The organism is Pseudomonas sp. 14P_5.3_Bac1 (genome assembly GCF_025466135.1).
Classification (GTDB): domain Bacteria; phylum Pseudomonadota; class Gammaproteobacteria; order Pseudomonadales; family Pseudomonadaceae; genus Aquipseudomonas.
Window position 1 is genome coordinate 1 of sequence record NZ_JANLOF010000022.1, and the last position, 57,052, is coordinate 57,052.

Below are 57,052 nucleotides of genomic sequence, written 5' to 3' on the forward strand. Positions count from 1 at the left end.
AACTTTGGCGATGTGTTCAAAGGCGATGACGTCGTTTACCAAGGGCTGATCGCGCACGAGGCACAGGCGGTCAACCCGCTTGCCGTTACCGGCGAAAAAGATGGGCTTGGCGAAGATGGCCAACCCCGCGTTCAGCAACTCGAACCGATGGCGCTGATCACGGACTTGATGGGAGCCGTCAAAGAATTGCGCGCAGAGCTCGCTGCGTTGAAGGCTGCACAGGTTTAAGCAGAGCCCTCCACAAACAAGCACACCGATACCGCCTTGAGCGGTTTTTTTTCGCCTGGAGAAAGCTCAGCGCTTCAAACTTTAAAAGCCGTTACCACGAATGAAAAAATGACCGGGGAGCTTGGTCCACCAGGAAGGGGCTGGGGTGTAGCATCCGGGCTGATCGGCCGGGGTTGCATTGCAACTGACCTGAAGTCGACCAGCCTTAATGTCAGGGCCATCCTGCCCGCCGCTATAAGTTTCACAGGCGCTCAGAGTGAGGACTGCTAAGAAAAGTATTCCGTATTTCATGGGATCCATCCCTGTCCGTTCCGATAATTAATCGGAGTATATCGAAAGAGTATCGCCCGACAAGACGCGGGCTTTTTTTCGTCTGGAGAAAAGTTATGCCGATCACTGAAACCCGCGGCGTTCGTAACCGCAACCCCGGCAACATCGACTACAACTCAGCCAACCAGTGGCAAGGCCAGCTAAAGCCCGATCCCTCGGTTGAGAAGCGGTTCGCTCGGTTTGATACGCCAGAGAATGGCATCCGCGCCCTGGGCAAGGTGCTGCTGACCTATCAGCGAAAGCATGGCTTGAAGACGGTAAAGGCGATCATCAGTCGCTGGGCGCCGGCTGTAGAGAACGACACCGCAGCCTACGTGCGTGCCGTCGAGGCGAACACCGGCACCCGCCTTGGCGCCGAGGTTGACCTAACGCAGCCGGTGGTGATGTCCGGCTTCGTCAAGGCGATCATCCACCACGAAAATGCCGGGTTTGCCTATCCGGATGCGGTACTGGCGGAAGGCGTGCGGCGGGCGCTGGCATGACGCCGGTGCAGAAACTGGCGAGTCTGGTGCTGCTGATCCTGGTGTTGATGGCCGGCGCCGTGGGCGTGACCTGGCAGGTGCAGGACTGGCGAATGGGAGAGAAGCTTGCCGAGCAGGCTGGCCTGCACAAGGATGATTTGGCCGCGATCAGCAATGCCGCAGCGGCCCAGGCCCGCGCCGAACAGGACAAGCGCCTGGCCATCGAAAAAGAACTCGCGGCCCAGGACCAACAACACACTCGAGAACTATCCGATGCTCAACGCAACCAGGCTCTTTTGCGCGACCGCCTTGCCACTGCTGATGTGCGGCTGTCAGTCCTCCTTGCCGACGATCCAGCCAGTGGCTGCAACGTGCCTGCCGCCGCCGGCGCCGTCAGCGTGGTTCATGCAGCCCGTCGAGCCCAACTTGACCCAGCGCATGCGCAACGAATTATCGCCATCACCGACGCTGGGGATAACGGACTGATCGCCCTGCGCGCGTGTCAGGCATATCTCAGGGCGATAGCCGATTAAATTAAATGGCAGGGCTTACGGTAGGTTTGGTATTTAAATTCTGAAACGACCGACCATCTGATTAAGTGATATTGCAAGTCTCGAAAGCTCGTTACTTGCTAGAAGGGTCTGATGGGTTCCTTCGCTACTCTGAACGCTGAGTTCTCGAATGCTTATGAGGGCTCTATCTACCTCTCTTGCTACATGAGCCTGCTCTTCCGATGCGGTCGCGATCTGCTGATTCCGATCATCGATCAGCTGAACAGCTGATGTGATAGCTTTGAGCGACTGGCCAGCCTCATCAGCCGTTTGCCTAGTGCTATGCGCCTCATGGGTGCTACTAATCATCGATTCTACAGCTTGCGCACTACCTGCCTGAATGCTTGAAATCATTTGTTCGATTTCCTGAGTTGCAGTTTGGGTTCGATGAGCAAGAGCTCTAACTTCATCCGCAACCACTGCGAATCCTCTTCCTTGTTCACCTGCTCTAGCAGCTTCAATAGCGGCGTTTAGCGCTAGGAGATTGGTTTGCTCCGCGATTGCTCGAATTACACTTAAAACTGTACTTATTTCTTGCGTTTGTCCAGCTAGCAGTTGTACTTGTTCGGACGTGATCTCAATCCTGTCCGTTAAGCTGCGCATTGCTTTGAGTGTTTCACCAACTTTATTGTTTCCTGCCGCTGCAGCTTTGTTGGATTCACGAGCTGATTCTGATGTGGAAATAGCGTTGCGAGCAACCTCATCAACCGCGGCACTCATCTCGGTCACCGCAGTTGCAGCCTGTTCGATTTCACTATTTTGCTGCTGAAGGGTAAAGCTTGCACCTTCTGTTATCGAGCTCATCTCAACTGCGGCAGTGCTAAGCTGCGTGGCAGCCTCAGATATCTCGCTGATGGTATCACGCAAGGTTCCTTGCATTGTATTGAGCGCTCGCATTAACCTTGCGGACTCATCATTTCCGGTTACCTCAAGAGCAAGCCTAAGGTCGCCTGCTGCGATCTCTTCTGCCATCTTTACAGAGGAGTTCATAGGGCGAACTATACTTCGGGTAAGTGCAATTGCGAGAAATATGGTAAGAACTAATGATGCACCAATCACCGAGTCGACGATTGTAATGCTGTGTGAGTACACAGCCGTCGCTGTAGTCCCTGCTGTAGCTGCTCCTTTGACGTTGTGATCTCTCAATGCTGTAAGCTTAGTCTGGTAGTCGTTGGCGCGCTCACGCTGTTCAGTATTTGCAAATTGAACTGCTTTCTCATGCTGCGTGCCATCTAATTCGAGTATGGTTTTGAGCCCGTCTATATATTTCTCCATCGTCGTAGCGGCTTCATTGAATTTCGCTCGTTCGTCTTCATCGGATATTAAATTGTTTCGATAATATTCGGTTTGCTTATTAAGTGTATTCTGCGCGTCCTGGAGGTGCTCTGAAGCTGTCGCTTTTTCTTCTAGGCTCGAAGTGGCTAGTAAGCGAATGCTCTCTAAACGCGCGCCCAAAAGTGCAATCTGTATATCGTCAGCAGTCTGTATACTTGCGAGCCAATTATTTTCAATGTCCTGCTCTGTTCCTCTCAATTTTCCGAGCTGTATGTACGAAAAGGCTCCAAGTGCAATTACAAGCATAGTGATAAGGCCGAAGCAGAGAGCGGATCTGGGAGCGATATTAATGGAACGTAGATTCATGGTGACTCCATAGGGAAAAAACCAGCGACGCTGCCAGTTATTTATCTATCGGCCTTAACCTCGGACGGATCAATCAAAAATTTCTATCGAAGGTCCCATTATGTCTGCAGTTGAGCGTGCTTGGAGTCTAAGGGGCTCTCAAAACGCCAATTTTAGGGCAGATGGGTTGCGAAAAGTGAATGGGGGAAATCCGCGAGGGCCTCAAGTGACGGTGCGGTAGAGCGTTCCAGTGTAGTACAGGGGGCTATTTCAGAAAATTGGTGAGGGCTTACGAAGCCTTGACCCACTAATACTAGTCAACCTTAGTCTCTGGTATCCAAGTTCTATTGCATGGATTGGTAGTTGTGGAGATTATTCACTTCACCTGTCAACGAGTGTGCATATTCTTTCAGGGCCCATCAGTGCATGCGTCAATTGCCAGCAGCATCGGTTGGCGCCCCTCGGCGTCGGCTTTGGCCCACACAATCTACGCCACCGATACTATCACCAGTCACGCTGCGGCATTACAAGTCGGTGTTTATGGTGTGGCCATCAGCGATTTAACCTGTGCTACCTTCTGGCGGACAGGCCGAAGCGGCGTGGGCTCTATGCATCGCTGAGGCCTATCGCGTTAGTCGCTGCAATCATCTATGTTAAAGGTAGAGCTTTGATAGCTGAATGGAAAGTCGGCCTCAGGCAGGGTACCCGCTACCCCCGCAGTAGCTCTTCGTAAGTCCATCGATCACGTAAAAAGGAATTACGCCGTGTCACTTACTTTCGATCCCGAAACTCAACAAGCACTTGAGCGACTGCTATTAACCGCTCAGAAGGACACCAGGCAGGGCCGTACGGTAGCCAGTTTTCTGTTCACCTTGTGGAACGCCGGAAGACATGTTCGCTCCGCCGTTGCCGATGTGTGGGGACTTGATCCAGAGATCGTCCGAGCATGTGGCCAGGTCTTTGCGTGGCTGAACGATAACAAAGTCTTCCCCGAAGAATTTGGTTGCCCGAATACGAATGGCAACGCTGTCCAGCGCATGGCGAGGTGGAGTATGAGCCTAAATCGAGATCTTCCGCCGGCAGTGGCCGACACAACGACGGCCGATTTTGCACTCGGACTGTGGAATGATAAATGGCTTATGAGTGACGAAGCCGTGCGCTGCAGCTACTGTCTTGCCACACAATTGCCCAGCAATGCTCAAATTCCGATGGTCCATTCCGATGGCTGTGAAATTGGCAACATGCAATATCCGTTGCGGGATTTAGCAAAGATTCTGAGGGCTGTGTCGGAGAATTCTCCATGAATGGAATTCTCCCAGTTAGGCGTTACCAATAATCCACTTATAAAAAGGGGCTGCACTTCTTGACTTGACGGGGACGTTTTTTATCGGCGCAGGCAGCCAGGCAGCCCTAGACTGCGTTACCAGTTCCGCCATAACTGCTTCGACGTGCAGTCCATCTACAAAGGCAACAATAATTATGTACGCGCCGCTCACTCATCCACTGGCCATCGATAACGCCCAGCAATTTTTCAACGACCTCATGACCCTGGCAGACCCCGAGTACATCTTATTTAGAGTGCGTCACCACGTAGAGGCGTTCCGCATCCAGTCCCTGACTGAGCGGGCGCCGCCCAGTCTGTATAGCCAGTTGATCGGTTTTTTGGACGGCCTGGTGGCCGCTGAGGTCCTATCTCCAGAGCAAGGCCGAGATTTCCAACACCGACTTCTTAAGGGGTTTGAATCCGCATGGGTGAATACGTAAATTTTCAAGGATTAGCTGCCGGCTCGCAGTCGCCGCCGTTACGTGCTGAGTTCGCGCTGGGTGCCTGGAATGACCACTGGGTCATGAGCCATGAGGCTGTGCGCTGCCGCTACTGCCTGGCCCCGCAATGGCCGAGTAATGCTGATGACCCGGTGCGACACTGCGCAGGCTGCGAGCTGATTCAAGCTCAGTACCCGTTGCTCGAATTGGCCACAATATTAGCCGAAGTGCATGGAGTGGCGGGATGAACGTCAGCCAGCAGTTGGACGCGATAAGCCTACCGGCTGGGCTGCGCACCAAGATGCAAAACCACCTGTCACGCCAGGCGCGTGCCGGGGATTTGCACGCCCTGGAGCTGGCCCTGGCGCGCGCTAAAGGTTTTGTCGAAGGCGTGGATGCAGCCCATGCGCTGACCACGGCGACCATCGAGGCGCTGTTTATTGCGGTCGAGGACGCAGCTGCGGCGCGGCGCCGGGAGCTGACCGCTTGATCGAGGAGGCTTCAACCCGACACGCTAAAGCTTTAGTCATTGAACACGTGATACGTGAGGTGGTGGTTGGCAGCACTGCCGGCAAAGATAGTAAGCGGACGCTTTCGATTCGTCTGGGCGATACCTGGGCGCGGCTTGTGCCGATGCGCTCGATACGAGAACCATTGCGCACCTGATCAAGCCGCACTGCAGTGGTCCTTTGCGCCAGTCATAGGGATTTAAGGCGTCAAGTGTAAAACTGGCGTCGCCGGAAGCTTTAGCGCCAGCTGTAGCACGCCCACCGCGTCCGGCCCATCCTCGTTAATCCATTCCCCATGATGCTAGAGGAGCATGTTGCCGGTTGATTGTCCCATCCGTTCGGCGATCCATTCAGGGTGCCTGTGGCGTGGTCGAACTGGGCCGCCAGCGCTGTCCCTGATCAGACGGAAAGCGCCGGGGGCGTGGTGGTAGCGTCTGTGCAGTCGGCCATCGCGACAAGCGCAGCCGCTATCAATGGCTGTGATTGCCCGGTGCGGACAGATCGCACGAAAGAACCGTCCATGGGCTACTTTCTCGATGCGCGCATTGATCGGTGCGGCCCTTTCCTTGGCCCAGTTTGGCCGCCATCCCCAGCGCACCATGTCGGCGTGCAGCAGATGGCCCTGCAGGTGGTGCAGGGCGACCTGGGTTGTCGGTGCTATGTTGTATCGCTCGACGGGCAAATCACCGACAGAGTTCACCAAGGCATTAGGCATGTTCAACCCTGCCACAAAGTCATGCCTCCCCCCCCCCCCGGTACTGAGCAAGTCTCCCGTACATGATGCTCTCCGCTTGTCGGATCTGCTGAACAGCTGGGCGCTGGTCAATCTCTACACTGTAGACACTGGCCTTGAGTATTCGTCATGACGATTAACATAAAGCAAATAAACGCGATAAAGGCGTGGTTCGCCTTGCGCACTGATCCTGAATTCATATCAGCCACCCCAGAGGATCGCTATGAAGCGCGGCTCTCCCTCGCAGATGATCTGCAAGAGAAAGGCCTTATCGACAGCGGCGAGTGGCGTGAGCTGGTAGAGGAAGCGCAGGCCACGTATGCAGACGAGCTGGGGTGACGCGCCTGATGCTAGGTATTTCTCAAAGGATCTGATATGGATGGTGTAATTCTGAGTGCTAGGATTGAACGAGACGCAGATAAGCTGTTGGCACAGATTGCAAGGGCGGGCTCACTGATTGTGGCGGACAAAGAAGGTGCTCGGGCCGACGGGTTCGTATTGGGCTTGGAGTCGGCGCGCGCGGTGGCAGACGAAACCATTGAACACCTCTATGCCATCTTCGACACCGCCACTGAAGAACGCCTTAAAGCGCTTTCGAAGTAGGGTCCATAGCTGTGCGCTCTTGAGGCGATCTCAGTTCCGCCAGCAAACGCTGATTTTCCCTCAGCAAATAGTCGCGCTGTTCGGTTACCAGCTTGATGCCGAGGATTGACGGCTCTGAGCATCGCTCTCTTAGATCACTGATTTCGATTCGCGCAACGTTAAGGCATGCCAGTGCTTCAGCTAAACGCGTGGCAAGTCCGTCGCTCATCTGGACCAGCCCAGCAATATTCCGGCGAGCGCCGCTTAACCGCTTTAAGGTTTCGTTCAGCTCGTCCTCGAGCAGGGCGCACTGATGCTTGTACATTTCTAGGGGCGTAGGGCAGCCGAGCCACGCTGAGGTGTCTTCGTCGATAGTGTGCATGGTGAATAAATCCGAATGCTGTATATTAATACAGTAATCGAGATCTAAGCACGACGCGATTTCAGGCGACGAGAGGCGTTCAATCCGGAGCCAGGAGGACCGCTAAGGTTATTTTTATGAAGTCTTGGTTGTGATCGAGGGTGTCTAGGGCGCCGCGGACATTCTCAGCCACTTCGGTGGAGCCGCGCTGTTCCACCCAGTTCGATAGCTCCGAGATAGAAGCCTCAAGAGCGAGTTGGTTTTCATAGAGTTTCGAGAGCAGGGAAGGGATCAAATCTGAATTTGGCATTAGTGTTTCTCCGTGAGGCGAACGTCGTAAAGGGGGGGCATCGGTGCGCTGCTGAATGTTGGCTCAAGACGTCGCAAAGAAATTGAACACACCCCGCAAGCGCGGGGCGCGCCTGATTCTACTTGCCGAGCTTTTTACGAACGTCCGTAACCATCGGGCCTACAGCTTTCACTGCATCTTTGAGCTGTTGCTCCGTTACGCCTAACTCCTTCGTCCAGTGCTTTAGCTCCCAAGCTTCTGATGTGTTCACCTGAGCACGATCTTGAGACCCACGGTTCTTCAGATCATCAGACATATTCCACTCCCTGATGTTGGCCTGGAGGGCCCAGGCGACTCCCGATAGAGCATGGGAAGTATGGGTAGTTCGATTGACATTACAAGAGGAGGAGTTTTCGTTCGGCAGGACGCTGGAGGAAGGATTATGCATTTTCGGCATGGGCTGAAATTCCCCCCGCTGGGACCAATCGTGGAACCAGCGGGTGTGATTCGGTGCGTAATCGCTGATTACTCATGACGATTTCGCCCAGTAAACACTGATCAGCAGTAATCACTAGGCTGCATTTTATACTGCATGGTGATGTTAGCTGTGGAGATCAATTACTTTACCTATCAATGGGTTGCGAGCGTGGCGGCAGGAGCCTTCAGGCATGCGTCAACAGCGACATCAAGGCGCGAAACCCGGTCGCTGAGCAGAAAATTTTGGATGTGTGTTGGAATTTGGCGCGCATTGTCGCATATGTCAGGCGACAGTTGTAATGCGCGCGAGCGATGGTTTCGTCAATGTCTCCGGCATTGCCAGCCATAACAAAGCCAGGGCGGCGGCCGCAACGCCCGCCAGCGTCAGGAAGGCCGCGTTGTAGCCTGCCTGTTGCACCACGAAACCGGCCAGGCTGCTGCTCAGTGCCGCGCCCAGGCCAAACACCGTGGACAGCGCGCCAAGGCTGACGTTGAACCGACCCGTGCCCTGGGTCAGGTCCTTGACGATCACCGGGAACAGCGCGCCGAAAATCCCTGCGCCGATGCCGTCGAGCATCTGCACGCCCACCAGCCAATACGGGTCGCTGGACAGCGTATACAGCACGCCACGCAGCGGCAAAATCAGGAAACCGGCCAGCAACAACGGTTTACGCCCCCACACGTCAGCTTTAATGCCCACCAGCCAGGCCATCGGCACCATCACCAGCTGCGCGGCGACGATGCAGGCCGAGGTCAGCGGCGTGGCCATTTGCAGGTTGATCTGCGAGAGCTTCTGGCTGACCAGCGGCAGCATCGCGGCGTTCGCCAGGTGAAACAGCGCGCAGCAGATGGCGAACAGCAGCAGCGGGCGATTGCTCAGCAGCACCTTCACGCCGGAGGGTTGCTCATGATCGCTGCTGTGCGCGGGATCAAAGCCCCGGGCGACTTCGTGGTCAATCGCCGACGCCGAGACACAACTGACCGCCACGACACTGGCCAAGGCCATAAAGGCCATCAGGTAAAACACCACCACCGGGCCGAACCAATAAGCCAGGCCACCCGCCAGCAGGGCCGCCACGGCATTGCCGGCGTGGTTGAAGGTTTCATTGCGCCCGGTGCGGCGGGTGAAGGCACGCGGCCCGGTAATCCCCAAGGAAATTGCCGAAATCGCCGGCGCGAATACGGAGGCGGCTACGGCACTGGCCGCCTGAGTCAATGCCACCCAGCTGAACGCGCTGACAAACGGCAGCAGCAGGCAACTGACGGTGACAAGGATGGCGGCCACTGCGATCACTGCGCGCTTGCTGCGCGTGCGGTCGATCAGTGCGCCCGCCGGGCCCTGAGTGATCAAGGCCGCGATACCCGCCAGGGTCATGACCACGCCGATGCTGGCGGGCTCCCATTTGTGCACTGCCAGCAAGTAAATCGCCAGGTAGGGCCCGAGCCCGTCACGTACATCGGCCAGAAAGAAATTCAGGCCGTCCAGGGACAGGGTATTACGCAGGTCGGAGTGATTGGCCACGGCGCTGTCTTCGCTAAGGGTGTTCAGGGGATGGACACTCATTGGGCTAAAGACCTACGGGCTCAAATAGAAGTTTCGTCGCCCGAAAGGGTTTTATCTGATGGGCAATTGGCTTATTTTCCGAAGCCCGCTGTCATGACGATCTGGAGACGCAAATGGAGATGCCCTCAGCCCAACAGGCGATTGCTCGTAACAAGGACGCCTGGGACGCCTCCGCCAGGCTGCACAAAGACACCGCCACTTGGAAGACGCTGCTGGAGTCGGTCGCCCGGGCGGACTTTTCGTGCCTGGATCCAACGATCACAGCGTTGCTGCAAGACGTCGGCGTTGCTGGCAAAGATGTGGTGCAGTTGGGCTGTAACAACGGGCGTGAAAGCCTGTCACTGTTCGGCCTGGGTGCCCGCCGTGTGGTGGGCGTCGACCAATCACAGGCGTTTCTGCAACAGGCGTGGGAATTGGCCGAGGTGTCGCCGCATGACCCCGAGTTCATTGAAGCCGATATCCATCACCTGCCCGAACCTCTGCTGGGGCGTTTCGACATCGCCCTGGTGACCATTGGCGTACTCAACTGGATGCCCGATGTGGCGCTGTTCATGCGCCATGTGGCGAGTGCACTCAAGCCCGGGGGCACGCTGGTGGTCTACGAAACTCATCCGTTTCTGGAGGTGTTTGACCCGCGGGCTGCCAATCCACTGCTGCCGGTGAGTTCATATTTTCAGCGCGATCCGTTCGTGCTGCAGCAGTCGATTGTCTACGAAGGGCAGGGCGAGGTTGCCGGTCCGACGTCCTATTGGTACGTGCATACCCTGGGGAGCGTGGTGAGTGGCGCAATTGCGGCGCAGCTGCAAATCGAGCACCTGCAGGAATACCCGCACTGCAACCGCGAAGAACTCTACGAGCAGTACGCCCATCAGCCGGCCCAATTGCCGCTGTGTTTCACCTTGACCGCCACCAAGCGCTGCGCCTGAGCGGTTTTCCCACGCGCAAAAAAAAGCCCGCGAGGAGAGGCGGGCCAAGTGATTCACTGGAGTAGGTAGGCCTCGCCCTATAGGCCGGAAAGTGAAGGCCGTGTGAAAACCATGTCGCAAGTTCGGATGGCGGCCGATCAGCCTTTGCGTACAAAAGTGCGCATGGTTTGCCCTGGTCCCGTGCTGAATACCCTTGGCCTTGGCATGCCCGCATCGGCGGCGATAAACACAAAATCATCACCGTCCAGGCGATAGCTGGCCGGCAGTGGCTTGCCGGCATCTTCGCCGATGGCATCCACCCAGGTGATGCTTTTGGGCGAAGTGCTGCTGTCCAGCGTAAACCGGCCCGCAAGCAATACCTCGCCCTCGGTCGTCTTCACTTCGAACGTGTCCCCGGCAATCGTCGTGATTGCTCCCGGCGCGCTATGCGCGTCGGCAGGGTTGAGCACGCCACTGTCTTCGAGGGCGGTCTGCTCCCAAGCGCCTTGAAGAGTTTGATAGTCCGGATCTGAGAAAGAGTGCATGCACATTCCTTGTTGCAGGGGCTGGATTGAGGGGGGAGCACCTTAAGTGCCGAACGTTTGACGGCGCGAATTGTAACTGCGTGGTGACCAAAATGTACCGAAAAGGGCTTTATCTGGGAGCTGGCGGAGATTTACTCAACTATTGACTACGCTTAGACATTCTCGGGCATACATTCACGACCGCCCTGCGTCGTCATCGACATGAAATAGAAACAATCTCTAATTGCATCGGATTTTTCGCATTAGCGTGTGGTCTGACTGCAGTTGGTCACTGTGCCAGGGCGTTGTCTCTGGTCTCCCCGTCATTAGAGCCTGTGCTTGAGTTCGAATAGGGTAGTGGCTTTTTAATGTCATTTTAAGGTGTTCTTATCTTGAATCGAACTTCTCCGCTCAATTCACCTGCAACGTCAGATGAAATTGATCTGTTTGAATTGTTCCAAGCCATCTGGCGGCAAAAAAAACTGATAGTGGGTTGTACGATTCTGGCGGGGATACTGGGGACGGGTTACGCACTGCTTGCTCCCAAGACATATGAAGTCAGCAGTGTGCTGCGCCCGGCGGCCATCAATGAATTGGATGCGTTGAATCGTTCCGAAGTCTATAAGCTGCCACCCGCCGATGCGCTGGACAAGGTCGGCGCCCAGCTGGACTCCTATGGGGCTCGCCTGGGTTTTTTCAAAAGCCACGAAGAACTGTTCAAAGCCTTTCAGAAACCAGGGCGAAGCCTTGAGCAGAGCTTTGAAGACTTCAACCGCAACTCGATCAACCTGATCCTGCCAGACCCGAAGAAATCCGATTCGTTGAGCAGTTCTGTGCGTCTGGAGATGCAATACCCAGCGGACGTAGACGGCGTTGCGATCCTCAACGGGTTTGTCGACTACGCCGTTGCAGCGGAGCGTGAGCAGGTCGGCGCCGACCTCAAGGTCATCGTCAATAACCGTTTGACTGAGCTCAGAGGCAAGATTGATGCGGCCCGCGCCAACTACGATACCGAGAAGGAATCGAAGATCGCCACGCTGCTTGAAGCTGACCGGGTCAAGCGCGCCCGCTTGCAGGATGAACTCAGCGGGCTGCGCCTGCAGATGAAAATGGAGCGCACCGACCGCTTGGCGGAACTGGCCGAGGCGATCTCGATTGCCAAGTCCATGGGCATCAAAAAGCCTACGACGCCATCGTCCATGGCCGACACCACACGAGCCGGTTCCAGCCAGGTGGTACGCACCGAGATCAGCAACCAGAAGATTCCGTTGTATTTCCTCGGCACCGAGGCTCTGGAAGCGGAGCGAACCGCATTGCAACAGCGCACCAGCGATGACTTCACCAATAGCCGCATCGCGGAAATTGGCAAAGAGCTGCAATTGCTTGAAACCAACCGTGAGGTTGAAGTCCTGCAAAAGCGTGGGAATGAGGACATCTTCCTGCAAGACGTTGAGCCGCTGCGGGCCGAAATCGCCCGCTTGAAAGGCCTCAACATCGACATGAGCAACTTGAAGCTGGTGTCCATCGACCGTCGTGCTCAGGAGCCGCTGACCTCGATCAAGCCGAAAAAGCTGCTGATTGTCGCGGTGAGCCTGGTCGTCGGGCTGTTCCTGGGCGTGCTGGCTGCATTGATCCGTCACTTCGTGCTGACGCATCGCAAGGCTGAACCGTACGTGACCCAAGAGACCGACCGCCGCCCACGCCGTGAGCCTACGGACGATCAGCCGCTGCCATAAGCGCGACTGTCAATGGGCCAGCGTCAATGCTGGCCCACGCTGGCTTTGAGCCTGTCTGTGGACAGCTTTTCACAATTCTTAGTTAACCTTTGGTTACAAACTGTGGCTAAATAACGGCCAATGGCCTTGGTCCGGATTGTAACCAACCCGTCCAGTCGCCTATGTGTAATCGTGATTTCAGGTGCTGCTTATCCATCCTCGGCCGTTGTGGGCACGCAGGAGCAGCCTGTTCTCTTCTGACGTGTGACGAATCTCTTGAAACTCATCATTGTTGCTCTCTACGTTGCCTCCATTGCGTATGTCCATCTGCGTGGCCGGGTGCGACACAAGTTGGGCCGCCAGCTTAGCGATCACTCGACGTTCCTTGCGCCGATCAACTGCTTCCTTTACCTGTTTTCCAAGCAGCCAAGCCGTCCCTTTTTGTCGCCCGGCGATTTTCCCGACCTGAGCCCGTTGCAAGAGCATTGGCAAGAAATCCGCCAGGAAGGCCAGAACCTGATGCGCATGGGCGAGATCAAGCGTTCCGAGCAGTACAACGATGTGGGTTTCAACTCGTTCTTCAAGTCGGGCTGGAAGCGTTTCTACCTCAAGTGGTACGGCGACAGCCACCCGTCGGCGATGAAGCTGTGCCCGCGCACCACCGAGCTGGTGCAGAGCATTGGCTCGATCAAGGCAGCGATGTTCGCCGAGTTGCCGCCAGGCTCCAAGCTGGTGCGCCACCGCGACCCGTACGCCGGCTCCTACCGCTATCACCTGGGTCTGGACACGCCTAACGATCCTGGCTGCTACATCAATGTGGACGGCGAGAGCTATTACTGGCGCGACGGCGAGCCAGTAATGTTTGATGAGACCTACATTCATTACGCGGAAAACACCACGCAGCAGAACCGCATCATCTTGTTCTGCGACATTGAGCGGCCGATGAAATACCGCTGGGCCGCGGCGTTCAACCGTTGGTTCAGCCGTAACGTGATGGCGGCCGCCGGTTCGCCCAATGATGATGGCGACAAGACCGGCGGCCTGAACCGCGCGTTCACCCGCCTGTACAAGATTCGCCTGCGCGGTAAAGAGCTGAAAAAGCGCAATCGCGCGCGTTATTACTTGGAAAAGTGGGCGATCTTCGCCGGCCTGGCGTTGATCTTTATCCTTATCTGAAACCCGCCCGGGCGCGAATCACGCGGGTGGTTTCGCGCCCAGTTTGTCCCACATCTTCTTCGTGATCTTCTGCCGATTGGCGTAGCCGGCCCACGGGTCGGCTTTGAGTTTATCCAAGCGTTCATGCAGGTTGGCGACGGTCCACTGCTGGGCGCCGCGCAAACCATTCAACTCCTCTCGACTCACCGGTACCGATACCGGCAGGCCAGGCCGTGCGCGCACCGAATAAGCGGCCACCGTACTCGCGCCGCGTGCATTACGCAGGTAGTCGATGAAGATCTTGCCGATGCGGTTTTTTGGGCCCGACGTCGCGGTAAACCGTTCCGGCAACTGCGCTGCCATGAACTGCGCGATGGCCTTGGCGAAGGCTTTGACGCTGTCCCAGCCGTCCCGGCGCGCCAGCGGCACCACCAGGTGCAAGCCTTTACCGCCGCTGGTTTTGACAAACGCTTGCAGCCCAATCTCATCCAGAACCGACAACGTGAGTTGCGCCGCTTCCAGCATGGCTTTCCACGGCAGCGCCGGGTCCGGGTCAAGGTCGAGCACGAACAGGTCAGGCGTTTCGATTTTGTCGACCGTCGCGCCCCAGGTGTGCAATTCGACGGTGCCCATTTGCACGGCGCCGATCAGGGCGTCGGCGGTGTCGATCTCCAGCAGGCGCGCGTGACCGGGGTCCAGTGCCGGGTCCAACTGTTTGATATTCGGAATAGCCAGGCGCTCGGAATGCTTTTGGAAGAACTGCTCGCCCTCAATTCCTTCGGGAGCGCGCAGCAGCGACACCGGGCGGTGCTGCAGAAACGGCAGAATCCATGCGCTGATGCCTTGATAGAAATCGGCCAATTGCTGTTTTTGCGTACCGCTCTGCTTGTCGATTACGCGGTCAGGGTGCGTGATGGTCACGCCGCTGCTGACCTTTTTGGCCTTGGGGGCCGCTTTGGTGACGGACGTGGCTTTGCGCGGTAACTCGTGAATGATCTGCGCCACCGGCTTGTCGGTGCGCAACGCAATAAATGATGCTTGGCGCACCACGCCTTCGCGGGTCCATTCGGCAAAATTCACCTCGCCAACCAACTGCGGTTCCACCCAGTGCACGCCGCGCGCCTGGGCGCTGGTCAGCGGCTTGTGCAGCGGCGAGGTCTTGCGTTCCAGGGCCGTGAGCTGTGCATAGATAGCCTTCAACGATGCCTGATCAAACCCGGTACCGACGCGCCCGGCATAGACCAGCCCGGAATCGTCATTGACAGCCAGCAACAGCGCGCCAAAGCCACTGCGCGAGCCCTGAGGCCGCGTGTAACCGATGATCACGAACTCCTGGCGCAAGCGGCATTTGAGTTTGATCCAGTCGGCATTGCGGCTCGACACATATGGGCTACCGACGCGCTTGCCGATCACGCCCTCCAGCGCCAGGTCGCAGGCGCTCTCGAAAATGTCGCGCTGGTTGGCGGCGAAGGCTTCGGAGAACCGCAGCAGTTTGCTGCGGCTTGCGGACAGCGCGGCCTTGAGCGCAGCGCGGCGCTCTTGTACCGGTGCGCTGCGCTGATCCTGGCCGTCGAGAAAGGGCGCGTCGAACAGGTAATACACGATGTCCAGGCTGCGGCCGATGTCGAAGGCATTTTGCAGCGCCTGGAAGTCCGGCAACCCCTCGCCATTGAGGCTGACCACTTCACCGTCGAGCCAGCTGTCCTTGAGTTTGAGGGTTTGCAGCGCTTTGACCTGACGCGGCAGGCGGTCGGTCCAGTCATTGCCGTTGCGGGTGAACAGACGCACTTCACCGTCGCGAATGCGCGCCAGCATGCGGTAGCCGTCGAACTTGATTTCGTATTGCCAGTCACCTTCGGGCGCGCGATCGACCAGAGTCGCCAACTGCGGGGCAAATTGCTCGGGCAATGCCTCGGCGCGTTTGGCGACGGGGGCTTTTTTAGCGGCCGCGGCTTTCTGGCGTTTCGCCGGCGGCCTGGATTTGCCGACCGAGGCGTCGCTGAGCACGCTTTTGGGCTCGGCCTCGACGATGTCGTAGTCATTGGAGGGGCGCGCCTGCTGGTCCTTTTCCTTGATCAGCAGCCACTGTTGCTTGTCGCCGCTGCCTTTGAGACGGGTGCGCACCAGGGCCCAGTCGCCGGAGAGTTTTTCGCCGACCAAGGTGAACTTCAGTTTGCCGGCCGCGTAGGCCTGGTGCGGGTCTTCATGGGGCTGCCAGACACCGCGGTCCCACACGATCACATCGCCCGCGCCGTACTGCCCCGCCGGGATGTTGCCCTCGAAATTGCCATAGCTGAGCGGGTGATCTTCAACGTGCACCGCCAGGCGTTTCTGGGTGGGGTCCAGGCTGGGGCCTTTGGGCACCGCCCAGCTTTTGAGCACGCCATCGAGCTCCAGGCGAAAGTCATAGTGCAGGTTGCGCGCGTCGTGTTTTTGAATCACGAACGACAGCGCCGAGGCTTTGCGTTTGCCCGCGGGCGCACTGCCGGCTGGCTCGGCGGTAATCCCGAAATCACGTTTGCGGTTGTATTCGCTCAGGGGCTTTGCCATGTCGTTCTCCAGCAAAGGGCGGGCTCAAGAGGCCTTTTTGGCGGATTTCTTCGCGGCAGGCTTTTTCGTTGCGGGCTTGGCGGCGGGCTTGCCGGCCAGGCTGCGCTTGAGCAGTTCGGTGAGGTCGATGACATCCGCCGATTTGCGCTCCTCGCTGCCTTCCTGGCTTTCCACATCTTCGATCTTGCCGGCCTTGGCCTTCTTCGCCACCAGCGCCATGATTTTGTCCTGGAAACTGTCGCGGTATTCGTCGGGCTGCCAGTCGGCGCTCATGTCCTCCACCAGGCGTTTGGCCATGTCCAGCTCGCCTTTGGCCAGGCTCGGCTTGGTGACGTCGCTGCCCAATTCCAGTTCGTCCAGGCTGCGCACCTCGGCAGGCCACCGCAGCATCACCAGCACCAGCGCCGATTCCAGCGGCATTAATGCCGCCAGGTGCTGCTTGGTGTGCAGCACCACATTGGCCAGGGCGACCTTGCCGGTTTTTTTCAGGGTTTCGCGCAGCAGTGCGTAGACCTTGCCGCCGCGTTTGTCCGGGGCCAGGAAGTAGGGCGTGTCGATGTTTTGCAGCGGGATCTGGTCGCTGGCGACAAAGGCGATGATTTCGATGGTCTGGGTCGACTTGGGGTGCGCCGAGCGAATTTCGTCCTCGCTGAGCACCACGTAGCGGCCTTTCTCGAACGCCACACCCTTGACGATGTTCTCTTTGGTGACTTCCTTGCCGGTGGTCTTGTTGATGCGTTTGTAGCCCACCGGGTCCATGCTGCGTTTGTCCAGCCAGTCAAAATCAACGCCTTGGGAAGACGTGGCTGAGACCAGTGATACCGGGATGTGGACCAAGCCGAAGCTGATCGCGCCTTTCCAGATTGCCCTTGGCATGCCTGCAATTCCTTGAGAAGAGACTGTGTTCTGGTGACTCACAGGCGCCGGGAAAAGTTTCGGCGAGCAGATGCGCGGACAGATTGTGTTACACCTGATGAGAAACTATTTAGTGTCGAAAGCCGAACCCAAGGCGTAGCGTGTTATCGAAAGCACGTACCACTGCCCCAGAGAGGCTTTGTCATGAACAGCTGTGTGCGTCACCTTGCAGTACTGGCATTGGGCCTGGCGCTGACGCCATTGGCCCAGGCGCAAAACCTGCCTGGCAGCTACGACTCCAACAACAGCCCTATTCATCGGGCCAACCCCAACAGCATGCAGGGCACCCAGCCCAATGCGCCGGCGACACGCGGGATTCAGACCGGGCCGACCAGCCCCGCACCCACCGTGCAAAACGGCGGCATTGGCAATCGCTATCCCAAGCGTGAGGCCGCCCCGAGCCGTCCCACGACCGACACCAAAGCCCCCACCTATGACGCCAACGGCAATCGCCGGTAAGGACTCCGTCTTATGTTGCTACGCAAAACCCTTCTAGCCGCTATTTGCGCAACCACGCTGCTGCCACTGGCTGCGGTTTACGCCGCCGATGCCCAGCAATTCCCGAGCGAACAAGGCAGCATCACCGCGACCCCGATCGTCAAAGGCCTCGACCATCCCTGGGCAGTGGCGTTTCTGCCGGACAAGCAAGGCTTTCTGGTGACCGAGCGCCCAGGTCATCTGCGTTTTGTCAGCCCCGACGGCAAGCTTTCTGCACCGTTGACCGGCGTGCCCCAAGTGTGGGCCAAAGGGCAGGGCGGTTTGCTGGATGTGGTGCTGTCGCCGGACTTCAAGCAGGACCGCACGGTCTACCTGTCGTACGCCGAAGGCGGCGGCGAGGGTGGCAAGGCCGGCACCGCCGTCGGACGCGGGCGCTTGGCTGATGACCTGAGCGGCCTGAAGGATTTCAACGTGATCCTGCGCCAGGAGCCCAAGCTGTCCACCGGCAATCACTTTGGCTCGCGGTTGGCCTTCGACCGCGATGGCTACCTGTTCGTGACCCTGGGTGAAAACAATGATCGCCCGACCGCCCAGGACCTGGACAAACTGCAAGGCAAGGTGGTGCGGATCTTCCCGGACGGCCGCGTGCCGGAGGACAACCCCTTCGTAGGCCAGCAGGGCGTACGCCCCGAAATCTGGTCCTACGGCCAGCGCAACCCGCAAGGGCTGGCGTTGAACCCCTGGAGTGGCACGATCTGGGAAAACGAACACGGGCCACGCGGTGGTGATGAAATCAACATCATCGAGCGCGGCAAGAATTACGGTTGGCCATTGGCGACCCACGGCATCAATTATTCGCTGACACCGATTCCCGAGGCCAAGGGCAAGACGGTGGAAGGCACCGTGGCGCCTCATCACGTCTGGGAGAAATCGCCGGGGATCAGTGGCATGGCGTTTTATGATGCCGACCGCTTCAAGGCGTGGCAGCACAACTTGTTCATTGGCGCTTTGGCCAGCCAGGAGTTAATCCGCCTGCAGTTCGACGGTGACAAGGTGATCCATGAAGAGCGTTTGCTTGCAGGTTTGAAAGCGCGCATCCGCGATGTGCGGCAGGGGCCGGATGGGTTTCTGTATGTGCTGACTGATGAGGATAACGGTGTGCTGTATCGGGTCGGCCTGAACCAGGACTGAATGCGGGAGCGGGGTTGCCCGCTCCCACATTTTGCATGGCAACCGGCTTAAAGCCCGAGGTCGGACAGCCCCGGATGATCATCCGGGCGCCGGCCCAGCGGCCAGTGAAACTTGCGTTCGCTGGCCTTGATCGGCAGGTCATTGATGCAGGCAAAGCGGTTGGCCATCAGACCGTTCTCGTCGAACTCCCAGTTCTCATTGCCGTAGGAGCGGAACCAGTTGCCGGAATCGTCGTGCCATTCGTAGGCATAGCGCACGGCGATACGGTTACCGGTGAAGGCCCACAATTCCTTGATCAGCCGATAGTCCAGCTCCTTGGCCCACTTGCGGGTCAGAAAACCCTTGGCCTCTTCGCGGTTGTGCGCAAATTCAGCGCGATTGCGCCATTGCGTGTCCAGTGTGTAGGCCAACGACACGCGGTGCGGGTCGCGGGAATTCCAACCGTCTTCGGCCAGGCGAACCTTTTCGATGGCCGACTCGCGGGTAAACGGTGGCAGCGGCGGGCGAACTTCTGCGTTGGATGACGGTGCCTTGGATGACATGGGGCAGCTCCTGAAAACAATGAGGCCTATCGAAAGTTGCGCAGTTGATGCGTTCAAAGTTGCAATAACGTTCGCGCCATGCATTGCGCATTATCAGCAGCTGTTGAATCACCCATCACCAGGGCAACGGTAATGGCGCCGTCGATCAAGATCAGCAGTTGCGCGGCCTGCTGTTCAGGGTCGGGGGTGCCATGTGCTTTGCACAGTTCCAATGCGTAATCGAAGAGTTTGCGTTTATGCGCCTTGGCCAGCAGGCGCACCGGGTCGTGCGGGTCGCCGGTTTCACCACTGGTGTTGATGAAGGCGCACCCGCGAAAGTCTGCCGAGCCAAACCACGCCTTGAGCGCGTCGAACAGCGCCAGCAGGCGTTCTCCACTGCCTTCACTGCGTTCGACTTCGCTGCGCAGCCACTGCATCCAGCGCTCATCGCGGCGGTGCAGGGCGGCAATCACCAACTCATCTTTATTGGCGAAGTACCGGTAAATACTTTTGCGCGAGACGCCCGCAGTTTTCACCAGCAAGTCCATGCCGGTGGCGGCGATGCCATGGCGATAGATCAACTTCTCGGTAACATCGAGGATAATATCGCGGGTGTCATTGCTGATTGATTCATTCATGCCGCGCACAGTAGAACGATCGTTCTCCATGGTCAATTAACTTTTTTCCATCTCGGGCGACGAGACCTGAGCTGCCCCATGGTGTAAGCTCGGGGCCTCTTCGGATTCGACCCATTGCGAGCCTTATGCCGTCGTTCTTCAAACGCTCCCTGTTGCCAAAACTGCGTGGTTTCCCACTGTCTCCCGAGTCGATCGACGTGCTGTCCGGCGCCGATGCGTTTCGCCGTTGCCTGCTGGAGAAAATCCCCCAGGCCACGCGGCGCATTTACATCGTCGCGCTCTACTTGCAGCAGGATGAAGCCGGCCAGGAGATCTACGATGCCTTGCACGCCGCGAAGGCTGCACGGCCAGCGCTGGACATCGTGGTGGTGGTGGACTCGCTGCGCGCCCAGCGCGGCCTGATTGGCGCAGGCAAGCAACCCGGCAACAGTGCCTGGTACCAGGCCATGACCCAACGCCACGCCAGCGAAGTGCCGGTGTACGGCGTGCCGGTGCAGACCCGTGAACTGTTCGGCGTGTTGCACCTCAAGGGCTTTGTGATCGACGACAGCGTGCTCTACAGCGGCGCCAGCTTGAATAACGTGTACCTGCACAAGTTCGACAAGTACCGTTTTGACCGCTACCACCTGATCCACAGCCAGGCGCTGGCCGACTCGATGCAGCATTTGCTGGAGCACGGCTTGATTGCCTCCAAGGCCGTGCATCGCCTGGACCTGCCGAACCCGCCCACCACCCGCAGCCTGCGCAACGATATCGGCGACTTGCGCAGCCGCCTCAAGCATGCGGCGTATGACACCACTGCCGGGCTGTTGCCCAACGGCCACATGCTGGTAAGCCCGCTGCTGGGCGTCGGCAAAAACAACCCTTTGAACCGCGTGATCCTCGAGTTGATCGCCAGTGCCCAGCATCAGCTGACTATCTGCACGCCGTATTTCAACCTGCCACTGCCGGTGACCCGGGAAATCAATCGCGCCCTGGCGCGCGGGGTCAAGATCGACATCATTGTTGGCGACAAAACCGCCAACGACTTCTACATCCCGCCCAGCGAGCCGTTCAAGGTGATCGCGGCGTTGCCTTATTTGTATGAAATCAGCCTGCGCCGCTTCGCCAAACGCCATCAGCCGACGATCGACAGCGGCCAGTTGAACCTGCACCTGTGGCGCGACGGCGACAACACCTATCACCTCAAGGGCATGTGGGTTGACCAGCGCTACACCTTGCTCACCGGCAACAATCTGAACCCACGGGCGTTCCGACTCGACCTGGAAAACGCCTTGCTCATCGATGACCCGCGCGGCCAGTGGCTGGAGCCGCGGCGTACCGAACTGGCGCAGATTTTTCAGCACACCACGCGCATCGAAGGGTATCAACAGTTGCAGACCCTGGTGGACTATCCGCCGGCTGTTGGCAAGTTCCTGCGACGTGTCAGCCGCGTGCGCATCGAGCGGTTGCTTTACCGCATCTTGTGAACCCTCACGGCGTAGAGCAGCAGCCGGGTCTGATTCCGGCCCGGCTGCGCCCACGCCTCAGGACAGTTCCCGCAACGCTGTACATGCGTGACTGGCAGGCGCGCCACGCCGACTGGACGGGCAACTGACGCAAGCCAGGTTTGAACAGGCCGCACTGCGCTACAAACGCGAAAACTCATCGACCAGTGCTGGCCACTCGGCCGAAGCTGAGCGCGCAGGCCGAGGCTTTCCGCAGGACATCGACGTCCGCAGAGCGGATGGAAAACGGCAACAAACCTTCATTCACTGGTTGATGACTGGCGACATCAACGACCAGCTCATTCCTCGTAACGCCTCGATCCGGCCATTCATAGACGCGCTCAGCAATGCTGCATGCCCAGTGCGGTGATGAATCCGGCGGACGGCTATGCGCAGCTGGTAAATGCCGCCATCAAGGGCCTATTCAAATTGTCGCATCTGGCCCCCAGTGCTTCGATGCTGGGCAAGACAGCGCCACACTTGTTAACCGTTGAGGAGAAGTTGAGGGCTTACTGGTTGGCGGGAGGGTGGGATCCCGTCCCAGCGCCTGCGCCGACGGGCGTGGCTGGAACCAGCCAGGGAATCGCGGTGGTCGCGTCCAGAGTCAATGGCTTCTGGTATGCGATCAATCCAAAAACGGGGAGGGCGGATGCCACGCCATTGCCTGACTTCAAATCGACAGCCCCAATGGCCGTCTAAGCGGTCAAACCCGACACCAGGCTGAAGCAGTCCCAGGCCCTGCACTTGCATGAGTGCAGGGCCTGGGGCTTTTTATCAGTTCAGGCCGAGCTTGCCGCGCAGGGTCGACAGGTCTTCAGCCAAGGTGTTGACCGGGCCTACCAGCGCCTTGCGGTCGTTTTCCTTCACTTTGTCGTACGTCTCGAAGCCGCCATCCTTGGTTTTGTACTTGGCCAGGATCTTGTCCACGGCAGCGAAGTTCTTGTCGACTTTGGTCAGGAAGACCTTGTCTTGCTTCTCGATCTGGCCGCGGAACAGGTCGACGATTTTCTTCGCGCCGTCGATGTTGCCCTGGAAGTCATACAGGTCGGTGTGGCTGTAACGGTCTTCCTCACCGGAAATCTTGGTGGCGGCCACTTCTTCCAGCAGGGCAGCGGCACCGCCGACGACTTTCTCAGGTGGGAAGGTCAGGCCGTCAACCCGGGTTTTCAGGTCGTTGACGTCAGTGTTGAGTTTGGCGGTCAGCGCTTCGAGGCCTTTGGTGGTCTTCTCGGAGAACAGCACGTACTCGATGCGGTGGAAGCCGGTGAAGTCTTCGGCGGTCACGCCTTTTTCGTGGTCGTCAACGCGCGAGTCGATGGAGGCGTCGAGGTCGCTGAACAGCTCGGCGATCGGCTCGATGGACTCATAGTGAACACGGGTCGGGGCGTAGAGCTTCTGGGCGGTGGCCAGGTCGCCCTTGTTGATGGCGTCGGTGAACGCCTTGGTCTGGGTGACCAGCTCACCGATTTCTTCGGTGACGTAGATCTTGTAGTCCGACACCGGGCCTACCAGGTCCAGAGGCGCGGTAGCGGCGAATGCTGCCAGCGGCGAGAGGGTCATTAACAACGACAACGCGATAGTCGACTTCTTCATGGGACGTTTTTCCGCTCTGGTTTGTTTTAGGTGTTGGCAGTGGTTTGAGGGTGCGTTGCAGCGAGTAGCGTGCGCCCGATGAAATCCTTGGGCCCTGTGACCCCCGGCAAGGTGAAGAAGTACCCGCCGCCGACCGGCTTGAGGTACTCCTCCAGAGGCTCGCCGTTGAGCCGGGTTTGCACGCTGATGAAGCCTTTCTCCAGGTCAGCCTGGTAGCAGATGAACAACAGCCCCATGTCCAGCTGACCGTTTTTGTTGACGCCGTTGGAGTAGTTGAACGGCCGACGCAGGATCAGGTTGGCCTGAGTCTGCGGGGTGCGCGGGTTGGCCAGGCGGATGTGGGCATCAAGCTTGGTCAGCTTGCCTTCCGGGTCCTTGCTGTAGTCGGGAACCTGGCTTTCCTTGTCGCCATCCATGGGCGCGCCGGTGGGTTTGATGCGCCCGATAATGCTTTCCTGCTCTTGCAGCGGGGTACGGTCCCAGCGCTCGACGAAATTGCGGATGATGCGCACGGCCTGGTAGCTGCCGTTGGCGGCCCAGGCGGGCTCGTCGCTGCCGGGCTGCACCCAGACAATCTGGTCCATGGCCTTGTCGTCGTTGGAGTTCGGGTTGGCCGAACCGTCACGGAAGCCGAGAAAATTACGCGCGCTCTGCGCAGGCTCGCCGGGTTTGGCCGGCGCTTGCGGCGGCACGCTGCCTTCCTGTTTCCAGCGCACCAGCAGCAGGTCCGGCAGGTTTTTGACGATGTCGCGCAGGGCGTGGATATTGGTGTCCGGGGTGTTTGAGCTGAATTGCAGGCTCAGGTCACCGTGGCACTGCGCCGGCTCCAATGCGTCGTTGGGGAAGCCGACCATGCGGCTCAGGCGCTTGGGTTTGACGGCGGTGAGGCCGAAGCGCTCATCGAACAGCGACTCGCCGACGGATACGGTGATGGTCAGGTTATCCGGCGTGACCACCGGGCCCAGAATGCCGGAATCGGTAGGCGGCAGTTTCGGGTCGACTTGCGGCACGGTGCCGCCGGTCATCAGGAAGCTGATGCGCTCGTTCAATGTGCGAAACAGACGCTCCAGGTCTTCGCGGTCACTGGCCAGTACGTCAAACGCCACCAGCATGCCGCAGGCCGGGCGTGGGGTGACGATGCCGCTCTGGTGCTTGCCGAAAAAATCGTGGTGGTCCTGCGTCTTGTCACTGCGCGGTGCAGTGGTGACTTGCTCGGCCGCAGCCGCCGCCATGGCCGGGCAGCTCAAGCTGCTGCCGGCAATCGCGGCACCGGTGGCCGCCATGCCCAGCAGGACACGGCGACGTTGCGGGCAAAACTGTTCTGAATCACTCATCTGTTAGTTCGTCTTCACTGCAGGCCGGAAAGGCCAAGGGCGGGGTCGATTCCATCGAGTACAGCGGCCAGAGCCTTGGCCTTGTCGGCGATCTGCTTGCGCTGATCGGCGGTGACGCTGTCGTAGCGGCGGTACTGGCCGTCGACTTTCAAACCATTGAGCTCGGTATCGAAGGCGGCGAGGGCACTGTCGATTTTCGGCAGCAGGTCCGCTGCGGACTTGGTCAACAACGGGCGCATCAACTCCACCACCTTGTGGGCCGCTTCCAGGTTGGCGGCAAATCCGTTCACGTCGATATGGCTGTAGCGTTCCTCTTCACCGCTGGCGGCGCGTACATCCGCCAGGCTGTTGAGGTTGCGCACCACAATGCTCACCAGTTGTTCCGGTGGCAGCGATTGGGCCAGCAGTTGTTGCTTGAGCGTGGTGACGTCGGTGACCAGGCGTTGCGCAATCGGGGCCAGGCCCTCCAGGCTGTGCTGCTGGAACAGGCTGTATTCGAGGCGATGGAAGCCGCTGAACGCCGGGTCTTGCTCGCGCTTTTCAAAGTAGTCGGCGCGTGCGTTGATGGCGTTATCCAACTCGGCCAGGCGTTGCGAAGCCGGCGCCAGGCGCTGGTAGGCCTCACGGGCCGGCACATAGAGTGCCTGCGCCTGAGCCAGGTCGCCGGCTTCAATGGCCTGTTGCAGCGCTGTAACGGCCTTGACCAGCGCACTGCCCTGGCCGCTCAGGTACACGCGGAACTCCGACAGCGGGCCGATAAACGCCACCATCGACGGCTTGGCCTTGGCCTGGGCGTCGGACTCAGCCGTCGGCGTCACGTGCAACGTGCCGCGCGGGTTGCTCAACAGCCCGCAGGTGATTGCATAGTCGCCGGGCAGCAGGTTGGCGTTGATCACCTGGCTGAGGCCAGGGGCGATATTTTCGCGCTCCTCGATCACCAGCACGCCGTCGAGGATTTCCCACTCCACCGCACGGTCGGAGCGGTTGATGATGCGAAAGCTCGCGTGCCCGGCGGGCACGGTCAACGCGTTGGGTTCGCAAGCGTGGCCATGGATGGTCACCGCGATTTCATTGTGGTTGGTCTGACGTTTGGCGGTGGCCAATTGTGAGGCGTAATAGAACAGCGCACCGGCGCCGATCATCACGACCACCGAGCCGGCCACCGCCCAGCGCAGGGCGCGGGAAGGCAGAGCCGGTTGAGGGGTTGGGTTGGACAAGAGACGGTCCTTACTGGCTGGAAACGGAAGAGGTGTTAGCGACAGGCCTGGGTGGGGCGGACGGCAGGAAGAACATCACCAGCGCCACCACCAGGTAAATCAGATACGCGCCCAGGGTGCTGATGGTCGGTGCGTCCTGATAGCCGAACATCCCGGCCAGCACCGAGCCCAATGGGCCATCCATCGGCAGTGTCGCGCTGAAATCGAACAAGACGGTTTGCCAGTGGTTCCACACCCCGGCCTCGTGCAGGGCTTGTACCGAGTTGGCGAGAATGCCGGCGGCGACCACCAGGATGAACAAGCCGGTCCAGCGGAAGAACGCACCCAGGTTCAAGCGCATGCTGCCGGTGTAGATCAGGAAACCGACGATGATCGCCAGGATCAGGCCGAGCAGGGCGCCAATCGGCGCGCCCGGGCCTTCGCTCTGCTGGAACACCGCGAGCAGGAAGAACACCGTCTCCAGGCCTTCACGGGCCACGGCGAAAAACACCATGGCGATCAGCGCGATCACCTGATGCTTGGAGCCGGCCAGGGCGTGGTCGAGGGATTCGTGCAGGGAATGCTTGATGGAGCGCGCTACTTTGCGCATCCAGAACACCATGGAGCTGAGAATGCCGACGGCCACCAGGCCGACCACACCTTCGAACAATTCCTGTTGTTTTTGCGGGAATTCGGCGCTGACCAGCTCCAGGCCGCCGCCGACCAGCAGCGCCAGGGCAGCGGCGAGAAACACGCCGATCCATACCGCGGGCATCCACTGGCCGCGGCCGGTCTGTTGCAGGTAACTGGCGATGATGCCAACGATCAATGCTGCTTCAATGCCTTCGCGCAGCATGATTAGAAAGGGAACGAGCATTCGGCACCGCATCATGACTGGATAGGATGCTAATTTGTAACATAATGATACTCATTACTAAACAGGGAATATTGCGCTTTGCTGAACTGCGGCTGAACGGTGGTGGCGAATCGCAACCGCCCTTATGATGCACCCCATCTTTTGCAGCATTGAATAGCCCGATTCCCATGGCGGAAAAAGACACCATCTCTATCCATCTTGTGCGCGAAGCCTTGCTGCAAAGCTGCGCGCCCGGCGCGGCCACGGTGGAGGCGTTGAGCAAGGTTGGGATAGACCCGGCGTTGCTCGACCAGTCCGACGCCCGCGTGCCCGCCACGGCCTATGCACGCCTGTGGCGGTTGCTGGCGCGGCGCACGGATGATGAATTTTTTGGAATGGACCCGCGCAAGCTCAAGTCCGGCAGCCTGGCGTTCCTGTGCCGCGCCGCCATGGCGCAACCCAATCTGGGCGCGGCCCTGCAAACCGGGCTGGGTTTTCTGTCGCTGATGCTTGAGCAGATGCCCGCGCAATTGGTGCACCAACAAAGCCTGGCGGAAATCGTGTTGGCTGAACCTGCGCCCAAACGCGCGTTTACCTACTTCACCTATTGGATGATTGTGCACGGCGTCGCCTGTTGGCTGGCCGGCCGGCGCATCCCGATCCTTGCGATTGAGCTGCGCTGCCCACAACCGGACTTTTACGACGATTACCGGGTGATGTTTTCTGAGAACCTGCGTTTTGATCGGCCGCGTACGCGCATGATCTTTTCTGCAGACTGCCTGGACGTGCCGATCAAGCGCAGCCCGGAAGAACTCAAGCGCTTTCTTGCCCATGCGCCGGCCAACATATTGGTCAAGTACCGCGACCCGGATAGCCTGGCCACGCGCATCAAGCACGATCTACGCCAGATGCCCGCCGATACCTGGCCGGAAACCGAGGGGTTGGCGGCCAACTTGTGTATTTCGGCGTCGACCCTGCGACGCCGCCTGGCGGATGAAGGGCAGACCTATCAGGGGCTCAAAGACAGCGTGCGCAAAGAGCTGGCGATTGTCTGGCTGGCAGAGCCACAGGTCAGCTTCGCCGAAATCGCCGGGCGCCTGGGGTTTGCCGACACCAGTTCGTTCTACAAGGCGTTTCGCAAGTGGTCCGGGTCCAACCCCGGGCATTACCGCAGCTTGATATTGAACGAAGCATTGAGCCAATAGGTCATTGGAACGCTGCCGGGCCTGTGCGAGCAGTTACCCGCAGCTTCAATGATCCAGGTCACTCTCCGGCGCCCGTGTCCGTGTAATAGTCGGCGCAATCGTTCCATCGCTTGTTTCCTGACGCAGCCTGATCGGCACTTGTCGCGATCAACGTCTACGCCATTTCCCTCATTCAAGAGCAGGATTTCATGGCACTTCACAAAACCGTAGAAACCCAAGACCAAGCCATCGAAGACGTGTATTCGAGCGGTTCGTCCCAGCACACCTTGCCCAAGTACCGTTTGCCGAATCACTCGACCACGCCGTCGGCGGCCTACAACCTGGTGCGCGATGAACTGCTGCTGGACGGTAACTCGCGGCAGAACCTGGCGACCTTCTGCACCACGTGGGTCGAGCCCGAAGTGAAGCAGTTGATGGCCGACGCCCTCGACAAAAACATGATCGACAAGGACGAGTACCCGCAAACCGCCGAGATTGAAAATCGCTGCGTGCACATCATTGCCGACCTCTGGCACGCGCCCAAATCCTGGCAAACCGTGGGTTGTTCGACCACAGGCTCCAGCGAAGCGGCCATGCTTGGCGGCCTGGCCCTGAAATGGAGCTGGAAAAAACGCCGCGAAGCCGCCGGCCTGTCGACTGACAAGCCGAACTTCGTGTGCGGGCCGGTGCAAATCTGCTGGAAAAAATTCGCCCGCTATTTTGACGTGGAAATTCGTGAAGTGCCCTTGCGCGGTGACGCCTTGGGCCTGCTGCCGGCCGACCTGCGAGAGTATTGCGACGAGAACACCATCGGCGTGGTCGCGACACTGGGTGTGACCTTCACCGGTATCTACGAACCCGTGGCCGCGCTGGCCGTCGAGCTGGACGCGATGCAGCGCGACCTCGGCCTGGACATCCCGATACATGTTGATGCGGCGAGTGGCGGGTTTATCGCCCCGTTCATCCAGCAAACGCTGCAATGGGATTTTGTGATCGAACGGGTCAAGTCGATCAACGCCTCGGGCCACAAATACGGGCTGGCGCCGCTTGGCGTGGGCTGGGTGATTTGGCGCTCTACCGAAGATTTGCCGGAAGAATTGATCTTCTATGTCGACTATCTGGGCGGCAACATGGCGACCTTCGCGCTGAATTTCAGCCGGCCAGGCGGTGAGATCATTGCCCAGTACTACAACTTCCTGCGGCTGGGGCGCGACGGCTACACGCGTATTCAACAAGCCTGCTCCGACACGGCGCAGTGGCTGGCCGCGCAAATCGCCAAGTGTGCTCCGCTGGAATTGGTGTATGACGGCAAAGACGGGCTGCCGGCGGTCTGCTACAAGCTCAAGGACGGCATCGACCATGGCTTCAGCCTGTATGACCTGTCCGAGCGCGTGCGCATGCGCGGGTGGCAGATCGCGTCCTACCCACTGCCTTCAGACCGCCAGAACATCGTGGTGCAACGCATCCTGGTCCGCCATGGCGTGAGCCGCGACCTGGTGGCGCTGTTGCTTGATGACCTGCGCAAGGCTATCGAGTATCTGCAGAAAAACCCGGTGGCCAATTCCGACGCCGGGCCGAGTTTCAGCCACGGCGCGATCGCCGATCCGGTGATCCCGGCAGACACCCCCAACCTGGCCTGACACTCCTCACGCTCACCGGGCCTTGAGGCTCGGTGCCCTAAGTGTTTGCCTTGCCAGGTGCGAATTATCGTGACTGCCATCTTCAGTTTCTTGCACGACAACCCCTATATTCTGCTGTTCCTGGTGGTCGGCCTGTCCGTCTGGGTCGGGCGCGGCACCATCAAGGGGTATGGCTTGGGGGCGGTGGCCGGGGCCATCGTCATTGGGTGCGCCATTGCGACCTGGGCGTCTTACTACGGCGTGCATTTCGAGCTCGATAACTTCACCAAGAGCCTGTTTTATTACCTGTTCATGTACGGCGTCGGGCTGCGCGTGGGGCCCTCGTTTATCAATAGCCTCAAGGGCGATGGGCTGAAATTCACCTTTCTGGCGATACTGTCGTCGTTCCTCGGCCTGGGCATCGTGGTGCTGGGTGTGAAGCTCTTGTCGCTGCCGGTGGGCGCCGCTGGCGGTATTCTTGCCGGTTCACAAACCATGTCTGCGGCCATTGGTTCGGCGGAGCAAGCCCTTACCTCCGGCGTCGTCCCGTTGCCGCCGGGCACCACGGTCGCCGCGGCGACGGCCATGATCGCGTTGTCCTATGGCATCACCTACATCTGGGGCACGGTCGGCATCATCCTGATCTGCAAATACCTGCCGCGCTGGTGGGGGGTGGATGCACGCGCAGCGGCCAAGGCGTATGAAGTCGAACACGGCGTGCCCAATGTCGATGACGCCGGGCTCAGTGGCTATCGGCCTTTCGACTTGCGCGCGTACCGATTGGTGAACAGTGAATGGGCGGGGCAGACCATCGCGCAGTTCCGCCAGCAATTTGCGCTGTACCAGATTGAGAATGTCGAGCGCGGCGATCAGTTGCTCGGCGCCGATCCCGCACTGGTGCTGCAACTGGGCGATATCATTGCCCTGGGCGGCAGCCTCGATGCGCTGACCGATCACATGGGCCTGATCGGGCCGGAAGTGCCGGACGCTCGGGCGCTCAACATCCCGCTGGATGAGGCGGTGATTCTGGTGACCCACCGTGATGCGATCGGCAAGCAGCTCAAGCAGTTCAGCCAGTCATCGATTGCCGGGCAGGTGCAACTGGTGGGCATCGAACGCGGCGGCGCGCCCATTCCCCTGGGGCTGGAAACACGCCTGCAACGCCTGGATGTGATGCACCTGATCGGCTTGCGTCCCGCCATCGACAAAGCCACGGCGTTACTCGGCAAGGCAGGGCGGCCGAGTACCGCGACCGATTTGCTGACGCTGTCACTGGGCATGGTGCTGGGGTTGCTGATCGGTCTGATCCAAGTGCCGGCGTTCGGTGCAGCGGTGGGCCTGGGCAACGCGGGCGGCTTGCTGGTGTCGGGGATTATCGTCTCGTCACTGGTGTCGCGCGTGCGCTTTTTTGGTAATACACCCAACGCCGCCCGCAACATTCTTGAAGACATGGGGCTGATTTTCTTTGTCGCAATCGTGGGGGTGAACGCTGGCGCCAACCTGGTTTCACAAATCAGCCCGATCATCGCGTTGAAGGTCGTTGTGCTCGGCTTTGTCGCCTGCACCGTTCCGCCGTTTATCGTCTGGGCGGTGGGGTTTCATGTGTTCAAGATCAACCCGGCGATCCTGATGGGCGGCGTGGCGGGCGCGCGTAGCCACTCCGGACCGGCGCGTGAGGCCGCCAAGGAAATCGACAGCAGCGTGCCCTGGATCGGTTTTCCTGTGGCGTATGCGGTGTCGGGCATTTTGCTGACGGTGTTTGGCTACTTCGCGATGGTCCTCGCACGCTGACGCCGGCTCAAGAGGCGCCTGGCCCCACACACTGTGCGCAGCGTTGATCGTCGGCGGTCCAGCCGGCGTCCGCCATTGCTTGCTTATAGGCCACAGGGTCAAGCAGCGCCGTGTAGCAAACACGCCATGAAACTGCAGGGTTCTGTTTCCTTATGAAGTCATCACTGTGAAAAATTGAAGCACAACCTTGGCGTTAACCCTGGCGACTCAGGCATAAAAAAAGCCCCACGACCGAAGGGGGCGTGGGGCTAAAAATTGGCTGGATGCGACCAACCAAAGGAGCGCTTTACATCACTTGCTGCTGGCGACCACCGTGTCCGGCTGCCAGCCGCCACCGAGGGCCTTGTAGATCGCGACAATCCCACGATACAAGTCCACTTCGGCCTGGGCCTGGGAGTCTTCAGCGGCCAGACGCTCACGTTGCGCGTCAAGCAGCACCAGGAAATCCACCGTGCCCTCGCGGTAGCGGATCGCCGCAAGGTCGGCCGCGGCGCGACTTGATTCACTCTGACGGATCAGCGAGACCAGGCGCTGCTGGCGTTTGCCGTAATCACTGAAAGCATTTTCCGATTCTTCCAACGCCAGCAGCACTTGTTGCTCATAGGTTGCCAGGGCGCCATCGGCCTCGGCGTTCGCGCCGCGCAACCGCGCACGCACACTGCCCAGGTCAAACGCCGCCCAGGTGATGCTTGGGCCGAGGGACCAGGCATTCGCCGCGGCCGACCCGATCTGCGAACCGCGCCCGGCCGTGAAGCCGAGGAAGCCGCTGAGGCTGACCCGTGGGAACAGGTCGGCCTTGGCCACGCCGATACGCGCGGTGGCGGCCGCCAGTTTGCGTTCGGCACTGAGGATGTCCGGGCGGCGCTGCAGCAGTTGCCCTGGGTCGCCGATGGGCAGCGCCTTGGCAATCGCCGGCAGGTCTTTGGGGCTCAGGTCCACGCTCAGCTTGTCGGGGCGCTGGCCGAGGAGGGTGGCGATGCGGTTGCGCTCGCGCACTTGCTCGGCCTGCAGTTGCGGCACGCTGGCTTCAACGGCCGCCAGGCGTGCGTCGGCACGTTCCACATCGAGCTGATCACCGACGCCGGCATCGCGCAGGCTGACGGTAATGGTGCGCGACTCCTGCTGGTTCTTCAGGTTGTCCAGGGCGATGCGTTCACGCAATTGCGCACCGCGCAGTTGACCGTAGGCGTCCACCAGCTCGGCAATCATGGTGACTTGCAGTTGGTACAGGTCGGCTTCAGCAACCTGTTGATCAGCATCGCTGGCTTCCAGGTTGCGGCGGATGCGGCCGAACAAGTCCACTTCCCAGGCCATGTCCAGGCCCAGGTCGTAGCGTTCGCTGTTGACGCGCTTGGTGGTCTGGCCCGGGATCTGGCCTTTGCCCACGTCGCTGCTGGCCCGGCTGGTGACCACCGGCATGATGTCGTTGGCCGCGTCATCGCGAATCGCACGCGCCGCTCGCAGACGGGCAAAGGCTACGCGCAAGTCGCGGTTACCGCTCAACGACTGGGTCACCAGTTGGTCGAGGGTCGGGTCGTCGAACTGCTGCCACCAGATGCCTTCGTACTTGGCGTGGTCATAACTTTTGGTGTCGGCGGCGGCCGTGATGTTGGCCGCCTCCAGCTTCTCGGTTTTGTAGTCCGGGCCCACGGCACAGGCGCTCAGCGCCAGCACCAGCAAGCTCGGTAGAAAGACTTTCACGCTCATTGCTGTGTCTCCAGCTTCAAGGCCTTGGCCGCTTTGCGCGCGTCCTGGCGCTCCACATAGCGACGGATCAGTACGTAGAACACTGGCGTCAGCAACAGACCGAAGAAGGTCACGCCGATCATCCCGGAGAACACCGCCACACCCATGGCATGGCGCATCTCGGCACCGGCACCGCTGGACAACACCAGGGGCACCACGCCCATGATGAACGCGAACGAGGTCATCAGAATCGGCCGCAGACGCAAGCGGCAGGCTTCGAGTACCGCGGCCAGTGGGTCGAGCCCCTCGGCCTGTTTATCCTTGGCGAATTCGACGATCAGAATCGCGTTCTTACACGCCAGGCCCACCAGTACGATCAAGCCGATCTGGGTGAAGATGTTGTTGTCGCCGCCCGAGATGATTACCCCGGTAATGGCCGACAGCAGCGTCATCGGTACGATCAGGATCACCGCCAGTGGCAGGCTCCAGCTTTCGTATTGGGCGGCCAGTACCAGGAACGCCAGCAGTACGCAGAGCGGGAACACGAACAGCGCGGTGTTGCCCGAGAGGATTTGCTGATACGTCAGGTCAGTCCACTCGTAGGTCATGCCGTTGGGCAGTTCCTCTTTCAACAGTTTTTCAATCGCGGCCTGGGCCTGGCCGGAGCTGTAGCCCGGTGCGGCGTTGCCGTTGATTTCAGCGGTGATAAAGCCGTTGTAGTGCATCACGCGGTCCGGGCCCGAGGTGTCGCTGACCTTGATAAAGGTCGCCAGCGGGATCATCTCGCCCTTGTTGTTACGCACTTTCAGCTGGCCGATCTGGTCTTCATCCTGGCGGAACTGTTGCTCAGCCTGCACGTTGACCTGGTAGGTACGCCCGAAGCGGTTGAAGTCGTTGGCATACAGCGAACCCAGGTAGATCTGCAGGGTGTCGAAGATGTCGCTGACAGCCACGCCGTGGGTCTTGGCCTTTTCGCGGTCGATGGCGGCATCAACCTGCGGCACGTTGACCGTGTAGCTGGTGAACAGGCCGAACAACTCAGGCACGCCACGGCTTTTGGTGATGACGTTCTGCACTTCTTTGTACAGCTCGTCGTAACCCAGGTTGCCACGGTCCTCGATCTGCAGGCGGAACCCGCCAATCGTGCCCAGGCCCTGTACCGGCGGCGGCGGGAAGATCGCCATGTAGGCTTCTTCGATGCTGCTGTACTTGCCGTTCAGTGCACCGGCAATCGCGCCGGCCGACAGGCTCGGGTCTTTACGCTCATCGAACGGCTTCAAGGTCACGAACACGATGCCGTTGTTCGGGCTGTTGGTAAAACCGTTGATCGACAGGCCGGGGAAGGCGATGGCGCTTTCCACGCCCGGCTGCTTCATGGCGATGTCCGACATGCGCTTGATCACATCTTCGGTGCGGTCCAGGCTCGCGGCGTCCGGCAATTGCGCGAAGGCCACCAGGTACTGCTTGTCCTGGGCCGGTACGAAACCGGTAGGAGTATGGGCGAAACCCAACCAGGTCAGCACCATCAGCCCGGCGTACAGGAACAGTGCAATACCGCTGCCGCGAATCACCCGGCGTACGGTGCCGACGTAACCATGGCTGGCTTTCTCGAAGAACCGGTTGAACGGACGGAACAACCAGCCGCCGAACACCTTGTCGAGCGCCTTGGAAAAACGGTCCTTGGGGGCGTTGTGCCCCTTGAGCAAGACGGCAGCCAGGGCCGGGGACAAGGTCAGCGAGTTGAACGCCGAGATCACCGTCGAAATCGCAATGGTCAAAGCGAACTGCTTGTAGAACTGCCCGGTCAAGCCGCTGATAAACGCCGCCGGGATAAACACCGCACACAGCACCAACGCGGTGGCGATGATCGGGCCGGTCACTTCGCTCATGGCTTTTTCAGTGGCCGGGAACGGTTCCAGTCCAAGCTCGATGTTCCGCTCGACGTTTTCCACCACCACGATGGCGTCGTCCACCACGATACCAATCGCCAACACCAGTCCGAACAGCGACAGCGCATTGAGCGAGAAGCCAAACAGGTGCATCACCGCAAAGGTACCGATCAACGAAACCGGCACTGCCACCAACGGAATGATCGACGCGCGCCAGGTCTGCAGGAACAGGATCACCACCAGCACCACGAGGATCAGTGCTTCAAACAGGGTGTGAACCACGGCTTCGATGGAGCCGCGCACGAAGACCGTCGGGTCATAGGCAATGCGGTAATCCATGCCTTCCGGGAAGCTCTGTTTCAGCTCCGCCATCTTGGCGCGCACTTCATTGGAGATGTCGATGGCGTTGGAGCCCGGGCGCTGGAAGATCGGGATCGCCACGGCCGGTTGGTTGTCGATCAACGAACGCAGGGCGTACTGGCTGGAACCCAGCTCAACCCGCGCGATGTCTTTCAAACGCGTGATTTCGCCGTTGGCACCGGCACGAATCACGATATTTTCGAACTCTTCCTCAGTGACCAGGCGGCCCTGGGTGTTGACCGACAGTTGGAAGCTGGTGTCATTGGGCGCAGGTTGCGCGCCCAGTGCACCGGCCGCTACCTGGCGGTTTTGCTCGCGAATGGCCGTGACCACATCGGTGGCGGTCAGGTTGCGCGAGGCGGTCTTGTTCGGGTCCAGCCATACACGCAGCGAGTAGTCGCCCATGCCGAACAACTGCACATCGCCCACGCCGCCCAGCCGCGCCAACTCATCCTTGATATTCAGGATCGCGTAGTTGGACAGGTAGAGCATGTTGTAGCGCTGATCCGGGGAGGTGATGTGCACCACCATGGTCAGGTCGGGCGACGCCTTGTCTACGGTGATACCGATGCGCGTGACTTCCTCAGGCAGTTTTGGCTGAGTGCGTGTCACACGGTTCTGCACCTGCACCTGCGCGTTGTCCAGGTCGGTGCCCAGGGCGAAGGTGATGGTCAGGGTCAGTTTGCCGTCGGCGGTCGACTGCGAGGACATGTACAGCATGTTCTCGACGCCGGTGATGGCTTGCTCCAGCGGAGCGGCCACGGTTTCACCGATGACTTTAGGGTTGGCGCCCGGGAAGTTGGCGCGTACCACGACGGTCGGCGGTACCACTTCCGGGTATTCGCTGATCGGCAGCTGGAACAGCGAGATCGCGCCGGCGATCAGGATCAACAGCGACAGCACCGCTGCGAAGATCGGCCGCGAAATGAAGAACTTGGAAAAATTCATCTTGAGTTGTATCCCTTAACCGCGTGGAGTCGCGACGCTGGCAACTTTTGGCGCGGCTTTATCCGGCGCCACTTGCTCCAGGTTGCTGGCTTCAAGCGCTTGTCGTTGTTGTGCCAAGGCGGCGAGGGTTTCCTTGCTGGCCATCGGGATCGTTTCAGGTTGCACAGGCGAGCCCGGACGAATGCGCTGCAGGCCCTTCACGACGATGGTGTCGTCCTTGTTCAAACCGCTGCGTACGATGCGCAGGCCTTCGATCTTCGGCCCCAGTTCCACCGAGCGATACGCCGGCTTGTCGCCGTCCATCACCAGCACGAATTTCTTGCCAAGGTCAGTGCCGACGGCTTCGTCGTTGATCAGCACGGCGGAGTAAGTGCCGCTGCCGACCAGCTTCAAACGTGCATACAGGCCCGGGGTGTATTCGCCCTTGCTGTTATCGAACACGGCGCGACCACGGATGGTGCCGGTGGCCGGGTTGACCTGGTTGTCGACGAAGTTCATCTGGCCCAGGTGCGGGTTGCCGGTTTCGTTGGACAGGCCAAGGTACACCGGAGTGGTTGCACCGCGACGACCTTCGCGCGCCAGCTGGGTGTATTTGAGGTACACGCGCTCATCGGCGTCGAAGTAGGCGTAGACCTTGTCGGTGGAGACCACGCTGGTCAGCGCGGTGACGTCGGCGGTCACCAGGTTGCCGGCGGTAATTTCGGCGCGGCTGACACGGCCGCTGATCGGTGCGGTCACGCGGGTAAAGCTCAGGTTCAACTTGGCCAGGTCCAGCTGCGCCTGAATCCCGGCCACTGCGGCGCGGGCTTCTTGGGCGGCGGTGGTGCGCGAGTCGGCCAGCTCGGCGGAGATCGCATTGCTCTGACGCAGGCGGTCGCCACGTTGCGCTTCGTTATCGCTACGGGTGGCGGCGGCTTTGGTTTGGGCAAGCTGGGCTTCAAGGCGGCGCACTTCAGCCTGGAACGGACGCGGGTCGATCTGGAACAGCAAGTCGCCCTTTTTCACCAGGGCGCCTTCGGTGAAGGCCACCTGGTCGATCTGGCCGGACACGCGCGGACGAATCTGCACGGTTTCCGGGGCTTCCAGGCGACCGGTGAATTCGTCCCACTCGTTGACCGGTTGTTCGAGCACCTTGGCCACACTGACTTTCGCAGGAGGCATGGCGGCCGCTTGTTCTGGGGTCTTGCCGCATGCGCTCATCACCACCACGGCCAAAATCGCCAAGGGGAAGCGCAAATGTTTGAGTGACTGTTCCATGAAGTGCATCCGCCAATGTATTTGAGATGGGCGGATCATGCGCGGCGAGGTGCTATGTCACGAATCGAATGAAGCAAAGGTAACTATCATTCGGAATGATATAAGCGCGAGATTAGCCCTCTAGGATGCGGGTTTCGTTAGGAAGCTATCAATAGGAGTGATGACAAAAGACTGTTGCGCGGGCTGCAAGGAACGCCCGCGCGGTTTTTCAGTCCAGCAGGCGGCTGACTTCGCGCAAACGCACCTCGCTCAGGTTGCCGGTGGAGGCCAGCAGGTTCAATTGGGCCAGCAAGATGCTGTAGCGCTGCTGAGCCAGACGCTGCTGGGTGTCGGTGACTTTCTGCTGCGCATCCAGCACGTCGGTGTTGATGCGTGAGCCGGCTTCAAAACCGTGGGTGACCGACGCCAGGTTAACCTGGCTGGACTTGAGCGCCTGCTTGAGCGCCTGGTATTGGCTCATGCCGCTGGTGACTTGCAGGTACGCCTGGCGCGCCATCAACCCGGCGTTGCGGCGCGCGTCTTCGACCTCATCCAGGGCCTTGCTTTGCAGCGCATGGGCTTCGCGCACGCGGCTGCTGGTGCGGCCACCGCCGTAAAGCGGCACGCTCAACTTGACCCCGACCACGGTCTGGTTATAGCGGTTTTCCGGCAGCGTGACGTCGTACACATCGCCGCCCACCGAGGCAAAGCGGCCGTGGGCGGCGATCAGGTCGAGGGTCGGCAAGTGGCCGGCCTGTTCCTTGTCGATGTCCATTTCGGCCAGGCGCTGGGTGATCTGTGCGCGCTGCACGGCGAGGTTGCCTTGTTGCGCGGTAGTTGCCCATTCGCCGATGGCCGCAGGCACCGGGGCGCTGAATGGCGGCTCCTTGCCCGACCACGGCCGCGCCTGGGCGGCGGTCAACTGGGTGAGCGTTTCGGTGGCGATGTCCAGCGCGCCGCGTGCGGCAATCTGCTCGGCGAAGGCCTGGTCGTACTTGGCCTGCACCTGTTCGAGCGCATTGGCGGTAGCGGCGCCGTCGGCCAGTAAACGCCGTGTGCGGTTCTGGCTTTCCTGCAAGGTTTGCAGTTGTTGTGTGCGGGTGTTCAACAGCTCCTGGTTGAGCAACACATCAAAATAGGCGCGGGCCACGCGCAGCATCAGGTCCTGACGCGCCTGTTCGGTCTGCATTTCGCTGGCGCTGATCAGCAATTTGCTTTGGTCGTGGGCGATCACGTTCTGCCAGCGCAACAGCGGCTGAGTGAGCACCACGGCGTAGGCATTGGTGTTGTTGCGGTTGCGGTGGTAATCGTTGGAATCCTCGGCATCGACCCAGGCGGCGCCGCCCGTGACGGACAGGTCCGGCAGCAGGTTGGCGCGGCTTTGCGGTTCTTTTTCCGCCGTGGCCAGTTGCTGGGCCTGCGCGGCGGCGAACTTCATGTCGTGGCTCAGCGCTTTTTGATACAGCTGGTACAAGTCCTCTGCCGACACAGAGGCCGGGCAGCAGGCGAGGGCAAGCCCGCCCAGGCAGGTGAGCAGGGTGAGGTGTTTTAGATGCAGCCCTGGAATACGCAAGGGTAGGTGCTCCACAAAAAAATTATCGGCTGAGGGTGCTTCTGCGCATCATCAGCACCATGGGAATGCCGATGGCCATAACGGCGCCCAAGGTGCCGAACAGCATGCTGAAGGCCAGCATTTGCGCTTGTTCACGCGCTTGCAGGTAAGGCATCAGGGCCAAGGCTTGTTGATGGCTGGCAAGGCTGAGCGAGAGGAACAGCGGGTTGGATTCCACGCCGCCCCAGCCATTGGCGATCAGGCTGGATTCGGTCACGTGCTCGGAGAGCAGGCGATAGTGCTCCCACGAAAACCGCGTGAGCAGCGTTGCAGCGATGGCGATGCCGACGCTGCCGCCCAGTTGGCGCATCAGGTTCAATACGCCCGAGGCACCGGAGATCAACGTCAACGGCAGGCGGCGCATGGCCAGGTTGGTCAGCGGCACGAAGATCATGCCCAGGCCCAGCCCGCGGATCACCAGCGGCCAGTACAGCGTGTCCGGGTTGCTGTCGAGGGTGAACTGGGTGTGCAGGAACATCGCGTAGCAGTACATGACGATGCCCAAGGTCACGAACACGCGTTCGTCGATCTTGTTTTCCTGGGACAGCTTGCCGATCACCAAGGTACTGATGGCGCTGGCCACCGCCCCGGGGAAAATCACCAGCCCGCTCTGGTACGCGCTTTGCGCCAGCAACGTCTGCAAAAACAGCGGCACCATAAACAAGGTGCTGTACAGCCCGAAGCCCACGCAAAACGCGCAGATGCAGCCCATCAGGAACTCGCGGTTCTGAAACAGCGCGACGTTGACGATCGGGTTGACCGCGCGCCGTTCCCACCAGAAAAACCCCACCAGGCTGAAGCTGCTCAGCAACAGGCAGGCCACCGTCCAGTTGGATTCCAGCCAGTCCCAATGCTCGCCGCGCTCGAGCAGGATCTGCAAACTGCCGACCCCCAGCGCCAACAGGCAGAAACCGCTGTAGTCGACACTGCTGGGTTTTTGCTCGTTGGCCGAATCGCCGATACACAGCCAGCACAGCAACAGGGCCACGGCGCCGATGGGCACGTTGATCAGGAAGATCCAGTGCCATGACAAGGTGTCGATCAGGTAACCACCGACCGTCGGCCCAAGGGTCGGCCCCATCATTACGCCGACGCCGTACAGCGCCATGCCGCTGCTGACCTTTTCCTTGGGGAACACGTCGTAGATGATCGCCTGGGAAATCCCCAGCAAGCCGCCGCCCGCCAACCCCTGCAGCACGCGAAATGCCACCAGTTGCCACAGCTCAGCGGAGAACGCGCAGCCCACCGACGCCAGCACAAACACGGCGGTGGAGACCAGGTAATACCGGCGCCGCCCGAACCAGGCAGACAACCAGCCGCTGACCGGCAGAATCACCACGTTGGCCACCACGTAGCCGGTGGAGACCCACGAGATTTCATCGACCGACGCCCCATAGGTGCCCATCAGGCTGGGAATCGCGACGTTGACGATGGTGACGTCGAGCAACTCCATCATCGACACCAGCGTCACGGTGAACGCAATCAGGTACGGCGACCTCATAGCGTTTGGCTGGCGTTGTGTGGCGTGGCGACTTCGACGAAGGCGCTCATGCCGGGGCTCAACAAGCCCTTGTAGTCATCCGGCACGTCTTTGAGCGCAATCCGCACCTGGACGCGCTGCACCACCTTGGTGAAGTTGCCCGTGGCGTTTTCCTGGGGCAGCAGCGAGAACTTCGCCCCGGTCGCCGGTGCCAGGCTTTCGACCACGCCGTCGAAGGCGTGGCCGGGAAACGCATCCACCGTGACCTTGGCGTGTTGGCCGACACGTACGCGGCCAACTTGAGTTTCCTTGAAGTTGGCGGTAATCCACAGCGGGTCGGTGGCAATCAGGCTCAAGAGCTTCTGGCCGGCGACCACGAACTGGCCGGGTTCGACCTCTTTTTTCGAGACAATACTGCGCACCGGCGCAGTCTGGCGGGCGTCATGCAGCTTGATGCGGGCTTGCTCGAGTTCGGCTTGCGCCGCCGCGATCCGATAGTCCTGCACCTTGAGCTCGGCCTTGTTGGCCAGCGTGCTTTGCGCGGCGGCCTGGGCATTGCTGCGGGCCGCTTCCTGGGCATGGCTCAACGCGTCGAAACGCGCCTTGGCCAGTTCCAGGTCCTGAGTGCTCAGCACACCTTGGGCGCCCAGGCGGCGGGCGCGCTGGTAGTCGTTGCGCGCTTGCTCCAGGTTGGCGCTGGACTGTGCCAGCGCCGCTTGTGCGGCCTGGCGCATGGCAACTGCGCCGAGAATCTGGCTGTCCAGCGCACCCGGGCTGCCGCTGCGTCCGGCAGCGGCGAGCAAGGCTTGCCACTGTGCTTCGCGCTGCTGCACCTGGTATTGATATTCGCTGTCGCGTATCTGAAACAGCAGGTCACCGCTTTGCACGGTGACGTTATCCATCACCGGCACGCTCATCACCACGCCCGACAGCTTGGCCCGCACCGGGATGATCACGCCGTCGAGTTCCGCGTTGTCGGTGCTCACGTAGGCGCTGGAATACTGCCAGCGCTGCCAGCCGAGCAGCAGCAACCCACCCACCACGGCGACGCACAGTGTCATTTTTATAAGCTTGCCTTTGGTCATGTCCTACTCCCTGTGTTCATGCGAGGCTCAGACGCTGTGTTCAACCTGACGCACAGGGCGGTCCGTGGCGCGTTGCGCTTTTTCCTGGAGGAAGTGATGCACGCCATCCCACAGGTCGATGCGCGAGTTGATCGCGGTTTTGGCGCTTTCGATCATGTGCTGGTGTTGCGCGGGCGTGGTGACGATTTCGGCGATGATGCGCTTGGCCGCCGGGCCGTGATCGTCGCCGTCCATTTCGATGTGGCGCTTGAGGTAATACGTGAGCATCGGCACCTCGGTTTCACTCACCGACCATTGCGACAGCAGGCGGCCGAACATGTCGGGGATGATGTCTTCACGGCCAAAGAAGAAGTACGCCAGCACCGCTTCGGTCGAGCCGTGCTGCGCGACATCGAGGGTCTGGCACATGAACACTTTGGCTGCCAGCGGAATGTCGCGGTCGCTGAGCGCCTTGGCCAGCGGCACCTGGGCCTGGATCGCAGCGAGGAAACGCCGGAACACTGAACTGTCGGCGCCGATTTCATCCATGGCCGTGAGGTACAGGTCCAGGTGGCTGATAAAGCCGCCGTCCGGGTGTTCGTCGGTTTCTTCGCCCACCACGATTTCATTGATCAAGCGCGCGGCGGTGATGTGCACCGGCGGCACCCACGGCAACTCGACGCAGGTGAGGTCGCGCTGGATGCGCTTGAGCAAGGTCATGAAATCCCACACGGCGAACACGTGGAATTCCATCAGCGTGCGCACGTCTTCAACCGTGCGGATAGTGGCGAACAGCGGGTGGCTGAATAACTGCTCGCGTTCGGTTTCGATGTGGCTGTCGATATCAAAAGGCATACATGCTCCTGCAGCCTGAGTCTTCAGGCGGGAAAATCCATTCGGAATGTTTGGGTGAGTGTTCAGTCGTTTACCGTGTCTCCACGGTAGGGGTGGCGGCTGGTGGCGTACTTGAAGGACGCGACGAAGTGCTTTTCCAGCAAGTACTGCCGGTCTGTGTACCAGCCCGCGTCCAGCAGTTGGCGGTGCACTTTTGGCAGTCGCCAGCACGGCACCGCAGGATAAAAGTGATGCTCCAGGTGAAAGTTCGCGCCGGCGTGCAGCCAAGTGCACAGCCGCGAGGTGCGCGAGCGCGCAGGCGGTGCTTCATCGCCTTCGCTGAACGCATGTTCCTGGTAGGCATTGAAAGCCGACACCAGAAACGCCACCGCCAGGCTCCCGCAAAACCCCAGCAGCAACCCGTCGATCTGCCACAGCGCCACGGCGTACACGCACAACCAGCCCACTTGGCAGGCGATGTTGCAGCGCGCCAGCCGTTGCACCTGCGCCGCGCTCAGGGGCAGCGGCGAAGGGCTGCTCAGTGGGCCGAACGCCAGGCGCACGGTGGCGTGCAGGTAGTTCGAGGTTGCGAGCAAACGCGACAGCGCGATGCGGCTTGCCAGCGTGCGATAGCGCGAGAAGTGCCGGTAGTCCGGGTCTTTTGCGCTGTTGCTGTAGCGATGATGTTGCCAATGGTCGACGAAGTAACCGGTCACGCAGAACCCCGGCAGCAGCGAACTGGTAAGAATGCCCAGGTAGCAGCTGTGCATCGGGTTACCGCTCAGGTTGAAGTGGAAGCCTTCATGCCCAAGGATCGCTTGCAGAAACAATCCGTACCCGGCCACCACCAGCAAGGGCGAACACAGCAGCACCCACACGGTGGGCGCCGTGTTTGCCACCCACACAAACAGGGCAAGGGGCAGCAGGTACAGGCTCACGGCGTAAGCGATGATCAGCAGCGACTCGCCCGTGCGCGCCTTGAACAAGGCGCGGTCGAGACGGACCTGGGGCTTGGGGTGCAGTTGTCTGGCCATTGGCGAGGCGTTACTCGATCAGTTCAGGTTTGAGCGCCAGGTGCCCGCCGCGTGTGAGCGTGCGCAGGCGCATGGCGATAAAGGCGTCGACCACACTTGGCGCGATGCGCGCGGTGTACATGGCCAGCGTGCCCATGAAGGTTAGCCCGCGATTGCGCAAACCGTTTGTGCGGCAGGCGCGCACCAGGCCGTCAGAGGCTGCACCGAGTTTTTCTTCCAGAGACAGCAGGGTCTTGTCACCCCGCTTGAAGGTCACCAGGCGCTTGACCGACAGCCCCACCCGCTGGGCCGGCAAGTGAATCGCCGTGTCGATGAACCCCGGGTACACCGTGACCACATCCAGCTGCCCGCGATACTGCATGCGCAGCACGTCCGAATAGGCGCTCAACGCGCGTTTGCTGGCGGCGTACGCGGCCACATAAGGCGCATTCACCAGGGCGAACAGCGAGGATACGTTGACCACTTTGCCGCGTTTGCGCAGCAGCCCCGGCAAGAAGCCGGCCACCAACTGCCACGGTGCAAACAGGTTTACATCCACTGCGCGGATGACTTCGTCGGTGATGCCGGTTTCACCGCGTTCCAGGGTCAGCGTGCCGGCGTTATTGACCAGAATGTCGATGTCGCCGAAATCGGTGGAGATAGCGCCGATCACCGACGCCAGCGCGCGGCGGTCGCACAGGTCGACCTGATAAAACCCGTCCAGCAGTTCCGGCTCCTGCGGCGCCAGAATGTCCAGGCCAATCACCGTGGCGCCTTGTTGCTTGAGTTTGCGGGCGGCGGCTTGGCCCAGGCCACGCGCGCAGCCGCTGATGACGATGATTTTTCCGAGCAGGTTCATGGGTGCGCTCCGGCGATGCTGAAGGTTGAGTGGGACAAATAGGTGTCGAGGTTGCTCGCCATCGAGATCTTCGCCGGCGGGTGAAATTGCAGACCGCGGCAGGCCATCAACCCATTCGAACTCTGGTTGCTGGTGATAAATGCCATGCCGCCGAGCATCGCGTGGGCCTGGTCCGACAGCTCGGTCAGCAGCTGCTCGATGCCATAACGCACCAGCAGCAGACGGGCCAGCACGTTCGGCAGGTCCTGGGGGTTGCGCTCGATATCCAGCGCCGCGCCTTCCAGCGCGCTGATTGCCAATTGCAGGTTGGCCGCCAGGTCCACGCGGTGATGCGCGGTCCAGCGTCCTGCGTCGGTCACCGTCTCGATCAGGCCGGCGCAGGCACCCACGTAGGACGCGCAAATCAACAGTTCGAACCAGATGAAACCGACGGTTTGCACGTCGCCCAACAGGTGCTTGTAGCCGGCGGAAAACAGCATGCGTTCGGGCACCAGCACTTCATTGAGGCGTACCTCGATGCTTTCGGCAGCGGCCAGCGCGGTGTTCTGCCAGAACGGCGCGCGGCTGATGCCTGGCGCGTTGGCGGGAATCAACGCCACCATCAGCTCTTCGCCCTGTGGGGTCTGGCGGGTATAGCTGGCGGTGAGCAAGTCCATCGAGCGGCCGAGGCAGCAGGGTTTTTTGCTGCCACTGAGCAACACGCCCTCGGGGGTGTGCACGGCCTGCATGTTCGAGTCGAGGATGCCCGCGCCCGAGTTGCCCTCGGCAAACCCCGAGGACAGCAACAAACGGTTCTGTGCAACGGCCGCCAGCAACAGGCCTTCGGCGCCGCCCCCGTTTTGGGTGAGCGCCAACAGGCTCGCCACCGAAAACTGGTGCATGGTGCTGGCCACCGCCAGCGAGGGCGACCGCGCGCCCAGGGCGATCTGCACATGCACGGCATCGAGGATGCCTGCACCCAACCCACCGGCGGCGCGGTTGACCAGCAGCCCGACCGGCCCGTGTTGCTTGAACAGGGCAATAACGCTGCTCTCGGGGGCTTCGCGTTCGGCGACGGCGAGGGCGGCCAGGCGCGCGTCAAATTCCGGGGCGTAGCGGTCAAGCAAGGCGCGCGAGCGGTTTAACAATGACAGTGACATGGCTCAGGCCTTCAGGTAGCTCGCCGGGAACAGGCCGGTGATGATCGAGTGGATATTTTCGCGAATGGCCTTCTGCGCGACGGGGTCGAGCATGTCGGCGAGCATCGGCAGGCCCAGGTCAAAGCGCGAGGTGAAGGTGATAATCGCGTCCTTGCCATCGGGCAGGACTTGCCAGGTGCCCGAGAAGTGATCGACATCGCCGGCCATTTGCTCGAAGTGGATCTCGCGGGTCTGAGCGTTGAACGTGTCGCGCTCCTGCCACTTGAGAATGCCGCTGTGGAAGTTGACCTCCCAGGAGGTGAACGACACGTCGTCGCTGACCTTGTTGATGGTGATATTGCGCACCGAGTCGCACAGCTCGACGTAGTGGCTGAAGTCGCTGATCACGGCGAAGACTTCATCAGCGCAGGCATGGGGGATATGTGCCTGGACATTGACTTCTTGCATGGGGTAACTCCAAAGATCAAAGGGGTGAGACAGAGGTGGTGAGCGCCTGGGCGAATCCCTCGATCAACCAGTTGCAGTCCTGGGCGGTGAGCAGCGGCGACGGTGTAAGCCGCACGACACGGTGGTCATTGAGCGAGTGGCACACGATGATGTGCTGCTCGATCAGGGCCATGACCATATTCGCGGCGATCGAGGCGTCGCTGAACTCAAAGCCCAGCAGCAAGCCGGCACTGCGCAGCGTGACGCGCTCGGCCAGGCCCATGCGCTGCAACAGCGCGCTGAAACGTGCGTGCAGGTCCTGGCCCAGCAGCCGTGCCCGCGCCACCAGGTCTTCTTGCACCATCACCTGCAGCGTGGCCTGCACGGCCGCCATGGCCAGCGGGTTGGCGCCAAAGGTCGAGGTGTGCACCGTGGGGTTGCGGTTGAACGGCGCATAAATGGCCGCGCTGGAGACCATGGCGCTGACCGGCACGCAGCCGCCGGACAGGCTTTTGCCGACCAGCATGATGTCGGGCACCACCTGTTCCTGATCGCACGCCCACCAATGGCCGGTACGGCCCAGGCCGGACTGGATTTCGTCGATGATCAGCACGGCGCCGTACTGGTCACACAGCTCGCGTACCCGCGTCATGTAACCCGGTGGCGGCAGGATCACGCCGGCTTCGGCCTGGATCGGCTCGAGAATCACGCAGGCTTTTTCCGGCGAGGCGAGCAGTTGCTGTTCCAGCGCAGCGCTGTCGCCGAACGGCACGAATGCGCTTTCGCTGAGCAGGCCACTGAACGGTTCGCGGTAGCTTTCGCGGCCGGTAACGGCCAGCGCGCCGAGGGTCTTGCCGTGGAAACCGCCGAGCGTCGACAGCGTGCGACGGCAGCCGTTAAGCCGGGCGAGTTTCAGGCCGGCTTCGGTGGCTTCGGCGCCCGAATTGCAAAAGAACACATAGTCCAGGTTACCCGGGCAGCGCGCTGCCAGCGCTTGCGCGGCCAAGGCTTGTTGCGGGTTGAGCAGCAGCTTGCTGGCCAGCGCGTTTTGCTGCAGTTGGCGGGTCACGGCATCCACGACAACCGGATGGCCGTGGCCGAGGAAAAACACCCCATAGCCGCCGGCATCCAGGTACTGACGGCCTTGGCTGTCATAGATGTAGACGCCCTGGCTTGAGTGTTCGATCGGCAAGTTCATCAAGGACGCGAGGCGTGCGTAGCCCGAGTTCACATGCTGGCGAAAATACTGGTCAATCTGTGCGGCGTCGGCGGCGGGTTCCAGTTCTGTCAGGTGCAAGTTCATGCCACGGATGCCTCTGCGACAGGTGGAACCGGCTGTTTGAGCATCCGCGTCAAGGCGCCGAGCTTGGGGGCCAAGTGATTGAGTGACAGCAGCAATTCGCGGCTGACGTCGCGTGCACCGAAGGCCGGCTCACCGAGCAACTCGGGCAACGAAGTGGGCAGCGGCGTGCGCAGGCAGGCATAGCGGCACAGTTGGTTGGCGCGGCCCAGTGCCGCCTGGACGGCACCGGTCAGTGCCGGCAGAAACACCGGCCGGATCAGGCGCTCATAGATGTCCGGCGCCATGCAGCGAGGCCGTGTGAACGGTTGCGCCTGGGCTTGCATGGACTCGCACATCAGGTCCAGCAGGCCGGTGAGGTCCAGCGCCTGTGGGCCGCTGGTGAGGAAGTAGTCCGCGCCGATCAAGCGCCGGTGCAAGGCGTTGGCAACTGCCTGCGCCGCCACGTCGCGGGCAATCAGGTCGATGTAGCCGGCAGGCGGGCAGGGCACGATAGGCAGCACGCCGGACATCATCAGCCCCATGGTCATGTGAAAACCCTGGAAGTTGGGCATGTGCCCGGTGTCGGAATTGCCGATGATGATTGACGGGCGAAAAATCGACACGTCGATACCGGAAGAACGCACCAGCGTTTCGGCCTGGCGCTTGGCGACTTCGTACGGTGTCTCGGCCTGCACGCCTTCGTAGTAGTCACATGGGTGGGTGAAGGCGGTGCTGATGTGATAGAGCGGCACCTTGGCTTGCTGCACAAAGCGCACGACGTTTTCGGTACCCAGGTAATTGACCGAAAAGATCTGGTCGATGTCGCCATCCATGCGGGTGACCGCTGCGGCGTGAATGACCCAGTCGACGCGTTGCAGCAGCGCTTCATAATCCTCGGCAGCCAGCCCCAGCCGGGGGCGGCAGATATCACCGCTGAGCACTTGCACCTGCGGGTGGCGGATGCGGCTTTTGCGCGCCAGGCAGACCAGGTTGAAATCCTCTGCCAGGCAGTCGATCAGTGACTCGCCGAGTACGCCCGAGCCTCCTGTGAGAAGGACGGTTAATTTTTGCTGTTCTGACATGTAGGACGCTTCCTGCGGACTCATCGAAAGAATTAACGGTGCGTTCCGCCGAATCCCAGGCACACGTGCCCCTGGCGAACACTCTTGTATCCACTTTCGGTGGCGCTGACGTGCGTTGGGGGAAGGCAGTCAGCGCTTAACGTTTTCGCGAATAAGATGCGATCGATATTGGCCTTTTGATATCACCGCGTCTTGAACGAAACGCTTGTCTTGCGCAAAACCTTGGCCGCCGTGAGCGGGGTCATGCCGATCATGCGGCGCATCATGCGCGCCAGGTGCGCCTGGTCGGAGAACCCGCCATCGGCGGCGGCGTCCGACAAGCTGGCGCCGCCGGCCAGGGATTTGGAGGCGCGCTCGAGTTTGTTCCAGATGATCCATTGGGACAGGGAAACGCCCATCTGGTGCGTCGCCACACACCGCAGGCGCGGGCTGGACAGGCCGACCGCATTGGCGGCGCGGCTGACGGAACCGGGACCGTCGCGGTCCAGGCGCAGGATGTTCAAGGCTTTATAGAGGCGTTGGTCGATGGGCGGCGTAATCGCCAGCAAACGCGCGAGCGCGTCGACAAACTGGGGCAGGGACGTGGTACCGCGAAAGCACTCCAGCAGTTCGTCACTGGCCAGGGCGATGCCATTGTCTTGCAGCAATGCGTTGAGTGCACGGCCCAGTGGCGTGTCCGGATTGACGTACACAAACGCCACCGGATGACTGTCGGCCACGGCGCGGTGTTCGACGTTGGGGCCGATGATCACTCCCGCCGCGCGGATCAACTGGCCGGGCAATTCCAGGGTGACCGGTTGGTGCACGCCGATGCACAGCTGAATGGCGACATGGGAATGGGCAGAGTTCTGATCCGCGCGACCGATGTAACCGGCCCATGAATCGCCAAAAGTAACGCTGCCGTCCCACATGTAAGGTCTTCCTGACTCGAAGGGTGAGTTTTCCGTGTGCAGGGTAGGCCTGCACAGGTCTTGATTCAAGCTCCGGGCGCGCAGTCAGCGTTGCAGCGCCGCACGCATGCCGGCCAGTTTGATGCAGGTTTCGTCGTATTCGCAGGCAGGGTCGGAGTGCTCCACGATCCCGCACCCCGCAAACAGGCGAGCCTGGTTGCCCTTTAACAGGGCGCTGCGCAGGCCGACGATGAATTCGCCATTGCCATGTGCGTCCAGCCAACCCAGCGGCGCCGCGTACCAGCCACGATCAAAGCCCTCGAATTGGCGGATATGCTCCAGCGCCTGTTGGCGTTCATGGCCGCCGACCGCGGGTGTCGGGTGCAGGAGCGCAACCATGTCCAGCAAACTGCGCCGCGGGTGCAGCGGCCCTTCAATCAGCGTGGCCAGGTGTTGCACGCGGCTGAGGCGCTTGATATGCGGCGCGGGCGGAACCTGCAACGGGGCCACCCACGGCGCAAGGTCGCGCTGGATGATCTGCACCACCACCGCGTGTTCGTGCTGGTTCTTTTCGCAGGCGAGCAGCGCGTGCGCCAGTTGCGCGTCGTGCTCAGGGTTGGGGTCGCGGCGGGTGGTGCCCGCCAGCGCCAGGGTTTGCAGGTGGCCATTGTGCAGCTTGACCAGGCGCTCGGGAGACGCGCCGATGAAGCACGCCTGGTATCGGCGAAAGGCAAACAAATAAGCGCCGGGGTCATTGCTGGCGAGGGTCGCCAGGGTGCGGCCGGCATTGATAGGCCGGGAAAATTCACTGAGCACTTCTCGCGCCAGCACCACCTTTTGCAATGGGGTGTCGCGCAACACCTCGAGGGCGTGGGCGATCTTACTTTCCCAGCACGCGCGCGGCAGGCACTGGTCACGGGTGTGGTGGGGCGCCGCCGTGGGGCGTGGGCCGGACACGTAGCGGTCCATCAGCGCGTGCCATTGATTCAACACGTGCTCGCAGCAGCGCTGCGCCACATCGTCGGCCGCCACCCGTTGTTGGCACAGCAGCCAGCAGGCATCGCCGTCGCGCACCAGCAACAGCGTCATCAACAGCAGCGAGGCATCGCCAAAGCCCTGCCACGCAGGGCTGGCCTTGACCTGATGATCAAACCGAAAGCCGCCGCACACCGTCGGCGCCAATGGGCCGTGGACCACGGCGCCTTCGAGCCAGTCCCGCCATTGCGCATCCACCGTGGCAAAACGTTGAGCACCGGCGCCGATAAGTTCAGCCGCCACGCCCCAGCCGAACAGACTTTTGTCATCTTCCGGCGCGCGCCAGAACAGGCACTCGGCGTGCGGCTCGTCGACACGTTCGAACAGCGCCAGCAGGTCCAGCGCGGTGATGTTCAGTGCATAACTGGCCAGCACGGGTTTGCCGTGTTCGATAGCACGCTGGCGAGCGCATTCGAACACCTCGGTCAGGCCGGCGGCATGGCCCTCCAGCTGCGTAAAGGCGCTCATGCCGGTGTTCTCGTTGCGCGCCAATGCAGCACTTGCTGGCCGATGTACCAGTGGATGATCTGGGCGAACAGGGTTTCCATGAAGTGCGGATCCAGCCCGGCTTGCTCGGCCCATTCGCGGCGTTGCGGGAGCATCTGGGCCACGCGTTCAGGCGCGGCAATGCTGCTTTCGCTCGGTTTGAAACGTGCAGCGGCTTTGACGTAAGCCATGCGTTGACGCATGAGTTCGATGATCTGGTGGTCCAGTGAATCGATGGCGTGACGGATGTCCGGCAGGCCATCACAGGCGTCGGGTGTTTTCATCAACAGGTTTCCTTCAGGGCGGGCGATAGGGTCAGCAGCGTCGCGGCGATAGCGTCGATAAGTGCCTGGCGTTGCTCAATCAGGTAAAAGTGGCCGCCGGGCCAGCGCTGCAGGTGCAGTGGCTGATGACTGGCGGCTTGCCAGGCATGGGCTTCATCCAGCTCGATTTCCGGGTCTTGCTCTGGGTAGAACACCGTGATGCGGCTGTTGAGCGGCTGCGGTTGCGCGCAGGTGTAGGTTTCAACCACGCGGTAGTCACCGCGCAGGCCCGGCAGGAACAGTTCGCACAGGGCCGGGTCGTCCAGCAATGGGTTGGGCCGCTCGGACAAGCGCCGCACGTCGTCGAGCAACGCCGCATCCGGCCCCAGGTGCAGATTCCCGCCGCGCTGGCGGTGTGGCGCCGGATGGGCGGACACGAACAGGTGGTCGACGGCGATTGCGCGTTGCTCCAGGCGTGCGGCCACTTCATACGCCACCACCGCACCCAGGCTGTGACCGAACAACGCCAGTGGCCGGTCGGCGTAACCCTGCAAGGCATGGGCGGCGCCGTCGGCCAGGCGCTGCATGTCAGTCAGGCACGGCTCGCTGAAACGGTCTTCGCGGCCCGGGTACTGGATGGTCAACAGGTCGATGTCGGCGGGCAGGGCGTTGACCCAGTCACGAAAGAAACTCGCACTGCCCCCGGCATGCGCAAAACACACCAGGCGCCAGCGCGGCATGGGTGTCAGGCAGTAGGCGCGGACCCAGCGGCTCACGAGGCGGCGCTCTGCAACCAGGCCTGGCGCAGGCGTTCGCGCAGGTCCTTGCGGCTGACTTTGCCCACGCCGGTGTGCGGGAACTGCGCGATGAATTCGATGCGGTCCGGCACCTTGAACGCGGCCAGGCCCTGGCCACGCAAGTGCTGCTTGAGCGCAAACGCCGACGGCGCCGGGTCGCGGGCGACGATAAACGCACAGGTGGATTCGCCCAGCACCGCATCCGGCATCGCCACCAGCGCGGCGTCGTGCACCTGCGGATGACTGATCAGCAGGTTTTCGACTTCTTCGGCGGCGACCTTTTCGCCGCCACGGTTGATCTGGTCCTTGTCGCGACCTTCAACCACCAGGTAACCCTCGGCGGTGCGCCGGACCCGATCACCGCTGCAATAAAAACCGTCGGCGGTGAACGCCTTGGCATTGTGCTCGGGCAGGCGGTAATAGCCACGAATGGTGTATGGCCCGCGCACCTGCAGCTCGCCGACCTCGCCGTCGGGCACCGCTTGGCCGTGTTCATCGACAATGCGAATTTCATCATCGGCGCTCAGCGGGCGGCCCTGGGTATGCAGCAGGTGATCGGGGTGATCGTCCAGGCGGGTAAAACACAGCAAGCCCTCGGCCATGCCCAGCACTTGTTGCAAGGTGCAGCCCAGAGTCGGCGTGACACGTGCCGCTGCGCTGCCGAGCAGCTTTGCGCCGCCGACTTGCAGCAGGCGCAGGCTCGACAGGTCGGCCTGGCGCTGGGCCTGGGCGTCCAGCCATAACATCGCCAGCGGCGGCACCAGCGCGGTGACGGTGACGCGTTGCTCGCTGATCAGCGCGAAGCAGCTTTCAGGGTCGCAGCGACGTGTACACACCACACGCCCACCGGCCAGCAGGGTGCCGATGACGCCCGGGCAACACAGCGTGAAGTTGTGCGCCATGGGCAGCGCGGTGAGGTACACCGTGCGCGCGTCCAGGCCGCACACCGCGCTGCTGGCGCGCACGTTATAGAGGTATTCGGCGTGGCGGCGCGGGATCAGCTTGGGCGTGCCGGTGGTGCCGCCCGACAGCTGGAAACACGCCACGGCGTCAGGGCGACCGGCGTCCTGCTCCAGCGGCTCGTGGTGATACAGCGCACTCAAGGCGATGAATGCCTGCGCGTCACCGTCGATCACCACGTGGCGCAGATGCATGCTCTCGGCGGCCAACTGACGCGCCATTTCACGGCAGTCGAAGCCGTCCAGTTCGGCGCAGCCGATGTAGGCCGTGGCCTGGGCAAACCTGCAAAAACCGCCGATCTCGTGCTGACGGTGGGCGGGCAGGGCGAGGATCGGCCGGGCGCCGAGGCGGAACAGCGCAAAGCACACTTCGATAAACGCGCTGCCGTTGGGCAAGTGCACCACCACGTTATCGCCTGCCGCCACCCCCAGCGCACGCAATCCGCCAGCCAGGCGCCGGCAACGGTCCGCCAGGCTGCGGTAGTTCAGATGTAACGGGCCGTCAGTGATGGCAATCGCCGATGGGGTGCGTGCAGCCACCGTCTCCAGTGCCTGGGCGAACGTCTGGTCTTGCCAGTAACCGGCCTGCCGGTAGCGTTCGGCGAACGCGGCGGGCCAGTCTGGCGCATCGTCAACGGTGTCTGAATCGCGTGCGCAGGTGTGCAATGACATGGAATCCCCTATTTGTAGAAATAACTGGCTACAAATGTCCAAATGAGATCTATTATCATTGTCTTTCGCCGGCAGCTTCTCAACGCCAAGGCTTTCGGACCTGTGACTTTTTCATTAGATGAAATACACAGCGGCTTTAAACAGGGAGGTTTACGGTTTAAAAGCCTCCTCCTCACTCAGGTCAGGCCCCGCGTAATGGCCTTAAAGGATCAAGGGAAAACCCAATGACTATTACGATCATCGCCCCCAGCCACCAAGAGACGCAGGCCGAACCCAAGGGCAACCAACCCGGCACGGTCTACCTGGAACCGCACATGACGTTGGTCACCGGCACGCTGTGGTCACAGAGCGAAAACTGGGTGGAAGACCCGTTGGAGCGCGGCCTCAAATTGATCCTGGTGCAGAGCGGTGAGTTGTCGTGCCGCATTCCCGGGCACAGCGAGCAATCGATCAAGGGGCCCAGCCTGTGCACCATCGTCAATGACGGCGAGTTCACCTCGTCGCAGATCTACGGCACCTCCACGCCGCTGCGCTACACCATCGTGCAACTGGACCTGGAATCCCTCGACCGCCACCTCGGCATGGCCCCGCGCAAGTTGTTGACCAGTGGCGGCGGCGACCCGTACATGATGGTGCGCCCGGCGCCACGCGCGATGCAGGCGCTTGCCACACAGATTGCAACGTGCCCGATGCAGGGGCCGAGCCGCTCGTTGTACCTGGGTGGCAAAGCGCTGGAGCTGACTGCCCTGAGCGCGCAATTTTTGCTCGGTGAACGGGGCCAGCCGGAACAAAAGCTGCGCATTACCTCCTCGGACGTGGAGCGTGTCCACGCCGCACGCGATCGCCTGGTGCGCTCGTTGCTGGAGCCGCCGAGCCTGAACGCCCTGGCCAGCCATGTGGGCATGAGCCCGCGCAAACTCACCGCGGGCTTTCGCAAGGTGTTTGGCACCAGTGTGTTCGGCTACCTGCACGAGCATCGCCTCAGCGAAGCACACCGCATGCTCAGCGACGAGGAAAGCAACGTCTCCACCGTCGCTTACGGCGTGGGGTTCAGCCCGGCGCATTTCTCGATTGCCTTCCGTAAACGCTACGGCGTATCACCCAGCGAGATCCGTTGAGCGTGGGTCGGTGTCTCTGAATCGAATGAAAAGGCCCGTGCATCTAAAGCCCTGAGCGCTTTCTGAAAACCTGCTTGCGATAGAGTTCCAATTGAGAATGGCTTCCATCTTGGTGAGCCAGGGACTTTATCCAGACGGGTCACAGGAAGCTTTTCATGAGCGAGCTGACAACAGCAGACACCCCCTCACTGCGCACATGGCTGATCGAACACCTCGCCCAGTTGTTGGGCGCCACCACGGCAGACATCCACAACCTGGGCGATGAGGAAAACCTCCTCGGCTGCGGGCTCGATTCCATCCGCCTGATGTACCTGCAGGAACGTTTGCGCAGTCAAGGCTTGCACATCGACTTTGCCCAACTCAGCGCACGACCCTGCCTGGCGGCGTGGCTGGGATTGTTGCAAGGCCAGGTGCCGCAGCACCGGGTAACCGATGCTGCGCCGTTGGCAGCGCCGGATGACAGCTTTGCACTGAGCGCCGTGCAACAGGCGTACTGGCTGGGGCGCGGGCCGGACGAGGTGCTGGGCAATATCAGTTGCCACGCGTGGCTGGAGTTCGATTGCCAGGGCATTGATCCGCAGCGCCTGGAAGCGGCGGTCAAGTGTGTGCAGGCGCGGCACCCGATGTTGCGGGCAAGTTTCAATGAAGGTCGGCAGCGGATTCTGGCGGCGCCAGCGTTGCCGGTGTTCGATCACCAATCCTGGCGTGACCATGCGCCAGCCGCCGCACACCAGGCCTGGCAAGCGCTGCGTGATTGGCGCTCGCATGAGTGCCTGGCGGTGGAGGCGGGGCAGGTGATGCTGGTCGGCCTGGTGCAGTTGCCGGACGGCCGTGACCGCGTATGGCTGAGTGTCGACCTGTTGGCCGTGGACGTGGAAAGCCTGCGCTTGTTGATGGCGCAGCTGGGTGAGGCCTATCAGGCACCGGCCGCGCTGGCGCCGCCGCCCACACTGCACTTTGCCGATTACCTGAGTCGGCGCCGCCAGCGGCGCGCCGAGGCGTATGAGCGCGACCGCGAACACTGGTGCCAGCGCCTGGCACAGTTGCCCGATGGCCCGGCATTGCCATTGGCCCGTACGCCAGAGTCGATCCGCGCACCCCGCTTCAGCCGTCAGGCGTTTGTGCTCAGCCCGGCCGAAGCCGAACGTCTGCAACGCCAGGCGACCGCCCACGGCCTGACCTTGCCCAGCGTCTTCGCCACGGCCTTCAATGCGGTCTTGGCGCGCTGGAGCGAACAGCCGAATTTTTTGCTCAACGTGCCGTTGTTCGACCGCCACGATGACCAGCACGCCGTCGACCAGGTGATTGCCGACTTCACCACCTTGCTGCTGGTGGCCTGCGAAGACGCGCCGCAGTTAGCGTTTGCCGAAGGCGCCCGGCGTTTCCAGCGCGACCTGCACGCCACCATCGACCACGCAGCGTTTCCCGCGTTGGAAGTGCTGCGTGAGGCCCGTCGCCAAGGGCACCCCCGTTCGGCGCCGGTGGTGTTTTCCTGCAACCTGAGTGATTCGAGCTTTGTACCGCAGAGTTTTCGCGAGGTGTTCGGCGACCTGCATGACATGCTCTCGCAAACCCCCCAGGTGTGGTTGGACCACCAGCTGTATCGGGTCGAAGACGGTGTGCTGCTGGCCTGGGACAGCCTCACCGAGCTGTTTCCCGACGGCGTGCTGGCGGCCATGTTCACCGCCTACATCGAACTGGTGCAGCGCCTCGCCGACAGCGACTGGAATCAGCCGCAGCCGGTGCTGTTGCCGCTGGCGCAACAGGCGCGGCGCGACCGGCAGAACAGCCTGCCGCCGCTGGCCCAGGGGCGTGGCTTGCTTGATGACTTTTTCCGCCAAAGCGCCGCACAACCCGACGCGGTGGCGCTGATCTGTGGTGCGCAACGCTGGACGTATCAGGAGCTGGCCGAGCACGCCCTGCGCGTGGCCGCCGGTTTGCTCGACGCGGGCATGCGCCAGGGCGAAGCCGTTGAAGTGTGCCTGCCGCGCGGACCTCGGCAGATTGCCGCCGTGTTTGGCGTGCTGGCGGCCGGCGGTTGCTACGTGCCGGTGGACACCGCGCAACCGCCCGCACGGCGTAGCCTGATCGAGTCGGCGGCGGGGATTACCCGCGTGATTGCCGATCAACCGCCCGCGGGCAGTTCATTGCAGTGGCTTGACCCGGCTCGGCTGGCGCAATGCGCGCCCTTGGCCACCGCGAAAAAGACCGCGCCACAGGCCAGCGCGTACGTGATCTACACCTCCGGTTCCACCGGCATTCCCAAGGGGGTTGAAGTCAGCCACGCGGCGGCGCTGAATACGATTGACGCGGTGCAGGCCGAGTTGCGCGTCACGCCGCACGACTGCCTGCTGGCCGTGTCGGCGCTGGATTTCGACCTCTCGGTCTATGACCTGTTTGGCGTGCTGGGGCAGGGCGCGCGCCTGGTGTTACTGCCGCCTGAGGAAACCCGCGATGCCATGCGCTGGGCGCACCTGATCAGCGAGCACCGCGTAAGCCTGTGGAACTCGGCCCCGGCATTGCTGGAGATGGCCTTGAGCATCGGCACGCAACACTGTCACTACCAGAGCCTGCGGGCGGTCTTGCTGTCAGGCGACTGGATCGCCCTGGACCTTGCCGCACGCCTGCGCCGCCACGCCACACCGCAGTGCCGGGTGTACGGCCTGGGCGGCGCGACCGAGGCGGGTATCTGGTCGAACCTGCAACGCATCGATGACGTGCCCGAGCATTGGCCGTCGATCCCTTATGGCAAGCCGTTGGCCGGCCAGGCGTACCGCGTAGTGGACGCCGCCGGGCGTGATGTGCCGGACCAGGTGATCGGGCAACTGCTGATTGGCGGCG

The 57,052-nt window shown here is 60.9% G+C and carries 51 protein-coding genes and 3 pseudogenes (1 of these 54 cut by a window edge); 21 read left to right on the forward strand and 33 right to left on the reverse strand.

The window, feature by feature from the left end:
* The 3 genes and pseudogenes from NTD89_RS05115 to NTD89_RS05125 form a co-directional block, all read left to right on the forward strand.
* Positions 1–228 (forward strand): annotated as a pseudogene (locus NTD89_RS05115) (tail fiber domain-containing protein); the annotation flags it as partial.
* Between the two features lie 386 nt (positions 229–614).
* Positions 615–1,040 (forward strand): structural protein, encoded by a 426-nt coding sequence (locus NTD89_RS05120; protein ID WP_262206631.1) that lies wholly within the window; start codon positions 615–617, stop codon positions 1,038–1,040.
* Positions 1,037–1,552, forward strand: a complete 516-nt coding sequence (locus NTD89_RS05125) for a lysis protein (RefSeq protein ID WP_262206632.1) — start codon at positions 1,037–1,039, stop codon at positions 1,550–1,552. The genes NTD89_RS05120 and NTD89_RS05125 overlap by 4 nt, the downstream gene beginning before the upstream one ends.
* A gap of 33 nt (positions 1,553–1,585) precedes the next feature.
* Here the strand turns inward: NTD89_RS05125 and NTD89_RS05130 are convergent, their stop codons facing one another.
* Positions 1,586–3,211 carry a methyl-accepting chemotaxis protein gene (locus NTD89_RS05130; RefSeq protein ID WP_119740695.1) on the reverse strand — a complete coding sequence of 542 codons (1,626 nt, stop codon included), beginning with the start codon at positions 3,209–3,211 and terminating at the stop codon, positions 1,586–1,588.
* Between the two features lie 743 nt (positions 3,212–3,954).
* Here NTD89_RS05130 and NTD89_RS05135 point away from each other — a divergent pair.
* The 4 genes and pseudogenes from NTD89_RS05135 to NTD89_RS05150 all read left to right on the forward strand — a co-directional run.
* A complete protein-coding gene (locus tag NTD89_RS05135; protein WP_262206633.1) occupies positions 3,955–4,494 on the forward strand; it encodes a hypothetical protein in 540 nt (179 codons plus the stop codon).
* 444 nt (positions 4,495–4,938) lie between these two features.
* On the forward strand, positions 4,939–5,202 hold the full coding sequence (locus tag NTD89_RS05140) for a hypothetical protein (protein WP_262206634.1): 264 nt from the start codon (positions 4,939–4,941) through the stop codon (positions 5,200–5,202).
* Entirely contained in the window at positions 5,199–5,444 is a 246-nt protein-coding gene (locus tag NTD89_RS05145) for a hypothetical protein (protein WP_262206635.1), read from the forward strand. The genes NTD89_RS05140 and NTD89_RS05145 overlap by 4 nt, the downstream gene beginning before the upstream one ends.
* Positions 5,445–5,818: 374 nt before the next feature.
* Positions 5,819–5,932, forward strand: a pseudogene (locus NTD89_RS05150) (MFS transporter); the annotation flags it as partial.
* Here the strand turns inward: NTD89_RS05150 and NTD89_RS05155 are convergent.
* Positions 5,930–6,242 (reverse strand): annotated as a pseudogene (locus NTD89_RS05155) (SOS response-associated peptidase family protein); the annotation flags it as partial. The pseudogenes NTD89_RS05150 and NTD89_RS05155 overlap by 3 nt on opposite strands.
* Before the next feature lie 83 nt (positions 6,243–6,325).
* Between NTD89_RS05155 and NTD89_RS05160 the strand changes: the two are divergent.
* Together NTD89_RS05160 and NTD89_RS05165 are read left to right on the forward strand one after the other, a co-directional pair.
* Entirely contained in the window at positions 6,326–6,535 is a 210-nt protein-coding gene (locus NTD89_RS05160) for a hypothetical protein (RefSeq protein ID WP_262206636.1), read from the forward strand.
* 36 nt (positions 6,536–6,571) lie between these two features.
* Positions 6,572–6,799, forward strand: a complete 228-nt coding sequence (locus NTD89_RS05165; protein WP_262206637.1) for a hypothetical protein — start codon at positions 6,572–6,574, stop codon at positions 6,797–6,799.
* On the opposite strand, the gene NTD89_RS05170 is transcribed toward NTD89_RS05165, so the two are convergent.
* The 4 genes from NTD89_RS05170 to NTD89_RS05185 all read right to left on the reverse strand — a co-directional run bounded on the left by NTD89_RS05170 (position 6,780) and on the right by NTD89_RS05185 (position 9,427).
* Complete coding sequence (locus NTD89_RS05170) at positions 6,780–7,160, reverse strand: hypothetical protein (RefSeq protein ID WP_262206638.1); 381 nt, start codon at positions 7,158–7,160, stop codon at positions 6,780–6,782. The two genes, NTD89_RS05165 and NTD89_RS05170, sit on opposite strands and share 20 nt — an antisense overlap.
* 79 nt (positions 7,161–7,239) lie before the next feature.
* The gene (locus tag NTD89_RS05175) at positions 7,240–7,449 is read right to left on the reverse strand and encodes a hypothetical protein (protein ID WP_106578055.1); all 210 of its coding nucleotides are present in this window, start codon (positions 7,447–7,449) and stop codon (positions 7,240–7,242) included.
* A gap of 118 nt (positions 7,450–7,567) precedes the next feature.
* Entirely contained in the window at positions 7,568–7,744 is a 177-nt protein-coding gene (locus NTD89_RS05180; protein ID WP_214246959.1) for a DUF3606 domain-containing protein, read from the reverse strand.
* 444 nt (positions 7,745–8,188) lie between these two features.
* Positions 8,189–9,427 carry an MFS transporter gene (locus NTD89_RS05185; protein ID WP_262206720.1) on the reverse strand — a complete coding sequence of 413 codons (1,239 nt, stop codon included), beginning with the start codon at positions 9,425–9,427 and terminating at the stop codon, positions 8,189–8,191.
* Positions 9,428–9,582: 155 nt separating this feature from the next.
* Between NTD89_RS05185 and NTD89_RS05190 the strand changes: the two genes are divergently transcribed.
* The gene (locus tag NTD89_RS05190; protein ID WP_262206639.1) at positions 9,583–10,395 is read left to right on the forward strand and encodes a class I SAM-dependent methyltransferase; all 813 of its coding nucleotides are present in this window, start codon (positions 9,583–9,585) and stop codon (positions 10,393–10,395) included.
* Positions 10,396–10,532: 137 nt separating this feature from the next.
* Here NTD89_RS05190 and NTD89_RS05195 read toward each other — a convergent pair whose 3' ends face one another.
* A complete protein-coding gene (locus tag NTD89_RS05195) occupies positions 10,533–10,919 on the reverse strand; it encodes a TIGR03067 domain-containing protein (protein WP_242197011.1) in 387 nt (128 codons plus the stop codon).
* Positions 10,920–11,290: 371 nt separating this feature from the next.
* Between NTD89_RS05195 and NTD89_RS05200 the strand changes: the two genes are divergently transcribed.
* Together NTD89_RS05200 and lpxO are read left to right on the forward strand one after the other, a co-directional pair.
* Positions 11,291–12,634 carry an LPS O-antigen chain length determinant protein WzzB gene (locus NTD89_RS05200; RefSeq protein WP_262206640.1) on the forward strand — a complete coding sequence of 448 codons (1,344 nt, stop codon included), beginning with the start codon at positions 11,291–11,293 and terminating at the stop codon, positions 12,632–12,634.
* 255 nt (positions 12,635–12,889) lie between these two features.
* Positions 12,890–13,789: a lipid A hydroxylase LpxO gene (gene lpxO / locus NTD89_RS05205; protein WP_145160448.1), complete on the forward strand. Its 900-nt coding sequence runs from the start codon at positions 12,890–12,892 to the stop codon at positions 13,787–13,789.
* 18 nt (positions 13,790–13,807) lie between these two features.
* Here lpxO and ligD read toward each other — a convergent pair whose 3' ends face one another.
* Together ligD and NTD89_RS05215 are read right to left on the reverse strand one after the other, a co-directional pair.
* The gene (gene ligD / locus NTD89_RS05210) at positions 13,808–16,318 is read right to left on the reverse strand and encodes a DNA ligase D (RefSeq protein WP_262206641.1); all 2,511 of its coding nucleotides are present in this window, start codon (positions 16,316–16,318) and stop codon (positions 13,808–13,810) included.
* Positions 16,319–16,342: 24 nt separating this feature from the next.
* Positions 16,343–17,194: a Ku protein gene (locus tag NTD89_RS05215; protein ID WP_262206642.1), complete on the reverse strand. Its 852-nt coding sequence runs from the start codon at positions 17,192–17,194 to the stop codon at positions 16,343–16,345.
* 183 nt (positions 17,195–17,377) lie between these two features.
* Between NTD89_RS05215 and NTD89_RS05220 the strand changes: the two genes are divergently transcribed.
* The gene (locus NTD89_RS05220; protein WP_242197002.1) at positions 17,378–17,692 is read left to right on the forward strand and encodes a hypothetical protein; all 315 of its coding nucleotides are present in this window, start codon (positions 17,378–17,380) and stop codon (positions 17,690–17,692) included.
* Positions 17,693–17,704: 12 nt separating this feature from the next.
* Complete coding sequence (locus NTD89_RS05225; protein WP_262206643.1) at positions 17,705–18,862, forward strand: PQQ-dependent sugar dehydrogenase; 1,158 nt, start codon at positions 17,705–17,707, stop codon at positions 18,860–18,862.
* 47 nt (positions 18,863–18,909) lie between these two features.
* Here the strand turns inward: NTD89_RS05225 and NTD89_RS05230 are convergent, their stop codons facing one another.
* Together NTD89_RS05230 and NTD89_RS05235 are read right to left on the reverse strand one after the other, a co-directional pair.
* Positions 18,910–19,404: a nuclear transport factor 2 family protein gene (locus tag NTD89_RS05230; RefSeq protein ID WP_262206644.1), complete on the reverse strand. Its 495-nt coding sequence runs from the start codon at positions 19,402–19,404 to the stop codon at positions 18,910–18,912.
* Positions 19,405–19,457: 53 nt separating this feature from the next.
* The gene (locus tag NTD89_RS05235; RefSeq protein WP_262206645.1) at positions 19,458–20,021 is read right to left on the reverse strand and encodes a TetR/AcrR family transcriptional regulator; all 564 of its coding nucleotides are present in this window, start codon (positions 20,019–20,021) and stop codon (positions 19,458–19,460) included.
* A 125-nt stretch (positions 20,022–20,146) separates the two neighbouring features.
* On the opposite strand from NTD89_RS05235, the gene pssA reads away from it, so the two are divergent.
* Positions 20,147–21,490 (forward strand): CDP-diacylglycerol--serine O-phosphatidyltransferase, encoded by a 1,344-nt coding sequence (gene pssA, locus NTD89_RS05240; protein WP_262206646.1) that lies wholly within the window; start codon positions 20,147–20,149, stop codon positions 21,488–21,490.
* A gap of 372 nt (positions 21,491–21,862) precedes the next feature.
* Positions 21,863–22,207, forward strand: coding sequence for a hypothetical protein (locus NTD89_RS05245; protein ID WP_262206647.1), 345 nt, complete (start codon positions 21,863–21,865; stop codon positions 22,205–22,207).
* Between the two features lie 75 nt (positions 22,208–22,282).
* Here NTD89_RS05245 and efeO (NTD89_RS05250) read toward each other — a convergent pair whose 3' ends face one another.
* From efeO (NTD89_RS05250) to efeU, 4 genes are read right to left on the reverse strand one after another with little or no spacing between them, the layout of a single operon-like run.
* Positions 22,283–23,101, reverse strand: a complete 819-nt coding sequence (efeO, locus tag NTD89_RS05250; protein ID WP_145160465.1) for an iron uptake system protein EfeO — start codon at positions 23,099–23,101, stop codon at positions 22,283–22,285.
* Between the two features lie 26 nt (positions 23,102–23,127).
* Complete coding sequence (gene efeB / locus NTD89_RS05255) at positions 23,128–24,435, reverse strand: iron uptake transporter deferrochelatase/peroxidase subunit (RefSeq protein WP_145160467.1); 1,308 nt, start codon at positions 24,433–24,435, stop codon at positions 23,128–23,130.
* Between the two features lie 14 nt (positions 24,436–24,449).
* Positions 24,450–25,652 carry an iron uptake system protein EfeO gene (gene efeO, locus NTD89_RS05260; RefSeq protein ID WP_262206648.1) on the reverse strand — a complete coding sequence of 401 codons (1,203 nt, stop codon included), beginning with the start codon at positions 25,650–25,652 and terminating at the stop codon, positions 24,450–24,452.
* A 10-nt stretch (positions 25,653–25,662) separates the two neighbouring features.
* Positions 25,663–26,508: an iron uptake transporter permease EfeU gene (gene efeU, locus NTD89_RS05265; RefSeq protein WP_145160471.1), complete on the reverse strand. Its 846-nt coding sequence runs from the start codon at positions 26,506–26,508 to the stop codon at positions 25,663–25,665.
* A 167-nt stretch (positions 26,509–26,675) separates the two neighbouring features.
* Here efeU and NTD89_RS05270 point away from each other — a divergent pair, with 167 nt between their 5' ends.
* The 3 genes from NTD89_RS05270 (at position 26,676) to NTD89_RS05280 (ending at position 31,081) form a co-directional block, all read left to right on the forward strand.
* The gene (locus NTD89_RS05270; RefSeq protein ID WP_262206649.1) at positions 26,676–27,692 is read left to right on the forward strand and encodes an AraC family transcriptional regulator; all 1,017 of its coding nucleotides are present in this window, start codon (positions 26,676–26,678) and stop codon (positions 27,690–27,692) included.
* A gap of 188 nt (positions 27,693–27,880) precedes the next feature.
* Positions 27,881–29,311 carry a glutamate decarboxylase gene (locus NTD89_RS05275; RefSeq protein WP_262206650.1) on the forward strand — a complete coding sequence of 477 codons (1,431 nt, stop codon included), beginning with the start codon at positions 27,881–27,883 and terminating at the stop codon, positions 29,309–29,311.
* A gap of 69 nt (positions 29,312–29,380) precedes the next feature.
* A complete protein-coding gene (locus NTD89_RS05280) occupies positions 29,381–31,081 on the forward strand; it encodes an aspartate:alanine exchanger family transporter (protein ID WP_262206651.1) in 1,701 nt (566 codons plus the stop codon).
* 291 nt (positions 31,082–31,372) lie between these two features.
* Here NTD89_RS05280 and NTD89_RS05285 read toward each other — a convergent pair whose 3' ends face one another.
* From NTD89_RS05285 to NTD89_RS05370, 18 genes are all read right to left on the reverse strand, one after another.
* Entirely contained in the window at positions 31,373–32,788 is a 1,416-nt protein-coding gene (locus NTD89_RS05285; RefSeq protein ID WP_145160480.1) for an efflux transporter outer membrane subunit, read from the reverse strand.
* The gene (locus NTD89_RS05290) at positions 32,785–35,964 is read right to left on the reverse strand and encodes an efflux RND transporter permease subunit (RefSeq protein ID WP_145160482.1); all 3,180 of its coding nucleotides are present in this window, start codon (positions 35,962–35,964) and stop codon (positions 32,785–32,787) included. The genes NTD89_RS05285 and NTD89_RS05290 overlap by 4 nt, the downstream gene beginning before the upstream one ends.
* A 15-nt stretch (positions 35,965–35,979) precedes the next feature.
* Entirely contained in the window at positions 35,980–37,221 is a 1,242-nt protein-coding gene (mexE, locus tag NTD89_RS05295) for a multidrug efflux RND transporter periplasmic adaptor subunit MexE (RefSeq protein WP_145160484.1), read from the reverse strand.
* Between the two features lie 208 nt (positions 37,222–37,429).
* Entirely contained in the window at positions 37,430–38,773 is a 1,344-nt protein-coding gene (locus NTD89_RS05300; RefSeq protein ID WP_262206652.1) for a TolC family outer membrane protein, read from the reverse strand.
* Positions 38,774–38,795: 22 nt separating this feature from the next.
* Positions 38,796–40,313 carry a DHA2 family efflux MFS transporter permease subunit gene (locus NTD89_RS05305; RefSeq protein WP_262206653.1) on the reverse strand — a complete coding sequence of 506 codons (1,518 nt, stop codon included), beginning with the start codon at positions 40,311–40,313 and terminating at the stop codon, positions 38,796–38,798.
* Positions 40,310–41,377 carry an HlyD family secretion protein gene (locus tag NTD89_RS05310; protein WP_145160489.1) on the reverse strand — a complete coding sequence of 356 codons (1,068 nt, stop codon included), beginning with the start codon at positions 41,375–41,377 and terminating at the stop codon, positions 40,310–40,312. The genes NTD89_RS05305 and NTD89_RS05310 overlap by 4 nt, the downstream gene beginning before the upstream one ends.
* 27 nt (positions 41,378–41,404) lie before the next feature.
* On the reverse strand, positions 41,405–42,211 hold the full coding sequence (locus NTD89_RS05315) for a DUF3050 domain-containing protein (protein WP_242196963.1): 807 nt from the start codon (positions 42,209–42,211) through the stop codon (positions 41,405–41,407).
* 62 nt (positions 42,212–42,273) lie between these two features.
* A complete protein-coding gene (locus NTD89_RS05320) occupies positions 42,274–43,224 on the reverse strand; it encodes a fatty acid desaturase family protein (protein ID WP_262206654.1) in 951 nt (316 codons plus the stop codon).
* Between the two features lie 10 nt (positions 43,225–43,234).
* Entirely contained in the window at positions 43,235–44,062 is an 828-nt protein-coding gene (locus NTD89_RS05325) for an SDR family NAD(P)-dependent oxidoreductase (RefSeq protein ID WP_145160495.1), read from the reverse strand.
* Positions 44,059–45,201 (reverse strand): acyl-CoA dehydrogenase family protein, encoded by a 1,143-nt coding sequence (locus NTD89_RS05330; protein WP_262206655.1) that lies wholly within the window; start codon positions 45,199–45,201, stop codon positions 44,059–44,061. The genes NTD89_RS05325 and NTD89_RS05330 overlap by 4 nt, the downstream gene beginning before the upstream one ends.
* A gap of 3 nt (positions 45,202–45,204) precedes the next feature.
* Positions 45,205–45,648, reverse strand: coding sequence for a type II toxin-antitoxin system RatA family toxin (locus NTD89_RS05335; RefSeq protein WP_145160499.1), 444 nt, complete (start codon positions 45,646–45,648; stop codon positions 45,205–45,207).
* A gap of 16 nt (positions 45,649–45,664) precedes the next feature.
* Positions 45,665–46,930: an aspartate aminotransferase family protein gene (locus tag NTD89_RS05340; protein ID WP_262206656.1), complete on the reverse strand. Its 1,266-nt coding sequence runs from the start codon at positions 46,928–46,930 to the stop codon at positions 45,665–45,667.
* Positions 46,927–47,991 carry an SDR family oxidoreductase gene (locus NTD89_RS05345; RefSeq protein WP_262206657.1) on the reverse strand — a complete coding sequence of 355 codons (1,065 nt, stop codon included), beginning with the start codon at positions 47,989–47,991 and terminating at the stop codon, positions 46,927–46,929. Before NTD89_RS05345 ends, NTD89_RS05340 begins: the two co-directional genes overlap by 4 nt.
* Positions 47,992–48,173: 182 nt before the next feature.
* Positions 48,174–48,902, reverse strand: coding sequence for a helix-turn-helix domain-containing protein (locus NTD89_RS05350; protein WP_242196949.1), 729 nt, complete (start codon positions 48,900–48,902; stop codon positions 48,174–48,176).
* Between the two features lie 84 nt (positions 48,903–48,986).
* Entirely contained in the window at positions 48,987–50,384 is a 1,398-nt protein-coding gene (locus NTD89_RS05355) for an isochorismate synthase (protein WP_262206658.1), read from the reverse strand.
* Complete coding sequence (locus tag NTD89_RS05360) at positions 50,381–50,686, reverse strand: isochorismate lyase (protein ID WP_145160509.1); 306 nt, start codon at positions 50,684–50,686, stop codon at positions 50,381–50,383. Before NTD89_RS05360 ends, NTD89_RS05355 begins: the two co-directional genes overlap by 4 nt.
* A complete protein-coding gene (locus NTD89_RS05365) occupies positions 50,686–51,441 on the reverse strand; it encodes a thioesterase II family protein (protein ID WP_315975604.1) in 756 nt (251 codons plus the stop codon). The genes NTD89_RS05360 and NTD89_RS05365 overlap by 1 nt, the downstream gene beginning before the upstream one ends.
* Entirely contained in the window at positions 51,438–53,093 is a 1,656-nt protein-coding gene (locus NTD89_RS05370; RefSeq protein ID WP_262206659.1) for a (2,3-dihydroxybenzoyl)adenylate synthase, read from the reverse strand. Before NTD89_RS05370 ends, NTD89_RS05365 begins: the two co-directional genes overlap by 4 nt.
* Before the next feature lie 224 nt (positions 53,094–53,317).
* On the opposite strand from NTD89_RS05370, the gene NTD89_RS05375 reads away from it, so the two are divergent.
* A complete protein-coding gene (locus NTD89_RS05375; RefSeq protein WP_145160513.1) occupies positions 53,318–54,211 on the forward strand; it encodes a helix-turn-helix transcriptional regulator in 894 nt (297 codons plus the stop codon).
* Between the two features lie 155 nt (positions 54,212–54,366).
* Positions 54,367–57,052: the 5' portion of an amino acid adenylation domain-containing protein gene (locus NTD89_RS05380; RefSeq protein WP_262206660.1), read on the forward strand. Its footprint extends 1,583 nt past the window's final position; 2,686 of the gene's 4,269 nt are visible here — the first part of the coding sequence; the start codon lies at positions 54,367–54,369; its stop codon lies beyond the right edge, outside the window.

Excerpts from the sequence above, each read along its gene's own strand:
- NTD89_RS05330 (WP_262206655.1), bottom strand. The coding sequence starts at position 45,201 with ATGTCACTGTCATTGTTAAACCGCTCGCGCGCCTTGCTTGACCGCTAC.
- efeU (WP_145160471.1), bottom strand. The coding sequence starts at position 26,508 with ATGCTCGTTCCCTTTCTAATCATGCTGCGCGAAGGCATTGAAGCAGCA.
- NTD89_RS05325 (WP_145160495.1), bottom strand. The coding sequence starts at position 44,062 with ATGAACCTGCTCGGAAAAATCATCGTCATCAGCGGCTGCGCGCGTGGC.
- NTD89_RS05345 (WP_262206657.1), bottom strand. The coding sequence starts at position 47,991 with ATGTCAGAACAGCAAAAATTAACCGTCCTTCTCACAGGAGGCTCGGGC.
- NTD89_RS05140 (WP_262206634.1), top strand. The coding sequence starts at position 4,939 with ATGGGTGAATACGTAAATTTTCAAGGATTAGCTGCCGGCTCGCAGTCG.
- NTD89_RS05335 (WP_145160499.1), bottom strand. The coding sequence starts at position 45,648 with ATGCAAGAAGTCAATGTCCAGGCACATATCCCCCATGCCTGCGCTGAT.
- NTD89_RS05235 (WP_262206645.1), bottom strand. The coding sequence starts at position 20,021 with ATGAATGAATCAATCAGCAATGACACCCGCGATATTATCCTCGATGTT.
- efeO (WP_145160465.1), bottom strand. The coding sequence starts at position 23,101 with ATGAAGAAGTCGACTATCGCGTTGTCGTTGTTAATGACCCTCTCGCCG.
- NTD89_RS05175 (WP_106578055.1), bottom strand. The coding sequence starts at position 7,449 with ATGCCAAATTCAGATTTGATCCCTTCCCTGCTCTCGAAACTCTATGAA.
- NTD89_RS05195 (WP_242197011.1), bottom strand. The coding sequence starts at position 10,919 with ATGCACTCTTTCTCAGATCCGGACTATCAAACTCTTCAAGGCGCTTGG.
- ligD (WP_262206641.1), bottom strand. The coding sequence starts at position 16,318 with ATGGCAAAGCCCCTGAGCGAATACAACCGCAAACGTGATTTCGGGATT.
- NTD89_RS05270 (WP_262206649.1), top strand. The coding sequence starts at position 26,676 with ATGGCGGAAAAAGACACCATCTCTATCCATCTTGTGCGCGAAGCCTTG.
- NTD89_RS05120 (WP_262206631.1), top strand. The coding sequence starts at position 615 with ATGCCGATCACTGAAACCCGCGGCGTTCGTAACCGCAACCCCGGCAAC.
- efeB (WP_145160467.1), bottom strand. The coding sequence starts at position 24,435 with ATGAGTGATTCAGAACAGTTTTGCCCGCAACGTCGCCGTGTCCTGCTG.
- NTD89_RS05245 (WP_262206647.1), top strand. The coding sequence starts at position 21,863 with ATGCCCAGTGCGGTGATGAATCCGGCGGACGGCTATGCGCAGCTGGTA.
- NTD89_RS05145 (WP_262206635.1), top strand. The coding sequence starts at position 5,199 with ATGAACGTCAGCCAGCAGTTGGACGCGATAAGCCTACCGGCTGGGCTG.
- NTD89_RS05375 (WP_145160513.1), top strand. The coding sequence starts at position 53,318 with ATGACTATTACGATCATCGCCCCCAGCCACCAAGAGACGCAGGCCGAA.
- NTD89_RS05170 (WP_262206638.1), bottom strand. The coding sequence starts at position 7,160 with ATGCACACTATCGACGAAGACACCTCAGCGTGGCTCGGCTGCCCTACG.
- NTD89_RS05160 (WP_262206636.1), top strand. The coding sequence starts at position 6,326 with ATGACGATTAACATAAAGCAAATAAACGCGATAAAGGCGTGGTTCGCC.
- NTD89_RS05125 (WP_262206632.1), top strand. The coding sequence starts at position 1,037 with ATGACGCCGGTGCAGAAACTGGCGAGTCTGGTGCTGCTGATCCTGGTG.
- NTD89_RS05290 (WP_145160482.1), bottom strand. The coding sequence starts at position 35,964 with ATGAATTTTTCCAAGTTCTTCATTTCGCGGCCGATCTTCGCAGCGGTG.
- NTD89_RS05275 (WP_262206650.1), top strand. The coding sequence starts at position 27,881 with ATGGCACTTCACAAAACCGTAGAAACCCAAGACCAAGCCATCGAAGAC.
- NTD89_RS05350 (WP_242196949.1), bottom strand. The coding sequence starts at position 48,902 with ATGTGGGACGGCAGCGTTACTTTTGGCGATTCATGGGCCGGTTACATC.
- NTD89_RS05315 (WP_242196963.1), bottom strand. The coding sequence starts at position 42,211 with ATGCCTTTTGATATCGACAGCCACATCGAAACCGAACGCGAGCAGTTA.
- mexE (WP_145160484.1), bottom strand. The coding sequence starts at position 37,221 with ATGGAACAGTCACTCAAACATTTGCGCTTCCCCTTGGCGATTTTGGCC.
- NTD89_RS05215 (WP_262206642.1), bottom strand. The coding sequence starts at position 17,194 with ATGCCAAGGGCAATCTGGAAAGGCGCGATCAGCTTCGGCTTGGTCCAC.
- NTD89_RS05285 (WP_145160480.1), bottom strand. The coding sequence starts at position 32,788 with ATGAGCGTGAAAGTCTTTCTACCGAGCTTGCTGGTGCTGGCGCTGAGC.
- NTD89_RS05220 (WP_242197002.1), top strand. The coding sequence starts at position 17,378 with ATGAACAGCTGTGTGCGTCACCTTGCAGTACTGGCATTGGGCCTGGCG.
- NTD89_RS05180 (WP_214246959.1), bottom strand. The coding sequence starts at position 7,744 with ATGTCTGATGATCTGAAGAACCGTGGGTCTCAAGATCGTGCTCAGGTG.
- NTD89_RS05305 (WP_262206653.1), bottom strand. The coding sequence starts at position 40,313 with ATGAGGTCGCCGTACCTGATTGCGTTCACCGTGACGCTGGTGTCGATG.
- NTD89_RS05370 (WP_262206659.1), bottom strand. The coding sequence starts at position 53,093 with ATGTCATTGCACACCTGCGCACGCGATTCAGACACCGTTGACGATGCG.
- NTD89_RS05225 (WP_262206643.1), top strand. The coding sequence starts at position 17,705 with ATGTTGCTACGCAAAACCCTTCTAGCCGCTATTTGCGCAACCACGCTG.
- NTD89_RS05130 (WP_119740695.1), bottom strand. The coding sequence starts at position 3,211 with ATGAATCTACGTTCCATTAATATCGCTCCCAGATCCGCTCTCTGCTTC.
- NTD89_RS05355 (WP_262206658.1), bottom strand. The coding sequence starts at position 50,384 with ATGAGCGCCTTTACGCAGCTGGAGGGCCATGCCGCCGGCCTGACCGAG.
- NTD89_RS05360 (WP_145160509.1), bottom strand. The coding sequence starts at position 50,686 with ATGAAAACACCCGACGCCTGTGATGGCCTGCCGGACATCCGTCACGCC.
- NTD89_RS05340 (WP_262206656.1), bottom strand. The coding sequence starts at position 46,930 with ATGAACTTGCACCTGACAGAACTGGAACCCGCCGCCGACGCCGCACAG.
- NTD89_RS05190 (WP_262206639.1), top strand. The coding sequence starts at position 9,583 with ATGGAGATGCCCTCAGCCCAACAGGCGATTGCTCGTAACAAGGACGCC.
- NTD89_RS05320 (WP_262206654.1), bottom strand. The coding sequence starts at position 43,224 with ATGGCCAGACAACTGCACCCCAAGCCCCAGGTCCGTCTCGACCGCGCC.
- NTD89_RS05310 (WP_145160489.1), bottom strand. The coding sequence starts at position 41,377 with ATGACCAAAGGCAAGCTTATAAAAATGACACTGTGCGTCGCCGTGGTG.
- pssA (WP_262206646.1), top strand. The coding sequence starts at position 20,147 with ATGCCGTCGTTCTTCAAACGCTCCCTGTTGCCAAAACTGCGTGGTTTC.
- NTD89_RS05165 (WP_262206637.1), top strand. The coding sequence starts at position 6,572 with ATGGATGGTGTAATTCTGAGTGCTAGGATTGAACGAGACGCAGATAAG.
- NTD89_RS05230 (WP_262206644.1), bottom strand. The coding sequence starts at position 19,404 with ATGTCATCCAAGGCACCGTCATCCAACGCAGAAGTTCGCCCGCCGCTG.